The following is a 55,477-nucleotide window of genomic DNA, read 5'->3' as shown; positions in this document are numbered from 1 at the left end:
CCCCCACGGATTGACGGCCCGGATCGAGTTCCACGCCTACTCGAATGCCGCCCCGGATGCGATGCCCGGCGGTGGTACCCGTGCCTAGCGTTTCCATCCCGGCACCGCACCCGTCCCGCCGGTCCGTCCTGGCGTGGGCCACCGCCGTCGGACTTGCAACCACGCTGCCGCCCGCCCTCAGTGCCTGCACCGGCGGGGACCGGCCGGAGAGCCTCATTGTGGCGGGCGGCGAACCGGGCGGCTTCTACCTCGAGTTCTCGACGCTCCTGGCGGCGGCCCTGGAGCGTCACGGCGTGGCCAACCATGCGCGCGCCGTAGCCACCGGCGGGAGCCTGGACAACATTGCCGAACTCCGAGCCGGGCGCGCCGCGTTTGCCGTGGCCCTCGCGGACGCTGCCGGGGACAAATCCAGCGGGAATGCGCCAGAGATCGCAGCGATCGGGAAGGTCTACGAAAACTACGTCCACTGCGTGGTGCGCAAGGACAGTGGGATCCGGGATGTCTCCGGGCTTGCCGGGCGCCGGGTTGCCGTGGGACAGCCGGGGTCCGGTACTTCCCTCACCACCCCCAGGCTCCTTGAAGCGGCCGGCCTGGGTGCCTCGGCAACTGCCGCAGCGCCCACAGCCGGGACCGCTGCCGTCGAAAATCTTGGCCTGAACGACGGCATTGCCGCTCTGAAGGCGGGTGCCGTGGATGCGTTGTTCTGGTCCGGTGGCGTGCCGACGGCCGCCATCGCCGCAGCCCAGCAGGAGGTGGCGCTGGGGCTGCTGGACCTCTCCGGCCTGCTGCCCGAACTGCGACGGCGGTACGGCGGCATCTATGACCGCGTCCTCATCCCCGAAGGCAGCTACCCCGGCATCCCGGCCGTGTGGACGGTGGGCGCGCCCAACCTGCTGCTGTGCCGCCGGGACCTGGACAACGCCACGGTGGAGCGGACGGTGCAACTGCTGGTGCATAACGCCGGCGAACTCATTCCACAGTCCAGCCTGGGGGTGCAGTTCCTTAGCGCCGAAAGCCTCATCAATACCGCCGGCGTCCCCCTGCACCCCGCCGCGGCCGACGCCTACCGGACCCTGCACGGCTGACCCAACGCCCGCTCACCTCCGACCGGAAAAACCCAAACGCCCACTCACCTCCGACAGGAAAACCCCAAACGCCCGCTCACTTCCGACCGGAAAACCCCCAACGCCCGCTCACTTTCGACCGGAAAACCCCCGACGCCCGCTCACTTCTTTGGCAAGATGTGAGCGGGCGTGCGGGGGATAGCCGCAAGACGTGAGCGGGCGTGCGTCTCAACTCCCGGAGTGGGCCTGCAGGAAGCTGTACACCTCGGTTTCGTCCACGCCCGGGAAGGCGCCGGGCGGCATGGCGGCCAAGAGGTGTGAGTGGGCCCGCGCCGACGGCCAGGCATTGCCGGCCCACTGGTTAGTAAGTTCGGCAGGCGGACGCTTGCAGCAGGTCGGATCCGGGCAGTTGGAGGTGGCCCGGGCCGTGGTCTCGCGCCCGCGGAACCACTTCACGTGCTGGTAGGGCACCCCAATGCTCAGGGAGAACTCCCCGGCGGCGGAGCGCTCCGTGCGGGCCGTGCACCAATACGTGCCCGACGGCGTGTCGGTGTACTGGCTGTACGCGCTGAACTTGTCCGGCACGTCGAACACCGCCCGCGATGTCCACGCCTTGCACGACGGTTGCCCCTCGATGGCGCCGGTGTGGTCCTGGGGGAAGTTCACGCCGTCGTTCTCGTAGGCCTTGTAGATGATCCCGCTCTGGTGTGTCTTCTGGAAATGCGTGGTGATGCCCAGGTGCTTGGTGGCCAAGTTGGTGAACCGGTGCGCGGCGGTCTCGTAGGACACAGCGAACGCATCCCGAATGTCCTCCACCGCGATTTCCTTGGCAGCTTTGGCTTTTTGCAGAAATTCCACCGTGGCCTGTTCGGGCAGGAGCAGGGCGGCCGCGAAGTAGTTGGTGGCCACCCGCTGGGCCAGGAAGTCGCCGTAGTTCTTGGGCGTTTCATGGCCCAGGACGTAGTGGCCCAGCGCCTGCAGCAGCACCGAGCGGGGGTCGTGGTCCTGCCGCTGGCTCTGGGTCAGGTAAATTCTGCGGTTCTTCAAATCCGTCACGGACCGGGTGGAATGCGGCAGATCGCCTACATGGTGCAGGGTGAAACCGAGGTGCGCGGCGATGTCTGCGATGACGTGCTGGCTCAGCGGACCGGTGGTGTAGCCAACCTCCTTGAGGACCTTTTGGGCCTCGGCCTCATACTCCGGAAAGTAGTTCCCGCGTTCCCGCATCATGGCCCGCAGTTCCCCGTTGGCGCGGCGGGCTTCCTCGGGGGTGGCCACCTGCTCGTTCATCTTCCGTTCGAGCTCGTGCAGCAGCCCCACTTGGGCCTCCAGCACATCCAGCGGCAGCCGCGAACTGATGCGGATTTTGGGCAGATCCAGCGACTCGTACAGCGGTCCGCGCTGGTACCGTTCCAGCTCGATTTCCAGGGCGGCGCGGCGGCTGGGCGGCTCGGCCCCGAGCAGTTGGTCAATGCTGACATTGAGCGCCCCTGCGAGGTGTTGAAGCAGCGTCAGCTTGGGCTCACGCTTGCCGTTTTCGATCAGGCTCAACTGGCTGGGAGCGGTGCCGACGGCGGCGCTCAGGTCATCGAGCGTCAGGCCGGCTTGTTTGCGCAGGTGGCGGACGCGGCGTCCCAGGGCGATGACGTCCAGTTCCGGGGCGGCGGTGGAGGGCGTCTGGGAAACGTCCCTGTTCCAGCTTGAAGGCGACATTTCTGAAGAATACGGGAAGAAGCGCATTTCTTTCCATGGTTTTCATCTAGAAAGGGGGTTGAAAGTGCTGAAAAGTAGTTGTCACGGAAAGAAACACCGCACCGGATAAGCCGGTGGGAGCCTCAACGGCGAGGTTCCCACCTACTCCGTCCGGAGCTCAATCAAGGAGATCAACGATGACTGCAGCATTTGAGCCCACCCAGCAGCCGTCCGGCCAGGACGCAACTCAGCAGGCCGCCGCCCTGGAGCTCGAGTGGGCCGCCAACCCCCGCTGGGAAGGTGTGACCCGGGACTACTCAGCCTCCGACGTCGTCCGTCTCCGGGGACGTGTCTCCGAAGAGCACACCCTGGCCCGCCGCGGCTCCGAAAAGCTGTGGAAGCAGCTCACCGAGGAGCACAAGACCGGCGGCTACACGAACGCCTTGGGCGCCCTGACGGGCAACCAGGCCGTGCAGCAGGTCAAGGCAGGCCTGCGCGCCATCTACCTCTCCGGCTGGCAGGTGGCCGCGGACGCCAACAACTCCGGCCACACCTACCCGGACCAGTCCCTCTACCCGGCCAACTCCGTTCCCACGGTGGTCCGCCGCATCAATAACGCCCTGCTCCGCGCCGACCAGATCGAATTCTCCGAGGGCATCCAAACCGTCGAGGACTGGCTGGTCCCGATCGTCGCGGACGCCGAAGCCGGCTTCGGCGGCCCGCTGAACGCCTACGAACTCATGAAATCCATGATCCAGGCCGGCGCGGCCGGCGTTCACTGGGAGGACCAGCTCGCCTCGGAGAAGAAGTGCGGCCACCTCGGCGGCAAGGTGCTGATCCCCACCCAGCAGCACGTCCGCACCCTGAACGCGGCCCGCCTGGCAGCCGACGTCGCCGGCACCCCCACGGTCGTCATTGCCCGCACCGACGCCGAGGCAGCCACCCTGATCACCTCCGACGTGGACGAGCGGGACCAGGAGTTCATCACCGGCGAGCGCACCGCCGAGGGCTTCTACAAGGTCCGCAACGGCATCGAACCCTGCATCGCCCGCGCCAAGGCCTACGCCCCGTACTCCGACCTCATCTGGATGGAGACCGGCACCCCGGACCTGGAGCTGGCCCGCAAGTTCGCCGAATCCGTCAAGGCCGAGTTCCCGGACCAGATGCTCTCCTACAACTGCTCGCCGTCGTTCAACTGGCGCAAGCACCTGGATGACGCCACCATCGCCAAGTTCCAGCGCGAACTCGGCGCCATGGGCTTCACGTTCCAGTTCATCACCCTGGCCGGCTTCCACGCCCTGAACTACTCGATGTTCGACCTCGCCCACGGCTACGCCCGTGAAGGCATGAGCGCCTACGTCGAACTCCAGGAGAAGGAATTCGCCTCCGAATCCCGCGGCTACACCGCAACCAAGCACCAGCGCGAAGTCGGCACCGGCTACTTCGACACCATCTCCACGGCGCTCAACCCCAACGCCTCCACCCTCGCCCTGGTCGGATCGACCGAAGAGGGCCAGTTCCACTAACGCTTACGACGGCGGCGCTTCCGTCCGGCCTTCGGACCGGCATCGTCTCTGCCTGCTATTCCCCACGTCCGGCCTTGGGCTCGTAGAACTCGCCGAGGCCGGACGCAGGGCCCCTTTTACGCAGGCTGCCGCGACACCGGCTCCTCGGCCTCGTGCCTCAGTCGCCACCCTGCTGCTACCCGCCGTCGAACTTCCCTTTCGTCTTTAAGGAGACTGAAATGAACAGCTTCACTGACAGCTTCACGATCAATGGCATTACCTTGACCGCCCAGCCCATTTGCCGGCAGGACGAGGTGCTGACGCCGGATGCCCTCTCCTTCATTGCCAAGCTGCACCGGGCCACCGCTGAGCGGCGCCAGGAGCTGCTGCAGGCACGGCGCGCGCGGCGGGCCGACATTGCCGCCGGAACGGACCCGCGCTTCCTGAGGGAGACCGAGCACATCCGTAATGATCCGTCCTGGCGGGTGGCTCCCCCGGCACCCGGCCTGGAGGACCGCCGCGTCGAGATCACGGGCCCGGTGGACAAGAAGATGACCATCAACGCCCTGAACTCGGGAGCGAAGGTGTGGCTCGCCGACATGGAGGACTCTTCCACCCCCACCTGGCGGAACGTCATCAAGGGCCAGCTGAACCTCACCGACGCGCTGGAGCGCCGGATCGACTTCACCACCGAAGAAGGCAAGGACTACAAGCTGAAGGCGGACGGCGACCTGCCCACCATCGTGGTCCGTCCCCGCGGCTGGCACCTGCCGGAAAAGCACATGCTGATCGACGGCCAGCCCATCGCCGGCGGCATCGTGGACTTTGGCCTGTTCTTCTTCCACAACGCCCGCCGCCTGCTCGCCCAGGGCAAGGGCCCCTACTTCTACCTGCCCAAGATCGAGAACCACCTGGAAGCCCGGCTGTGGAACGACATCTTCATCCTGGCCCAGGACCTGCTCGGCATCCCGCAGGGCACCATCCGAGCCACCGTGCTGATCGAAACCATCACGGCAGCGTTCGAGATGGAGGAGATCCTCTACGAACTCCGCGACCACGCCTCGGGCCTGAACGCCGGCCGCTGGGACTACATCTTCTCCCTGATCAAGAACTTCCGTACCCGCGGCCCGCGCTTCGTCCTCCCGGACCGCGGCCAGGTGACCATGACCCAGCCGTTCATGCGTGCCTACACCGAACAGCTGGTCCGGGCCTGCCACAAGCGCGGTGCCATGGCCATCGGCGGCATGGCCGCAGCCGTTCCCAACCGCAAGGACCCGGAAGCCAACGCCAACGCCCTCGAGAAGGTGCGTGCGGACAAGACCCGCGAGGCCAACGACGGGTTCGACGGTTCCTGGGTGGCCCACCCCGACCTGGTGCCCGTCTGCCGCGAAGTGTTTGACGGCGTCCTCGGCAGCAAGCCCAACCAGCTGGACCGGCTCCGCGAGGACGTCACCCCCGATGACCGCGCCCTGATTAACGTCGCTGCCACCACCGGCACCATCACCGAGCAGGGCATCCGGAACAACATCGAGGTGGGCATCCGCTACATCGAGTCCTGGCTCCGCGGCAACGGCGCCGTAGCCATCCACAACCTGATGGAGGACGCCGCCACCGCGGAGATCTCACGGTCGCAGCTCTGGCAGTGGATCTACGCCCGCGCCATCACTGACCAGGGCGAGATCATCAGCCACGAGTGGGTGGAAGAACTCCTGGACGAGGAATTCGCCCGGCTGGAGCGCTTCGACGGCGACCGTTTTGAGGACGCCCGAGACATCTTCGAGGAAGTCACGCTCAGCCGTGAGTTCCCGTCCTTCCTGACGCTCCCCGCCTATGCCCGCTACCTCACGGAAGCCCGCGAGAAGGCCACGGTCGAGGAGCTGGCAGCGGCCTGATCCACCACAACTTCCGTTTGCCGGGCCGGCACGCCCTCCGCAACAGGCCCCCCGAAATCCGGGGCGCCGGCCCGGCGACGGAGCACCCCTCACACCCCCGCTCACTTGTTGCAGGAAAACCCGGAACGCCCGCTCACTTTCCCCAAGAAAGTGAGCGGGCGTTCCGCCGTTTGATGCAAGAGGTGAGCGGGCGTTCCGCCGTTTGATGCAAGAAGTGAGCGGGCGTTCCGCCGTCTGGTGCATCAAGTGAGCGGGCGTTGGGGTGGCGGAACGTCCGACGGCGGACGCGGCCTTAGCGCCCCTTCGGCACCTTCCGCACGGACAGGGTGGTGCTGGCGAAGAAGGTCAGTACGGAGGCCAGGATGACCAGCAGGGCCGGCGTCCACGAGCCGGACGTGTCGTGGACGAAGCCCACCAGCGGAGGGGCAACGGCAGCGAGGCAATAGCCAAGGCCCTGGACCGTTGCGGACATCCGGCCGGCGGAGGCCTGGTCGCGCGCCAGCTTGATCACGGCGATGAAGATCAGGGTGATGCCGCCGCCCTGGGCGATGCCGCCGGACGTGGACCACAGCCACCACAGCTGCGGCAGGACCAGGAGCCCTACGGGAACGGCAAGCCACAACGTCCCCAAGGTGACCGCCACCGCCGTCGTACTCATGTATTTGGCCGCAAAGGGAACGCCAAGGCCGCCCACGATCGCCAGGATCTGGAAGATCGAGGACGCGGCACCGGCCTGGGCGGCATTCATCCCCAGTTCGTCGTGCAGGTAGCTGGGCAGCCAGGCGGTGACGCCGTAGTAGGAGAACGCCTGGCCGCCGAAGCCCGCGGTCAGCCCGAACGTCGTCCAGCCGGAACTGCGCGCCGTCGCCCGCTGCCCGTCCCCACCCGAGGCCTCATCCGGATCCGACACCAGGAATGCCGTGCGCGGCCCCACCGCCAGGACCCACACCACAATGGCGGCGACCGCAAGGACAGCGACGGCGGCGAGCGCAAGCCGCCACCCGGTGACCGCTGCCAGCGGAGCCATGGCCACCGAGGTCAGGAAGGACCCGATGTTCAATGCCGCCGTGTAGATCCCCATGGCGGTCCCCTGCCGGCGCGGTGCGAAATCGCGGCGGATGATCAGGGGCACCGCAATATTTCCCACCGTGATGGCCACCCCGATGAGCACGGTACCGGCCACCACCAGCACCGGGCCGCCCGCGGAACGGACCACCACGCCGGCAAGGACACCCAGGATGGTCAGCGTGACGGCAAACTCTGCCCCGAACCTCCGCGCCGCCAGAGAGGCCAATGGAGCAGCGAGCGAAAAGCAGAGCACCGGGATACTCGTCAGCAGCCCCAGCATGACCGGCGAGAAGTGCAGTTCCGCCTGCATGTGGTCCACCAGGGGCGCGACCGCCACGAAGGGGCCCCGCAGGTTCAGGGCCAGCAGGCCGATGCAGGCCAGCAGGATCCAGCTCTTGGGCACGCGGGAAAGGACGCCGGCGCTCACAGGGACAACATGGGGAATGGGCTTTGATTCATCACCCTCATTGCTATCACGCCGCGCGAGCCCGGAACTCCAGGCGACCGCCCGCGCGGCCCTGCCATACGATGAACGTGACTGTGGACGACTGGACACCGCAAAGGACACCCATGACGCACCGGCTTGCCATCCTTGATGACTACCAGGACGTGGCCCACGGCTTCGCCGACTTCGCGGCCCTGGAGGCTGCGGGCGTCACCATCACCTCGTACCGGGAACCCTTCGCCTCCCGCGACGCCCTGGTCTCGGCGTTGGCAGGCACCACCATGGTGATCGCCATGCGCGAGCGGACCGCGTTCCCGCGTGAGGTGTTTGAGCAACTTCCCGCCCTGCAGCTGCTGGTGACCACCGGCATGGCCAACGCCTCGATCGACGTCGCGGCGGCGGCCGAGCACGGAGTTACCGTGTGCGGCACGCCCGGCTCACCCACTGCCGCCCCGGAGCTGACTTGGGCCTTGCTGCTGGCCATCGCACGGCACCTGCCGGCCGAGGACCACTCGCTGCGCGCCGGCGGCTGGCAGTCCACGGTGGGCTTCGAGCTGGCAGGGAAGACCCTTGGCATCGTGGGGCTGGGCAAGATCGGCCGCCGGGTAGCGGCGTACGGCCGGGCCTTCGGGATGGACGTGGTGGCGTGGAGCCCGAACCTGACGGCGGAGGCCGCGGCCGACGCCGGCGGGCGCCTGGTCTCGAAGGCGGAACTGTTCACCCTCGCCGATGTCGCAACCCTCCACCTGCGGCTCTCCCCGCGCTCCGAAAACATCGTGGGCGAGGAAGAACTGCGGCTGCTCGGCCCCGAAGGCATCCTCGTGAACACGGCGCGGGGGCCCTTGGTTGACCAGGACGCACTCCTCAGGGCCCTGGCCGAGGGCTGGATCCGCGGCGCGGCCCTGGACGTCTTCGACCAGGAACCGCTGCCGGCCGGGCACCCGCTCCTGGCCGCCCCCAACACGGTACTCTCGCCCCACCTGGGCTACGTCACGCAGGAAAGCTACCGGCAGTTCTACGGCGGAGCCGTGGAGGACATCACCGCCTGGCTGGCCGGCTCCCCCATCCGCACCATCACCGACTGAGCCGGAAGGCGCCCATGACCCACAGCATCCGCAGGGCAACGGCGGACGACGCCGGCCCGCTGGCCGAGCTGGCAGCCGTCACCTTTCCGCTTGCCTGCCCGCCGTCGTCGTCACCATCCGACATCGCCGCGCACCTGGCCAACACGCTCAGCGAAGCACACTTCACGGGCTACCTCGCTGACCCGGACATCACCATCCTGGTCATCGATGCCGACGGCCCGCTCACCGGCTACAGCCTGCTGGTGGACCGGCCCGCCACGGACCCGGACGTTTCCTCCGCGCTGACGCTGGTCCCGTCCGTGGAGATCAGCAAGTGCTACGTCCACCCTGACTACCACGGGTTGGGCGCCGCCGCCGAGCTCATGCACGCCAGCCTTGAGGCAGCCGCCGCAACCGGTGCGGCGGGCGCCTGGCTGGGCGTCAACAGCCAGAACGCCCGGGCCATCCGCTTCTATGGGAAGTCGGGTTTCCGCAAGGTGGGAACCAAGTCCTTCCGGCTGGGCAGCACGGTGGAACACGACTTCGTGCTGGAACGCCCCCTCCCTTAGGGGAGCCTGCGGGCGCCAAGGCCCGCCGCCGCCGCTTCCAACGGGTAGGCCAGCGGCGGCCGGGGCTCGGCCAGCAGCTTCAGTCCCGGCGGAAGGCCTTCAATGGTGCCGGTGGTTCCGGTGGCTTTGATGGTCACCCGGCTTCCGTCCAGCAGGACATTTTCGGCCCGGAAGGTGCCCACCGTCTCCGGCAGGATCGGTGCCAGGTGCACCACCCCGCGGGTGAAGACGGGGTCGAACCGCAACAGGATCCGTGCCAGTTGCACGGGCGCCGCCGCGGCCCAGGCCTGCGGCGAGCACGCGGTGGGATACGGAACCGGGCCAGGGTATTCGCCACGGTCGAACCCGCAGAACAGCTCCGGCAGCCGCCCGTCGAAATGCCGGGCGGCGTCGAGGATCCCGGAGGCCACCCGCTTGGCCTCGTCCACGAACCCGTAGCGCATCAGCCCGGTGGCCACCAGTGCCGTGTCGTGGGGCCACACCGAGCCGTTGTGGTAGCTGACCGGATTGTAGGCGCCCATGTCGGACGCCAGCGTGCGGATGCCCCAGCCGGTGAACATCTGCGGGGACATCAGGTTCTCCATGACGGACACGGCTTTGTCTTCGTCCACGACGCCCGTCCAGAGGCAGTGGCCGATGTTCGAGGTCAGCGCATCGACGGGCCGTTTGTCCTTGTCCAGCGCCACCGCGTAGTAGCCCTTGTCCCTCAGCCAGAACTTCTTGTTGAACTCCTCTTTGAAGGCGGCTGCCTTGTCTGCCCAGTGCTTTTCGAGGGCGGAATCGCCGCTCCAGTGGGCCAGCAGGGACCTGCCAAGGTACGCGGAGTAGACATACGCCTGGACTTCACAGAGGGCGATCGGGGCTTCGGCGATGGTTCCGTCGGCGAAATTGATCCCGTCCCAGGAGTCCTTCCAGCCTTGGTTCACCAGGCCGTGGTCGTTGGGCCGGAGGTATTCCACGAAACCGTCGCCGTCCCGGTCGCCGTATTTTTCGATCCATTCCAGCGCCCGGTCGGCGTGTGGCAGCAGGGGCTGGATCGCGTCCCGGGAAAGGCCCCACCGGCTTAGCTCCCCCAGGGTGGAGACGAAAAGGGGGGTGGCGTCGGCGGTGCCGTAGTACGCCGTCCCTCCCAGGGACAGGCCGGCAGTGACGCCGAGCCGGACCTCATGCGGGATGCGGCCAGGTTCCTCTTCGGAATCCACGTCCACTTTCTTACCCTGGATCCCGGCCAAGGTTTGGAGCGTGCCCAGGGCGAGGTTGGGGTTGACCATCAGGCTCATGTAGGAGGTCAGCAGCGAATCCCGGCCGAACAGGGCCATGAACCAGGGCGCCCCGGCCGCCACCGCAGCCCGGTTGGGATGGTGGGCATCAAAGATGCGCAGGGCACCAAGGTCGCTCTGGCTCCGGTTGAGCACGTTCTGGAAGCTGGAGTCCTCGATGCTGATCCGCGGGACGCCTTCCTCCCAGTCCAGGTGCCGGCGCACCCCTTCCCGGTGGCGCGGAAGCCGCCCCTCCTTGAAGGGTTCCTCCGGCGCCTCACCGTTGACCAAGGGCACCACTATGACGCTGGTGCTCCATTTGCCCCGTGCCGGAACAGTGACATGGAACCGCAGCCCGTCCGTGCTGACCTCTGCCCCCCGTGCGCCGACGGCGGTCCCTCGTTGCTGGCCGTGCCGTGATGCTTCGATGACCAGCCTCCCGTCCGTGGTGGCCCGGGTGGTATCGTCCAGGCCGCTGGTACGGCCGCCCTTTACTTCGAAGAGGTCTGCCTGGTCGGCGTCGACGAGCAGTTCGATCTCGCACTCCACCGGTTCGGCCGCATAGTTTTCAAGGGAAATGTCGTCCTGCAGCCCCGGGCCGATGTGGCGGACCTGGCGGACCACCAGGGGGCTGTCAAACCTGCCGCCGGGCCATTTGGCGCGGCCCACGAACGTGGCCTCGAACGGTTGCGGGCGTTGGGCTGACAATGGTTCGCGCAATGCGCCGTTGATCCTGAGCATCCAGCGCGAGATGATCCGCGTGTCCTGGAAGAAGACTCCGTTGGTTCCGGCGTCAGGACTGATGTCGCCCGTGCCGGAGGAGATGCAGAACGACGATCCCTCCAAGACCGTGACCGATCCCGAATCGGATACTGCTGCCTCGTTGTCTTCGTTCCAGGCGGTCATGGAAAGGCTCCCTTCTCCGGCAGATGCCCCCTGGATCGGGAAGCATTCAGGCCCCCAATAAATTCTGGTGCACCCGGGGAACCTGCGGAACCCCTGAGGGCATCCTCCCTTCTATGAGTTCGGCGTAAAGCTCCAGGTGGTCGGCAACCATACGGGCGGCGCTGAAGCGTTCTTCCACGGCTTGCCGGCACACAGCCCTGTCCAGCCCGGCCGCGGCCGCCACAAAGCCGGCCAGTTCCTCGGTTTTTCCCAGGAATCCCGTCCGGCCGTGCTCGACAATTTCCGGAGCCGCTCCGATGAGCGTCCCAATCACCGGGGTGCCGGTAGCGAGCGCCTCGATCATCACCAGGCCGAACGGTTCGGACCACTGGATAGGGTTCAGGAACGCCGTTGCACCGCCAACCAACCGGTATTTGGCGGCATCGTCCACCTCCCCGACGAAGTCCTCGTTGGGGCCCAGGATTGGTTCAATGACTTCCCGGAAAAAGCGGACCTCCTCCGGTTCGCGCATCTTGACCGCAATTTTGAGGTGCATTCCAACCTGCCTGGCGATGGTGATGGCCTCAAGGAGTCCCTTGTCCGGACACGAGCGGCCAACGAAACACAGGTAGCCGCCACTGCCGGTCCCCACGGGCACGGCGGAGAGGTCCATCCCGTGGTGGATGATCCGGGTGACGGGAACAGCGGGGGCGTGCGACGCCTGGTCCTTGGAGATGGCGATCACGGCACCACGCCGGGCAACGGCGCGGTAGATATCCGCCGCTTGGGCGTGGATGGGCCCGTGGATGGTGGTGGCCACGGGGACCCCGGCCGGCCGGTGCAGGTAGAGGGGCCCCGCCATGGTGTGGTCGTGGATGATGTCGACGTCCTGCAGTCCCTCGTAAGCCCTGACAACATGGCTGAGTTCGCTGATGCTGGTGCCGAGTCCTTCGTACTCGGCGGGCCGCATCCCCGGAACGAGCCTAACCGGGCACGTACTCTCGAGCGGTGCCGCCAGCAGGACCTCGTGCCCGGCGGCGGCGAAGCCCCGGGCAAGGGCGTCCACCACCCTTTCCGTGCCTCCGTAGGTTGCCGGCGGGACCGGGATCCACGGCCCTGAGACAAGTCCAATCCGCATTCCTGGCCTCCCAGGTTACAGGCCGGGCTCCCCAGCAGGCCGGGCAAAATTACACCGGATGCGCTCTTGCACCCGATGAGTCTTCGATTCCGAGGGCCGCTGCATGACCACCTGATCCGACTATTGCCCACGACGGCCGCTGCCACAAGACCCAATGTGGCGGATCTCATGGCAGGTGCCGGAATGGCGGCCCCTGCCGGCCGGTTATGCAGGCCATGAAGATTGAGATCTGGTCCGACGTCGCCTGCCCGTGGTGCTTCATCGGCAAACGCCGCTTTGAGGCCGCCCTGGCATCCTTCCCGCACCGTGATGCTGTTGATGTGGTGTGGCGGAGCTACCAGCTGGATCCCGGGCTGCCGGAGCACTTCGATGGCACCGAACTGGAATACCTGAGCAGCCGCAAGGGGATGCCGGCCCGGCAGGTCTCGCAGATGTTCGAGCACGTGGCACAGCAGGCCAAGGACGAGGGCCTCAACTACCGCTTCGACAAGGTGGTGGTGGCCAACAGTTTCACGGCCCACCGGCTGATCCACCTCGCTGCCGTCCACGGCAAGCAGGATGCCGCCAAGGAGCGCCTCCTCAGCGACCATTTCGAGCACGGCAAAGACATTGGCAGCCGGGAATACCTGGCAGGACTGGGCCGGGAGCTTGGCTTGCCGGAGGACGAGGTGGACGAACTGTTCACCACGGACAAGTACTCGGACGCGGTGCGGTCCGATTTCCAGGAAGGCCAGTCCCTGGGCATCAGTGGTGTCCCTTTCTTTGTCATTGACCGCAAGTTCGGCCTGTCCGGCGCCCAGCCGGCGGAAACGTTCACGCGCGCGCTTAACCAGGCGTGGCAGGAAGCCAACCCGTTGGTGTTGGTCGATTCCGCGGAGGCCGGGGCCTGCGGTCCGGATGGCTGCGCAATCTAGCGCCGTTTACTGACACATCGCGGTAAAGTGTCTGCATGCCCAGGATTTCAGCGGCCAGCAACGCCGAACAACGCGCTGATACGCAGCGCCGTATCCTCACAGCCTTCGGCGAACTCCTTTTCACCCACGGCCTTCCCGGGTTGACCATGACGGACGTGGCCCGGCACGCAGGCGTGGGCCGGACCGCCGTCTACAACTACTACGCGGACATCGAGGAACTGTTGATTTCCTACGCGCTGGAGGAGACGGAAAAGTTCCTCTCGGACCTGCGCGATTCACTGGGCCGCCTGGAGAACCCGGTGGAGCGGCTGGCCCTCTACGTCCGCGCCCAGGTGGTTGACCTCAGCCGCCGCCACCTCCCGCCCGGACCGGCCATGGGGGCTGTGCTGTCGCCGTCGTCCTTCGCGAAACTCTCCGACCACGTCAGCGAGCTCAGCACCCTGCTGCAGGGCATCCTGCGTGACGGCATGGAGCAGGGCTACCTGCCGGTGGCCGACGTGGGGCAGCAGTCCCAGCTGATCCTGGGCACGCTGTCCTCCAGTGCCGCCAGGGGCAGCGACGAGCCTGCCGAACTGGAAGCGCGCGTGGCCCGGACGGTGCGGTTCATCCAGCTGGGGGCGGGAGCAAGGTTCGACGACGAAGGGCGGCCCCTGCGCGTGGCCGGCCTTCCGGCGGCGGCCGGCTGAGCCGTGGTCAGCGCGCCGTCACGGCGGCCGGGGTTACCGGAAGCTTGTTGGCATCGGCAATGCGGCGGCTTTCCCTGGGGCAGCCCAGGGTCCCAGGGGTTTGGTCCACCACATCCGCCGGGACGAGCGCTGCGAAATCATGGGCCAGGATGACGTCCACGCTGGCGTCGGTCCTGCTGTCCTGGAAGTAGTCGGACCCCGGTACATTGCGCTGCACCGTGAAGGCGGCAGCCTGCCCGGCCGCGCCTGAGACCACTGCAGCAACGCCCCGGTAGCCGGCATTGACGTTCGACACATTGCCCACCGCGAACTTCCGCGCCAGGAATTCATCCGCCACGGAGCGGGCCAGGCCGGCCCGGGTGGTGGAGTTATAGACGTTCAGGCTGACCTTGTCGTTGGGCGTGTAGTCGAACACCGCAGTGGGGCATGAAGACACCGGCTTCTGGCTGGGCTCGGCCGTGGGAACCTTCAGCCGCCCGTTAATGATGGCGAGGGCAACGATGATGGCCGCGGCGATCATCCCAACCAGCAGGACCAGGACCACGCCGTGGAGCACGCGGCGGCGGACCCGGGCCGTTTCGTCGGCGTCCTTGGCCGCTTCCATCGCTGCCCGCAGCTCAGCGCCGGACACCACACGGTGGCCGTGCAGGACGCTGGGGTCCTTCGGCCGGCGGCTAGCCATCGAGCACCAGGACCCGGGCGTGGATCGCCGTGCGCTGGTGCAGTGCCGTACGGACCGCGCGGTGCAGGCCGTCCTCCAGGTAAAGGGTTCCCTGGTATTGCACCACGTGCGGGAACAAGTCACCGAAGAATGTGGAATCTTCGGCCAGCAAGGCCTCCAGGTCCAGCGTGCGCTTGGTGGTCACCAGTTCGTCCAGCCGGACCGGCCGCGGCGGCAGCGACGCCCACTGCTTCGGGGTGCTGTAACCATGGTCGGGGTAAGGGCGGCCCTCGCCCACAGCTTTGAATATCACCATGCAACAGTAGGCACCGCGCCGCCCCAGCGAAAGCATCAGGGCGGACCGGCGCCAGGTTGTAGCCAAACAGTGACCATCCGTCACATCGCCCCGTTCCACGGCAACGGGCCGGTTCCTGCTGACAGAATGGAGCCATGACCGCATCCGACTCCCCCGCCATGCCCGAGCCAGGAACCCGCCTGCCATCCACGCCCCCGCTGGCGCTGCTGCTGGATGTGGACGGACCCGTGGCAAGCCCAGTGACCCGCGACGTGAAGCCGGACATCATCCTTGACCTGGTGGCACTCGCGGCAGCCGGAATCCCCGTCATCTTCAACACCGGCCGCTCGGACGCGTTCATCCGCGAACAGGTCATGGAACCCATGATCGCCGCCGGGATCCCGGCGGGAACAGTCATCCACGCCGTGTGCGAGAAGGGCGCCGTCTGGTTCAGCTATACCTCCGCCGGGCCGGGCCCCATCCACGTGGACCGGGAACTGGCCGTGCCGGCAGCGTACGGCGACGACATCCGGCGCCTGGTGGCGGAGGATTACGCCGCCCACATGTTCTTTGACGAAACCAAACGCGCCATGGTCTCGGTGGAGCAGCACATCGACGTGCCCAGCGCCGAGTACCTGGCCGAGCAAAAGCTGTTCGACGCTGACGCCATGGAGCTCATGGGCAGGCACGGCCTGGGCGTTGTGCGGCTGGACCACCATGCCCCCAATTCCGACGACGCAGTGGATTACCGGGTGGATCCCACCATCATCTCCACCGATATCGAGTCCGTGCGGCTGGGCAAGGACCTCGGCGCCAGCCGCGCGGTGGAACTGCTGGCTGCCCAGGGCATCACGCCCCGGGCTTGGCGGACGGTGGGCGATTCCCGGACCGACTACGCGATGGCCGACTGGCTGCACCACAACGATCACCCGGTCAAGCACGTTGACGTCCGGCCCGCGGACGGCGTGCCCGGCAAACCGTATCCGGTCCTCACGGCAGCGGACCTGGGACTGGACAGCACGGTGATCCACGACGACGCCGGCGGCGCTTTCCTGCGCGCCTGGCGGGAGGCGCTGGGCGCCTGAGCCCCTGCCGCCGCGGCCCGAAACCTGCTGTTACCACGGCAGGACTATCATGCAGGTAAGAAAGCTTACTTCGACCACCACGGAGACAACCATTACAGAAGCACCGGTCCAGGACGAGGTCTACTACGGCGGCCAGGCGTCCGTGGAGGAACAATTTCACGCGGAGATCACGTCGGCGGCGGCGGAACAACGGCTCAGGCACCGCCCCGATGTCATCCGGCACAAGGGCCGCTACGCCCTGATCAACGACACCAGGACCCCCTACCAGGCCATGGTGGAAGATTTGCTGTTCCTGCGGAACGTCCTGGCAAACGCGGGCCTGGCCTACCTCCTGGTCCGCGGCAACAACGACCGCCCCGTGGTGGCGCTGGACTGGAAGAGCCGGAAGAAACTCCGCGCCGCCCTGGTGGAGGCGTGCAGGGACGAGCCCTTCTACTCCATGACCGTGGACGCCAAGAAGAAGACCTCCGTCCTGGTGGCGGACGGCGAACTGTCCTCCAACCGGCAGGCACGGATCTTCCGCCTGTACCGGCCGCGGGTGGAGCCGGTGGGCGGATTCGAGTTCGGCGCCTCCGCCGGCGTCCAGATCGAGCTGTGGTCCTTCGAAGGCGAAGAACTGATCCTCCCCATCGAGAACTCCCTGACCCGCAGGACCATGCTGCGGCAGGACGCCGTCCGCGGCACGGTGGAACGCTACGGCCACACCTGGCCCACCATCGAGAACATGTTCGCCGACCACGCCAGCGACATCAGCTTCGACATCGACCTGGTCTTTTCCTGGGTGGACGGAAGCTCTCCGGAATACATCGCGGCCCGCCGCGCGCAGCAGCAGGGCGTGGTCCTGGGCGAGGGGGACGACCATGAGGCCCGGTTCCGGCAGATCAACGAGCTCAAGTACGCGCTGCGCTCCGTGTACATGTTCGCCCCATGGATCCGCCGCATCTTCATCGCCACGGACTCCCCCGCTCCGGCCTGGCTGGCAGAGCACCCGTCCGTCACGATCGTCCGCAGCGAAGAGTTCTTTGCAGATCCCTCGGTGCTGCCCACGCACAATTCCCAGGCGGTCGAGTGCCAACTGCACCACATCGAAGGGTTGTCCGAACACTTCCTCTACTCCAATGACGACATGTTCTTTGGCCGGCCCGTAGGCCCGGACATGTTCTTCACACCCGGCGGCATCACCAAGTTCATTGAGGCAGAAACCAGGATCGGCCTGGGCGAGAACGCTGCCGAGCGCAGCGGGTTTGAGAACGCCGCCCGGGTCAACCGCAAGCTTCTCTGGAACCGGTTCGGGCGGATCACCACCCGGCACCTGGAACACACTGCAGCTCCGCTGCGGCGCAGCCTCGTGGCCCAGATGGAGGAAGAATTCCCGGAAGAATTCCGGAAGACGGCGGCCAGCAGGTTCCGGGCAGCGGACAACATCTCCGTCACGAACTCGTTCTACCACTACTACGCCCTGCTGACAGGCCGAGCGGTCACGCAGACGGCCGCGAAGGTGCGCTACGTGGACACCACCATGCGGGCCGGGATCAACTACCTGCCCAAGCTGCTCGCCAAGCGGAACATGGACTTCTTCTGCCTGAACGACGGCAGTTTCCCCGAAGTCAGTGCCGACGAACGCGCAGAAGCCGTGACCGACTTCCTGGAAAAGTACTTCCCCATCAAGGCTCCCTGGGAAAAGTGAAGTCCGGGCACGGGTGCCCGGACTTACCGGCGGCCGGCTCCGGAACCCGGCGCGCCTACTTGCTGCTGGCCACGCCCTGTTTGGTGCTGCGGCGCTGCTTGGCGGTTTCCGGAATCCGGACTCCGGCAGCTGCCAGGCGCCGGGCGGTTTCCTCGGGCGAGACGTATTCACCCACGGTGGCCGCGCGGCCCATCGGCACCACCGAGTGCACGATTGTGTGCTCGTATACGTGCACCAGGTTGAAGGCCTGTCCGCCGTCCTGCCCGCGGGTGCCTCCCACCGGAACGTTGAGGTCCTGCGTATAGCAGGATGCTGACGCGACCGAGACCGGAACACCGGCGAAGCTGGCCGTGGTGGAGTAGTGCAGGTGGCCGGCCAGGATGGTGCGGACGTCAGAGTTGCGGACCACCGCCGCCAGGGAGGCTTGGTCGCGCAGCTCCACCAGCACCGAAAGATCGAGTACCGACGGGACCGGCGGGTGGTGGAGTGCAAGGATGGTGCCGTCCGGGGCCGGCGTTTCGAGTTGCTGCGCCAGCCACTCCAGCTGTGCTGTGCTCAGCTCCCCGTGGTGGAATCCAGGGACGGTGGTGTCCAAGGTAATGACTCTCAACCCATTGATGAAGTAGCTGTGGTCCACCGGCTCATCGGTGCCTGGCTGGTCCAGCAGGCCCCGGCGGAAGTTCGCACGGTCGTCATGGTTACCCATGGCCCAGATCACCTTGGCGCCAAGTTCCTCGCATGCAGGGTCAACGATGGCCCGCAGTTTCACATAGGCTTCGGGATCACCCTTGTCTGCGAGGTCGCCCGTGAAAATCACAGCCTCCGGCCGTGCACCGGACGCCTTGACTTCCTCGAAAAGCTGGATGAGGCGTGCTTCGCTGTCGACGGTTCCGTAGAGGGGTTCTGGACCTCCCAACAGGTGGGGATCGCTCAAGTGGAGTAGGAAGTGGCGTGGCCGGGGATGTTCGGCCTCGATGTGCTCCATTGCTACCTCTATGGTCGGTGGGAAGCCGTTCTTCCCTTGTACCCTTCAGTAATATTTATCCAATCAGACATTTGGCAAACTTGGGGTGAATCGCCGTAGCTGATGTGGAAAAAATCAAAAGAACTGCGCTTCTGCAGACTTAATTCGGCCTGCCCGGCGGATCAGCCCAGCGCTTCCTCGATCGCTTCGATGACCTTAGGCGCGTCCGGCTCCACGGTGGGGCCGAACCTGGCCGCCGCTGTCCCGTCACGGCCCACCAGGAATTTTTCGAAATTCCACTTCACCGCTCCCGGCAGCAAACCGGTGCGGAACTTGGTCAGCTCGGAATACAGCAGGTGCTGGTTCCGGCCCCGGACGTCCGCCTTGGCTGTCAGCGGGAACGTCACGCCGAAGTTGCGCTCGCAGAATTCCGCGATTTCGCTGTCGGTGCCGGGCTCCTGGCCGGCGAACTGGTTGCACGGGACACCGAGGACCTCAAAGCCGCGGTCGCGGAATTTTCCGTAGAGTGCCTCGAGGCCGGCGTACTGGGGCGTGAAGCCGCAGTTGGAGGCGACATTGACCACCAGCACCACTTTTCCCTTGAACTGGCCGAAGTTCGTCCTGGTGCCATCGTTGAGGAGCAACGGGATCGGGTACAGGGGCGCCGGGCGCTGTGTTTGCGAAAGGAAGCTCATAAGGGCAATTCGTTGCCATCGGCTCCGTGTACGGGTCCGGCGTTGAAGAATTTTCCCGTCTAGGACGTCGTCGGGACCGGCGTGGGCTCCAGCGTTGTTGGACCGGGTGTGGGCTCGAGCGTTGTCGGGGCGTGTGCCGGCGCCACCGTCGTCTCAGGCGCCGTCGGGGCAGGAGCCGGCTCCACCGGTGCGGGTGCGGGTGCAGGCGTCGGCTCCGTGGCCGTCGGCGTCGGGGTCGGCTCACTCGGCATCGGCGTCGGCGTCGCGGCAGGTTCGGGCGTCGGCGTCGGTTCACTCGGCGTCGGGCTCGGGTCCGGAGGCGCGGGTGTCGGCGTCGGGCTCGGATCCGTGGGCGTGGGCGTCAGCGTCGGGCTCGGATCCGTGGGCGTGGGCGTCGGCGTCGGCGTTGGTGTCGGCTCACTGGGAGACGGGGGCGGCGAGGCCGTCGGGTTGCCGGCTGTCGGATCGGACGACGGCGGCGGGGCACTGGGCGAAGGCTGGGCAGACGCCGTTGGGGCCGGCGTCGTCAACTGCCCGTTGGACATTGGAAAGAAGGTACCGGACGGCGCCGGGCCAGGCAGCAGCGGCGCCGGACCAGGCGATGCCTCCAGCCCGGCGGACGGGGACGATCCCCGGTCCACGTGGAGCGGGATGGTCCAGCTGACCCTCCCGTCGGACAAGCCAGGTCCGGGGCCGTAGGACACCATGCCGGCCGGGAGTGATTGGCCCACGGCGCGCAGCTGGAGGAAGCTCCAATTCAAGGGATTGGTGTAGCGGCCGTTCTGGATGGTCTCAAAGTGCAGATGGCAGCCCGTTGACCAGCCCGTGGTTCCCACCCGGGCGATAACCTGGCCCACCTGGACCCGGTCGCCGGTATGGACGCCAATCGACTCAAGGTGGTTGTACGTGGTGATAAGGCCGTCACCGTGGTCGATCTCCACCCGGTTGCCTCCGCCCCAAGGATGCCATCCGGCCGCCCGGACCACCCCGGTGTCGGCCGCGTAGACGGGGGTGCCGCAAGCGGCCGCGTAGTCCTGGCCAAGGTGGAAGTCTCCTGATGTCCCGCTGAGGGGACTCACCCGGAAACCGAAGGGCGAGCTCGGGTCGAGCGACTGGAGCGGCGCCATGAGGAAGCCTGCCGGCGGCCGGCCCGCACCGGCCGGGCCGACCACCAGTCCCGCCGACGGGTCCTGGAAACCGCCCAGCGCTGCATGCGGGAAAGCCAAAGTGACATGGGGATCCGAGGCGACGGCCGGCGGAAGGGAACCGGCACCAACCTGGTCCGAGGCCGGCGGCCCGGTATTGCCGTCCACCCCCCGGGTGTCCGTACCCGCGACCGCCCCGGCCGACGCCACGTCACCGGCAGTCCGGGCCCGGTCGAGCGCCCCTGCCAACCGGACGGGTCCTGCGGGGCCGCCGGAAAGATTGACTGCACAAGCGGCAGCCGCGACCATACCGGCGGCGGCCACGGCACGGACCAGGTGGGGAAATGTCCGCTGGGCCGGTTTGCCGTTACCGGGCACCCAATAATTGCCCATTGATTGACTCCAGGACGGGGGTTGCCGCGCGTTGTCTCGACGGTACGTCCCATGGGACCACAGGTCCGCCCGCCGGGGAACCCTGGAGCAGCACAATGCGGGTTTTTTGTGGGCGTTGGGTGCAGGGACGCGCCAGCCGGCCAAGCCGCCGACTGACGCACAGGCCGAAATGGGCAAGAATGGCTCATGCGCAATTTCGTTCGTACCTGGCGGGACGAAATCAAGAAGACTTTCTCCGGGAACGCCGATGCACCACCGGAGTGGTCGCTGCGGCTCGCGGAGGGCGACGATGCAGGCTACCACCTGCCAGGGTCGGCGGTGTGGGCGGTCCACGGCTCCATGTCCCCGATCGTGGGCGGAATCCGGACACTGCTGATGCAGTCGCTGCATCCCGGTGCCCTGGCGGGCGTGCATGAACACTCCAACTTCCGCGAGGATCCCCTCCGACGGCTGGCCAATACCATCCGCTGGATTTTCACGGTGACCTACGGTTCCACTGCCGCCGCGGAGGAGGCCTCACGGCGCGTGCGCCGGCTCCATGAACCGGTGCAAGGCAGCTACCAGGACAATGCCGGCACCGAACGCGCCTACAGCGCCAACGATCCCGGGCTGGCGGCCTGGATCCACATCGCCTTCACGGACGGATTCCTGGCCGCCCACAGGATCTGGGGCGGACCGATCCCCGGCGGAGAAGATGCCTATGTCCGCGAGTGGGCCCAGGCCGGGCGGCTCATGGGCGTGGAGGACCCGCCAGTCACCCGGGCACAGATGCGGAGCCAGCTGGACACCTGGTATGAGCAGGGCGAACTGCGGGCTGACGGCAGGGTCAGGGAAACGGTGGAGTTCATCCGCAACGCACCCCTGCATCCACTGCTGAGGCCGGGTTACCGCGTATTGTTCGCGGCCGCCGTTTACAGCCTGGAACCCCGGTACCGCCGGATGCTGGGCCTCTCCGTCCCACGGCTGGGCCCCTTCCCGCTTCCGGTGCGGCTGGCCACAAAGCTGGTGCTCGGCGTCGTACATCTCGCCCTGGGCGGCATCCGCAGGCGCAAGGGTCCCAGCGAAGCAGCAGCCCGGGAACGGCTGCGGCGCCTGGGCGAACCCGCCGCTGACCTGGCCTGAGAAACTGCCCCGCTGTCCCGTTGGGAAGGCCTGGATGGTTAAACGAAAGAACCCGGCCCCGGCAGCTGCCGGGACCGGGTTCCAACCGGCGGAGAATGGGGGATTTGAACCCCCGAGGGCGTTAACCCAACACGCGTTCCAGGCGTGCGCCATAGGCCGCTAGGCGAATTCTCCAACTGCTTCTGAATCAAAAGCAGGTACCAGATTACCTGAACTTTTCCCCATCGCCCAATTGGCCCGTGCAGGGCCCGTTTTCGAACGCGCCCGGCAAGACCTTCAGGTCCCGCCAGGCTCCGTCCCTGACCCGGCAATGGACGCCCCCAATGCGCCCATTCCCTGTTGCTGCACCGTTGAGCTGCCGGGTCCGGTTCGTTCAACCAGGCCACGCAGCTCACAATCTTGAGATTGCCCCAATCGGTGTATATACAAATGATCGTGGCTGCCCCGGGGATAAGCAATGGAAATCCGCGACGTGACCGGCGTTTCCTGCCTCGCGCCCCCTCCGTCACCGCGGCAGCCGGCCGATTCGAGTCGCGCCCCATGTTCAGGTAAAGTGTTTGACGGCCCCTCATGTGGCGTCATCCTGTTGAACTCCCCCAGGACCGGAAGGTAGCAAGGGTAAATGGGCTCTGGCGGGTGCATGGGGGGTCTTTACTATTCCCCCACAGGGCGGCAGGATGTCAGCCCGGATTGGTAGGGTTTTCTCTGTGACAGTTACCACCGCCCTGTACCGCAGATACCGTCCCGACTCGTTCGCTGACGTTATCGGGCAGGAGCATGTCACCGAACCGTTGATGACGGCTTTGCGCAAGAACCGTGTCAACCACGCCTACCTTTTCTCCGGTCCCAGGGGCTGCGGCAAAACCACCTCCGCCCGCATCCTGGCGCGCTGCCTCAACTGTGCCCAAGGCCCCACTGACACCCCGTGCGGAACCTGCCCCAGCTGTGTGGAACTGGCCCGTGGCGGCTCGGGTTCCCTCGACGTCATCGAGATCGACGCCGCGAGCCATGGCGGCGTGGACGATGCCCGGGACCTCCGTGAGCGCGCCACCTACGCCCCGGTCCGGGACCGCTACAAGATCTTCATCATCGACGAAGCCCACATGGTCACCTCGGCCGGGTTCAACGCCCTCCTGAAGATCGTCGAAGAGCCGCCGGAACACATCAAGTTCATCTTTGCCACCACGGAGCCGGACAAGGTCATCGGCACCATCCGCTCCCGGACCCACCACTACCCGTTCCGGCTGGTACCGCCCGAGCCGCTGATGGCTTACCTTGAGCTGCTGTGCCGCCAGGAGAATGTTCCGGTGGCTCCCGGCGTGCTGTCCCTGGTCATCCGGGCCGGCGGCGGATCCGTCCGCGACTCCCTGTCCGTCCTGGACCAGCTCATGGCAGGCGCCGGACCCAACGGGCTGGACTACGAGCTCGCCGTCGCACTCCTCGGCTACACCCACGCCTCACTGCTGGACGACGTCGTGGAGGCCGTGGCCGCATCTGACGCTGCAACGGTCTTCCGGGCCGTAGACCGGGTCATCCAAACGGGCCATGATCCCCGGCGGTTCGTGGAAGACCTGCTGGAACGCTTCCGCGACCTCATCATCGTCCAGGCCATGCCGGAAAGCGCGCACGCCATCCTGCGGGGCATGCCGGCGGACCAGATCGCACGGCTTCAGAACCAGGCGCACAACCTTGGCGCCGCAGAGCTGTCGCGGGCTGCGGACGTTACCAACACGGCCCTGACCGAGATGACAGGAGCCACGTCGCCGCGGCTGCACCTTGAACTCCTGTGCGCCCGGATCCTCCTGCCCAGCTCCGAGCAGAACGAACGCGGCATGGCCGCACGGATCGACCGGGTGGAGCGGCGGCTCAACTACGCCGGGAACGACGTCGGCGCTGCCGCAACGGCCCCGCCAACAGCCGCGCCGGCGCCTTCAGCGCCCGCACCGGCTGCCTCCGTCCCGGCACCAGCGGCACCCGTTCCGGCACCAGCCACCCCAGCCCAGCCGCAGGTGGCCGCCGGCCCGGCGTCACCCAGCCAACACCCTGCCGAAGAAGCCGCCCGGCCCGTTCCCCACCCCGGCCGGGATGCGGCGGACCAGCCATCGAATGCTTCGCCGGCGCCCGCCGTCCGCCCACAGGAAACCGAACAGGCCGCTCCCGCCCAGGCCGCATCGGCCACCCCTGCGGCGCCTGCTCCTTCCGCGGGACCGGCATCCCCTGCAGGTCCCGCTTCCGGGACCAGCCATGGCGCGCCCGCTCAGGATGCCCGCAACCCCCTCACTCCCCCACGCGTAAGCACCAGCGACTGGCCTGTGGAGGAGCCGGCCCGCGGCCGCCAACCCCAGGCGCCCGCTGCGGCAGCAGCCCCCGAGGCAACGCCTCCGGCGCCACAGGAGCAACCTGCACGGTCCGCCCCGGCAGCTCCCCCGGCAATGGGTGACGTTGAAGTCCTCCGCAGGGCCTGGCCTGATGTCCTGCAGACCCTTTCGAAGATCAAGCGCAGCACCTGGGCCCTGGTGGAACCGAATGCACAGGTCAGCGCCTTCGACGGCAGCGTCCTGACCCTCTCCTTCACCACGCCCGGACTCGCCGGAGCCTTCGGCCGGGCGGACCACTCCGACAATTTGCGCCAGGCCATCCACAAGACGGTTGGCATGGACCTGCAGATCCACGCGGTTGCCGGCGGCGCCAGCCAGGCGAGCTCTGAGCCAAACCCAAAAGTTCCGGCCAGTCCGGTGGTTCCGGCCACGTCAGCTGACGTTGCCTGGGGACTTGCCCCGGCCCCCGCCACATCATCGGCTGCCACGGCGGACAATGCTGCCGCAGCCACGCCGGCTGCAGCACCAGTACCTGCACCTGCCGCATCGCCGGCACCGGCCGTAACCCCTGTGACTGCACCTGCCTCCATGCCAGCCCAGGCTGCGTCGTCGCCGGCATCCGCCGCAGCCGCTCCGTCCGCTGGGGACAACCAGCGCCGGGAGCCTGCCCAGCCGGCATCTGAAGGCACCGGAGGCCCGGGCAAGGCATCCGGCCCCGCAGTGTCGCAGTCCCCCTACCCCTCCGCCGCCGGAGACTACTCCTATTCGGACGACGACTGGGGCCCGCCCCGGGACGAGGACGCCCCGCCGCTGGATGAAGAGCCCCCCATGGACTGGGAACCTTCGGCCCCTGCTTCCGGCACCACCGCAACGCCTGCCTCCACCGCCGGCACGGACCGGCCCGCTGGCAGCAACCGCACAGAAGCCGCGCCTAAGGCGGGACCCGCTACCGCCCCTTCCGCCAATACCGGTAACGGAGAGGCCCCGCCTGCGGTAGCCGCCCACGACCCATGGGCCCGGGCCGTCGAACAGGCCCCCGGTGTCTGGGTGGTTGGGGACAAGAGCAACGTGGGTGTGCCGCCTGTCAGTGCTTCCATGGACGAACCGGCGCCCCCGGCCCCTGCCCCGACCCCGCATTACGAACCGGCCACCGCACAGGTGCCGCCCGCTATCCCGGCCTCCGCGACCAGGGCCACGGCCGAGGCCGACCGGGGTGTGGGAGCGGTGAACGACAACAGTCGTGCGGACTCCGTCCGGGAAACGTACAAGCCGGTCCAGGCCATGCCTGCTCCGGAACCTGAACTCGCCATGGCATCAGCCGGGCCCGCCACGTCTGCCCCGTCGCGGCCACAGGCTCCGGCGGCAACGCCCTCCGCGGGACGGCCTGAAACGCGGCAAAGCCTCTACCAGCGGCTGTCCAACAGCCCGGAAGCCGAGGCCGGCCGTGCCAAAGCGCCCACCAGGGCCGCAACGGCCCCCAGCGCGTACGTCCAGGACATCCCGAGCGCCGACGACGAAACCATCGAGGAGTCCGGTGTCTTCGGACGCGCGGCGGTGGAGCGTATTCTGGGCGGAAAGCTGATCGAGGAACGGTCCAACGACGGCAGTCCCCTAGCGCCCCGGTACTGACCGGCCACAACGCCACAAACCGTTGGTCCGCACCTGGTGACCTGCCCCCATCCACATCGAACTAAAGAGGGAATTGTGTACGAAGGTGCTGTCCAGGAGCTGATTGACGAGCTCGGACGCCTTCCAGGGGTGGGACCCAAGTCGGCGCAACGGCTGGCGTTCCACATCCTCGAAGCCGATCCCCAGGACATGAAACGGCTGGTCGAGGCCATCACCACGGTCAAGGACAAGGTCAAGTTCTGCACTGTCTGCGGCAACGTCACCGAACAGGAACTCTGCAATATTTGCAGGGATCCGCGCAGGGACCCGGCCGTGATCTGCGTGGTGGAGGAGTCCAAGGACGTCCTTGCCGTGGAACGTACCCGGTCCTTCCGTGGCAGGTACCACGTACTTGGCGGTGCGATCAATCCCATTGCCGGCGTCGGGCCGGAGCAACTTCGCATCCGCGAACTGCTCACGCGGCTGAACGACGGCGCCATCCAGGAAGTCATCATCGCCACAGACCCCAACCTGGAGGGCGAGGCGACGGCGACCTACCTTGCCCGCATGCTTAAGACGATCGGTATCACGGTCACCCGGCTGGCGTCCGGCCTGCCGGTGGGGGGCGATCTCGAATACGCGGACGAAGTCACTTTGGGCCGCGCCTTCGAAGGCCGTCGAAACGCCCTGGCCTGAGGTGCTGCCCGCCGGCCGCAATACCGGGCCCGGCCGGATTTTCCTGCAGTCGGACGACAGCCAGCCTGTCCAGGCGTTGTCCGGCCGGGCTGCCGCCTGCACGCCAATCCCGTCGTGGGCCGGTATGTGGTCATAATTCAACGTCCCTCCGGGCACGGCGATAAACTGTCGGAGGAAGTCGCGCCGCCAGGCTTCATGGCCTCCAAAACTCCAACTGATCCGATGAAGGTACGCGCATGAGTACGCCCACTACCGAACTGCACAACGCAACCCAGCCGCAGGTGGCGCCCGCCGCCGGCGCGGTGACCAAACAGCTCATCGTGCAGAAATTCGGCGGCTCCTCCGTGGCGGACGCCGAGGGTATCAAGCGCGTGGCCAAGCGCGTGGTCGATGCCCAGGATGCCGGCAACGAGGTGGTGGTTGTCGTCTCGGCAATGGGCGACACGACGGACGAACTCCTGGACCTCGCCGCGCAGGTGACAGATTCCGCTCCCGCCCGCGAAATGGACATGCTCCTGTCCGCCGGCGAGCGCATTTCCATGGCGCTGCTGGCCATGGCCATCAACAAGCTCGGCGCGTCCGCACAGTCCTTCACCGGGTCCCAGGCCGGCATGATTACCGATGGCATTCACGGCAAAGCCCGGATTATCGACGTCGACCCGCACCGCATCCGGACTGCGCTGGACAAGGGCAACATCGCCATCGTTGCCGGTTTCCAGGGCATGAGCCGGGCCACCAACGAAATCACCACCTTGGGCCGTGGCGGCTCGGACACAACGGCTGTGGCACTTGCCGCGGCGCTCGAAGCGGATGTGTGCGAAATCTACACCGACGTCGACGGCATCTACACGGCCGATCCGCGCGTTGTCCCCTCAGCCCAGAAGATCGACACCATATCCAGCGAGGAGATGCTGGAACTCGCCGCCTCGGGCGCGAAAATCCTGCACCTTCGCTGCGTGGAATATGCCCGCCGGTTCGGTGTGCCGCTGCACGTCCGTTCCTCATTCAGCCAGCATGAAGGCACCTGGGTCATTCCCGGCGCCGACGACAAGATCACCACTCAAGAGGGAGTTGCCTTGGAGCAGCCAATCATCTCCGGCGTTGCGCACGACCGTTCCGAAGCGAAGGTCACCGTGGTCGGCGTTCCCGACATTCCGGGCAAGGCCGCTGCGATCTTCCAGGTCATCGCCGACGCCCACTCGAACATCGACATGATCGTCCAGAACGTTTCCACCCACGGCACGGGCAAGACGGACATCTCCTTCACCCTGCCGATCGTCGAGGGCGCCGATGCCCTGGCCGCCCTCCACGCAGCGCAGGACCAGATCGGCTTCGAGGCCATTGAATACAACGAGCAGATCGGCAAGCTCTCCCTGATCGGCGCCGGCATGCGGTCACACCCCGGCGTTTCGGCCACGTTCTTTAAGGCCCTGTCCGATGCCGGCATCAACATCAACATGATCTCCACCTCTGAAATCCGCATCTCGGTGGTAACCCACGCTGACCTGCTGGACGAGGCCGTGCGCGTGATCCACCAGGCGTTCGGCCTGGACAGCGAAAGCGAAGCGACAGTTTACGGCGGCACCGGCCGCTGAGCAGGCACAGAAAGGCCGGGCTGCCGTTACTTTGGTAACGGCAGCCCGGCTTTTTCGTATCAGGACTCCCGGTCCAGGTCTTCCCGGCGCACTGCGTAGTGGTGGCCCGTTGAATCGGTTTCCACCACGAAATGTGAAAGATCCTCTTCGGAGGCCTGCTCAAATTCGTCGTGTCGGTGCACCACGGGCGTGTCGGCATCCAGCCGTGTGGCAGGGCCGAAGAAGAAGCGGAGCCTCTCGGTCAGGCCCATGAAACCGCTGAGGACATGTGCCACTGTTTCCCACCCCCTTCCCGAACCTCGGGCGAAAGTGCTGCTGCCTCCTAGCGGAAACAGTGCCCTTATTCTAGTCCCGGCGCCGGAAAAAGGCGCCGGTGACGGCGGCGCGAAAGGGCTACCGCAAGGAACGGTCCTCAGGGTTCCTGGGCACAACATAGGTGCTGCCATCCGGCCTGGTAATGGTCTCCCACTGCTGGGTTTCCGCCTGGCGCTGGACCAGCAGCCGGCGGTTTTCCTCGGTCATATCGTGGGCCAGCGCAGAGCGGTTGGCCGGGCCGAAGACAGCCCTGAGTTTTCCCGTGGCGCGCATAAAGCGCTGGGAGGCGTTGCCTTTGTCCCCGGACCTGTCCCTGGCCATGAACGCGTTCCTTCCACTCACTGCTTGCTTACCGTCAATGTACACTAATAATTAGTGCACTAACAATAGTAAGGAAGCCATGACCCCCACATCTCCCGTCGATGCCGCGGATGAAGACCTCTTGCTGGAACACCAGCTGTGCTTTGCGCTGACGGTGGCTGCCCGAAGCGTCGTGGGCGCCTACAAGCCGGTGTTGGAAAAACTCAACCTCACACACCCGCAGTACCTGGTGATGCTGTGCCTGTGGGAGACCAGCCCGCGTACTGTAAGGAACATCAGTGCGGCTTTGGCCCAGGAACCGGCAACCATCTCTCCACTCCTGCGCAGGCTCGAGGCGGCAGGGTTGATTACCCGGGCACGCGCTGAGGGCAACGAACGCGCCCTGGCGGTGGCCCTGACGCCCGAAGGAAGAGCGCTCCGGGAACAAGCACTTCAGGTTCCGGGAAGCATGATGGAACGGCTGGGCCTCACCCGGGAACAGGTGACCGAACTGCACGCCTCCATGATGGGACTCATCGCCGCCACGTCGGAGGGCACGCGCTGACCGGCCATCCATCAAGCGGCCCGGCCGCCCGCCCGGGGTTTTCCGGCAAAACCGACGACTAGAATGGCATGACGAAGGGGAGGTGGCCTGATGCGTAACCTACGATTGGCCGCAGCGGTCCTGGCCATGGGTGCCGGGCTGCTCTCCGGTTGCGGCGGTTCGTCCAACGGCGGGCCCTCCGCGTCCGGCAGTTCACCCGCAGGGCCCTCTCCCGATACTGAAACTTCGGCCGCGGCCCCCGCGCCCGCAACGTCACGTCCCGGCAACGGGCCGGGGCAGGGCAACGCCAAGCTTGCCATTACCGTGATGCCGTCCGAGGGCGCACCCGCGCTCGACTACATTTTGGTCTGCTCCTCCGGAACCCCCGCCGCGGAAAGCCGCCACCCGGATCCTGCTGCTGCCTGCGCGGCCCTCAAGGCGAACCCCGCCATCGTGGCCCAGGCCGAACCGGGAAGCGACCGGACCTGCACCCAGCAGTATGGCGGCCCGCAGAAAGCGACTGTGACCGGGGCCGTGGATGGCGTCGCCGTCGAATCCTCCTTCGCCCGGACCAACGGATGTGAAATCAGTGCGTGGGACGCTGCCAAGGATGTGCTCGGTGCCGCCGGTGGAGCCTCATAGCGTGCTGGCGGAGGACAGCGCCCAGGCACGGGAGGAAGCCCACCTGCAGCGCGTCAGCCGCTACGCCGATCCTTATCTTGCCCGCCGGTCGGCCGGGCAGAAGCATCCGGTGGAAGATTTCCTTTTCACCTATTACACCCAGAAGCCGGGCCAGCTGAAGCGCTGGCACCCGGGGTCCGGGACCGTCCTCACCGGCAGGCAGGCAGCCGCCCGGCAAGGCTGGAAGCACTACCGGGCGCTCGACGACGGCGAGCTTGCCTCGCTGGGGCTGGCTGCGGGGAGCATGGCAGTCACCTTTGACCGGGCCGCCTTCCTTGCCGACCGCAAGGAGGCAGTGGCGTTCGCGGGGGTGATCCTTCGCGGCACGGCGGCACGGCCTGCACAGTTCGGCTGCTTCGGCCTGCATGAATGGGCCATGGTCTACCGGCAGGACAAGTTCGATCTCCGCCACGAATACCTGCACCTGCGGCTGGGATCAGCAGGTACGGACAAGGTGGTGGAGGACAACAAGATCCGGTGCACCCACTTTGACGCGTTCCGGTTCTACACCCCGGATGCCATTCCGCTCAACGAGTTTTCACCCAGCCGTGAATCGCAGCGCCACCTGGAGCAGCCGGGCTGCCTGCACGCCAACATGGACCTCTACAAGTGGGCGTACAAGCTGCTGCCGGCCCTTTCGAGCGAACTGGTCATGGACTGCTTCGAACTCTCCTGGCGCATCCGGGCCATGGACATGCAGGCTTCCCCGTACGACCTCGCCGAGTGGGGCTATCCCGCCATTCCCATCGAAACTCCGCAGGGCAAGGCTTCCTACGTTGAGCACCAGCGCAATTTTGCCGCCGAGGCTGCCGCCCTGCGGGAGCGGCTTGCCCTGGACCTGGACGCCCTCGCAGCGGGAGCGCCGAGGTGATCGACCTGTCCATCAGCGTCCGCGATGCCCCGGATGCCCCCGAGTACGTTTTCCGGCTGGTGGCGGAGGACGGAACTTTGGCGGCCGAAACCACCCTGCCGGCACCCGAGGCCGCCCTGGCGGCCGTGGAGGAATTCGGGGAAGACATCTTCTTTCCCCGGCCCGGGCCACCGAGGCTGTGCACCCAACAGTACGGGGGACCCCAGGTTGCCGTCGTTTCCGGCACGTTCCATGGGCGCCCGGTCCATTCGGTCTTCACCCGCACGGACGGCTGCGAGATCGCCCGGTGGAAGGCCATGGCTCCCCTGCTGGGCGGTAACGCCACCTGACCGCCGGACGCCGGGCACGAAAAAGGGTCCCGGACGAAAATCGTCCGGGACCCTCCCCCATGCTCAGGTGATGGTCATGCTCCGGGTACTGCCTGCGCAATGCCCATCTGGGGCGCACCGGCCGGGGCCTGGGCAGAGCCGGAACCCACCTGCACGTTTACCCAGGTCTTGATGCCGTTGCTGCCCAGGCTCAGCCGCGAAAGGTATTGCCCATCACCCAGGCCGGCCCAGTTCAGGGTGGCCGAGGTGGCCGTCCCGTTGGGTGCCACGATCGGGTTGGGGTTGACGGTGAGGTTGCCGGCGTCGCCCGCAAAGCTCACCGCCTGGACCGAGGCAGTGGCAGGCCCATTGTCCGGGGTGGCGTACAGGTTGGCCACCACGTAATAGGTGCCCGGCCGGGGCGATTCCAGGTCAAGGAATTCGCTCGCCGAGGCCGTTGCCACCTGGGTTGCCGTCAAGCCGCCCGAACCGTTGGGTGCGTACACCACCATGTCCCAGTCGACGTCGTTCGACTGCGCCTGGATGCCCAGCCGCGCGAAGGTGGAGCCGGCGGGAACCTGCACCTGGACCAGGGCGTTGTGGGCATCATTCGTGGGTGCGTACGCGCCCGGGGTCTTGGTGATCGCGGTCTGGTTCAGTGGCGCCAGGCCTTCCACGCCGACGGCGATCGGGCTGTCCGAGCCCGACACCAGCTCCATGGAGCCGCTGCCCGTGCCCGTGGCCGAGCTGAACGAGAACGACGGAGCGATCTGGGCGTCGACCGGGCGGATGGCAATCGGCGATGTGACGGTCCGCGGGCCCTTCCACGTGAGGCTTCCGGTGCTGAATTTGCCGACCGGTGCGCTGACGTTCCGGATGGTCAGTGTTACTTCACGCGTTTGTCCGGCCTTGGCGAAGTTCAGCGCCTTGGGTTCGACATTGACGTTGAAGCCCGGCATGTTCACCTCGGGCCGGTACATGCCCGGCACCAGGGCCGTCAGCTTGCGCTTGACCTGGACCTCACCCACCAGGCTGCCCAAGGCGACCGACGGGAGGTTGAGGTCGCGGGCGGCGATGGAGCCCGCCTGCGGGGCCCCGGTATCAACGCCTTGTCCGTTCAGGAAACCAAGCCAGTCCCGGATGCCGGAGTCGTAAACGAGGCCGGGATCGAGCACCCGGGTGGAGTCGATGTGGCCGGCGCCGCCCTGGAACGGATCCGTGTTGGGCGACCCGTCCGCGTTGACCAGCGGGTAGGCGGTGGTCATCATGGCCGACTTCACCATGGCGGGTGACCACTTCGGTTGCTTGCCAAGCACGAGGGCGCCGAAGCCGGCAATGTGCGGTGCGGCCATGGACGTACCGGACATGAAGCCGAACTGGTCGCCATGGTTGCCGATCGTGGAGACGCCGGCAAGGACGTTCACGCCAGGGGCGGAAATATCAGGCTTGAGCAGGTCGCCGCCTGAAGCGAGGGTGGGCCCGCGGGACGAGAAGCCCGCGATCTGGGGCGCCGGCGCCGGGGGAAGTCCGGTCAGGTCACCCTTGACCAGGCTCACCGTCAGTGCCGTGTTTGCCTGCAGCTTGGACTTCAGTTCCAGGCTCTTGGGCGCGTTGACGTGGACGGTGGGAATGACGTGGTTGTCGGCGTCCTCGGAGCTGCTGGTGAGATTCACCAGGATCATGCCGACACCGCCCTTGTCCTGGACTTCCTGGCTCTTGGCAGTCCGGTCCACTACTCCACGGTCACAGACCACCACTTTGCCGGCCACCTTGGCGGGGTCCAGGGTTCCGGGCCCGCACAGGTTGGCGTTGGCCGCCCCGGGAGCAGCGGCAGCAGCGGCCACCACAACAGGCTTGTCCGCAACCTCTGATTTCATGATGGAAGCGCCGCGGTACAGCGAACCATCGGAAACCTTGACCGTTCCCACCAGGTCGCTGGGAAAGGTGGAGGCGGCCACGGTGGTCAGCCACGGTGAGGCATGGTTCACGGTGGAGGCCGTCGGGCCGGAGTTTCCGGCAGAGGCCGACACGAAGACGCCTGCGGCTGCTGCGTTCAGGAAGGCGAGCGCCACGGGATCGGTGGTGCTGTTGTTGTTGCCCGAAATTGAGTAGTTCAGGACGTCCACGCCGTCCTTGATGGCTGCGTCGACGGCCTCAACCGACGATGACGAGTAGCAACCGCCGGTGTCCGGGTTGGTGTCCTCCCAGCAGACCTTGTAGACCGAAACCTTGGCTGCCGGAGCCACGCCGGAGCTCTTTCCGAAGCTGGCCCCATCAATGACCTGCTCGACGTTGGCATTGCCCGCTGCCGTTGTTGCCGTATGGGTGCCGTGGCTGCCCACGTCCACCGGGGAAATCTGCTCCTCGGGGGCCCGGTTGCCCGGGGTCACGTACTGGAGGAAGGAGTCGGCGAAGTAGCGGGCGCCGATCACCTTGGAGTTGCAGAGCGAGCCGTCGAAGCCGGCACCGGTTCCCTGGCCTTTTTGGCATTCGCCTTCAAAGGTGGTTCCGTCCGCCTTGAGCATCGCAATCTTGCCGTCGCCGGTGCGGTAGGGGACGCCCACCTGCGGGGTACCCTGCAAGGGCTGCAGCGGTTCGCCCTGGAGGAAGGGGTTGTCCGGGGCGTAGCCGGAATCGATGACGCCCACCACCACGCCCTTGCCGGCGTTGGCTTCACCCCCGAACTGCTTGGCCCAGGTCCCGTCCGGACCGGTGAGTTTGAGGAAGTCGGTGGTGGTGTAGTCGGGCTTGTTCTCGACGTCCGGCGCCACCACGAGCACGCGCTTGTCCTTTGACAGTTCGGCCGCCTGGTGGGCGGTCAGCTCCGCGGTGAATCCGTTGAGGGCGGCGGTGTACTGCTTGGCCGGGGATACTCCCTGGGCTCCCGCAACGTCACGCTGCTGCTGGCGCAGGTGCGCGTCGTAGGCTTTGTAGTTTGGGCTGCCGGCATCCAGTTTGCGGCCTTGCTGCGGCTTGGTTGCGCCAAGCCCGGCGGCTCCGCCCTCGTAGGCTGCTGCAGCCGGGCCGGCCAAGACCACGATGTACCGGCCGTCCTTGAACTGGCTGTCTTTCGTGGTGGCGGCGGCATTCTCGAGGCTTTGGCTCCCCGGCGCCGCCGTGGCCGGCGTTACTGCCAGCGAGCTTATGAGGAGGGGCAACCCGACAGCCAGGGCGGCTGCCTTCCGAAGTCCCCCAGCCCGCAAGGGGCTCTTTCCAGTTGATTTCACGCGCAACCCTTTCACGATGTACCGCCCAGACTTGGTGGGCGCCCCAGACGACTGGAACTGCAGAAGTAATTACAGATCTTGTAATTAGCTGAGACCAGACTGTTCACAGGGTACAGACTGAGAGCGAGATATGACATAGAGCACATTTTGGCAATTTTCGCTTGTCATATCCGTCCCGCCGGAACATTCGGGCATACAAAAAGGGCGCCCCGAAGGGCGCCCCGGAGTTGCTGGGGAAAGAATTCCGCGCGGCTAGTGGCGTGGGGTCCGCACCACGTCGCTGATCCACTGCCGGGTCTTCTCGTCCAACGGGCCGGCGACCCGGGTTTCGCGGGCCATGCGGTCCGCCTTCACCTTCTGCAGCACCATCCTGCCCAGGCCGGCAAAAACGGCAGCGGCAACCATCGGCAACAGCACGGACTTGGAATTTTGCGCCATCAACCAATCCTAGTGAACGCCCTCCGGCAACTCCAGAAGCACATCCTTCGGGCCTCCACCCCGGTCCTCCCGGATCGGGGTCTACTCCATGAACATGCGGAATGCGGCGGCATGGGCCCGGGCCGGTAGAATGATAGGGCAAGCTCGCGGAGCGCCCGTCCACCATGTCCCCGACACCCCGGTACGGCGTGAGACGGCACCACTCCGCTGCGCCCTTAACCAAGCTCACGCACAGGAGTTGCCGGATGCCCCGGATCGTTGTTGACGTCATGCCCAAGCCCGAGATTCTGGACCCGCAGGGGAAGGCGATCGTTGGCGCTCTCCCCCGGCTGGGCTTCACCAGCTTCAGCTCTGTCCGCCAGGGCAAGCGCTTCGAACTGACGGTCGACGGCGAGGTGACGGAAGAAATCCTGGCCCAGGCCCGCGATGCCGCCGAGACCCTCCTGTCCAACCCCGTGATCGAGGACGTCGTCAACGTCGAGGTCGTCGAGGCCTGAAATGACTGAACTTCCCCTGATCGGCGAGGCCGTGGCCGTCGCCGCAGAGCCGCGCCTCGCCGGCGCCCGGATCGGCGTCGTGACTTTCCCCGGGACCCTTGACGACCGCGACGCCGCCCGCGCCGTCCGCCTGGCCGGTGCCACCGCCGTCGAACTCTGGCACGGCGACACGGAACTTGGCGACGTGGACGCCGTGGTCATCCCCGGCGGATTCTCCTACGGCGATTACCTGCGCGCCGGCGCGATCGCCCGTTTCGCCCCGCTGATGTCAAAGATCATCGACGCCGCGAACAGCGATGCCAAGCTCCCCGTGCTGGGCATCTGCAACGGCTTCCAAATTCTCACCGAGTCGCACCTGCTGCCCGGTTCCATGATCAAGAACGACCACCTGAAGTTCCTCTGCCGCGACCAGGTGCTGCGCGTCGAGAACGCCAACACCGCGTGGACGCTGGACTACCAGGCGGGCCAGGAGATCACCATCCCGCTGAAGAACCAGGACGGCCAGTACATCGCGGACGAGAAGACCCTGGACGCCCTTGAGGCCGAGGGCCGCGTGGTGTTCCGCTACGTCGGCTTCAACCCGAACGGCTCCCGCCGCGACATCGCCGGCATCTCCAACGCCGCAGGCAACGTGGTGGGCCTCATGCCGCACCCGGAGCACGCCGTTGAGCCGGGCTTCGGCCCCGAGGCTGCGTTCTCCCGTGAGACGGGCGCCGGCGGTTCCGACACCGACGGCCTCGGCTTCTTCACCTCCGTACTGAACAAGATTGTGGGAGGCGACAAGTGACCACCGAAACCACCAAGAAGTTCAACATCGACACCGTCGAGAACGCAGCCAAGACCCCGGATACCGAGCTGCCCTGGGCTGAACTTGGCCTGAAGCGGAACGAATTCGACGAGATCGTCAAGGTCCTGGGCCGCCGCCCCACCGGCGCCGAACTGGCCATGTACTCCGTCATGTGGAGCGAGCACTGCTCCTACAAGTCCTCCAAGAACCACCTGCGCCAGTTCGGCCAGAAGGTCACCGAGGAAATGAAGCAGGACATGCTGGTGGGCATCGGCGAAAACGCCGGCGTGACCAACCTGGGGGACGGCTGGGCCGTAACCTTCAAGATCGAATCGCACAACTCGCCGTCGTTCGTTGAGCCCTACCAAGGCGCCGCGACCGGCATCGGCGGCATTGTCCGCGACATCATTTCCATGGGCGCCCGCCCGGTTGCCGTTATGGACCCGCTGCGTTTCGGCGCCATCGACCACCCGGACACCGCCCGCGTCATGCACGGCGCAGTTGCGGGCATCGGCGGGTACGGCAACTCCCTGGGCCTGCCGAACATCGGCGGCGAGATGGTGTTCGACTCCGTCTACCAGGGCAACCCGCTGGTCAACGCCCTGGCAGTGGGCGTCATGCGGCACGAGGACATCCGGCTGGCCAACGCCTCCGGCAAAGGCAACAAGGTGGTCCTTTTCGGTGCCCGCACCGGCGGCGACGGCATCGGCGGCGCCTCCGTGCTGGCCTCCGAGTCCTTTGATGACACCAAGCCCTCCAAGCGCCCCGCCGTGCAGGTGGGCGACCCCTTCGCGGAGAAGGTGCTCATCGAGTGCTGCCTGGAGCTCTTCAAGGGTTCCCTGGTGGAAGGCATCCAGGACCTCGGCGCCGCAGGCATCTCCTGCGCCACGTCGGAGCTCGCCTCCAACGGTGACGGCGGCATGCAGGTTGAGCTGACCTCCGTCCTGCTCCGCGACCCCACGCTGACCCCTGGCGAGATCCTGATGTCCGAATCGCAGGAACGCATGATGGCCGTGGTCACCCCCGAAAACGTGGAAGCGTTCGAGGCCGTGATGGACAAGTGGGCTGTTGAGTATTCCTGGCTGGGCGAGGTGACCGATACCGGCCGCCTGATCATCACCTGGGAAGGCGAGGTGATTGTCGACGTCGATCCCCGCACCGTGGCGCATGACGGCCCGGTCTACGACCGCCCGTTCGCCCGTCCCGAGTGGCAGGACGCCGTCCAGGCGGACACCTTCACCGGTTCCGTGCAGGACGCCGGCCGGCCCGCTGCCCCCGCTGAGCTGGCCGCGGCCGTCACCGAACTGGTGGCGTCCCCGAACATGTGCTCCAAGTCCTGGATCACCAACCAGTACGACCGCTACGTAGGCGGCAACACCTCCATGGCGTTCCCCGACGACGCCGGCGTGGTCCGCGTGGATGAGGAAACCGGACTGGGCGTTGCCCTGGCCACCGACGCCAACGGCCGCTACACCTACCTCGATCCGTACCACGGCGCGCAGCTGGCCCTGGCGGAGGCCTACCGCAACGTGGCCACTGCCGGCGCCATCCCCATGGCCGTCAGCGACTGCCTGAACTTCGGCTCCCCCGAGGACCCGGACGTCATGTGGCAGCTCGCCGAGGCCATCCGCGGCCTGTCCGACGCCTGCATGGTGCTGGGAATCCCGGTCACCGGCGGCAACGTCTCGCTCTACAACCAGACGGGCACCACGCCCATCCACCCCTCCCCCGTGGTGGCGGTCCTGGGCAAGCTCGACGACGTCGCCCGCCGCACGCCGTCGGGCTGGCGCGAGGACGGCCAGGCCATCTACCTGCTGGGCACCACGGGCGCCGAGCTGGATGGTTCCGAGTGGGCGAACATGCGCGGCCACCTGGGCGGCCAGCCGCCGAAGGTGGACCTCGAGGCCGAACGCGCATTGGGTGAAATCCTGATCAACGCGTCCCGCGACGGCATGATCGACTCCGCGCACGACCTCTCCGAAGGAGGCCTCGCGGCTGCCCTGGTGGAGTCCTCGCTGCGTTACGGCGTTGGCGCCCGGATCGCGCTGCAGGACGTCATGGACCGCGACGGCGTGGACCTGTTCACGGCGCTCTTCTCCGAGTCGCAGGGCCGTGCCGTGGTAGGCGTTCCCCGTTCCGAGGAGGTCCGCTTCACGGACATGTGCACCGCCCGCGGCTTTGCCCACACCCGCATCGGCGTGGTGGATGCGGCCAGCGGCAAGTTGGAGATCAACGGCGTAGAGGGGCTGTCCCTCGACGCCCTCCGCGAAGCCCACGAAGGGACACTGCCGAAGTACTTCGGCTAGGCCCCACAGAACGCGGACGGACACTCAAGCCCATAGAGAGGGCTTTGGGTGTCCGTCCGCATTTAAGGACCGGTTCAGTCCTCGCTGTGGAGCTCCCGCTGGCGGGCGCTGAGCAGCTCAATCTCCGGCAGGGCTGCCACGAAGCGCTCGACGGCGGCAAGCACCTCCACGAGGTGCGCCCGGTCAGCAGAAACCAAGCCGACGCCCAGCTGTGTGCGCCGGTACTGGCTGTGGTCCCCCACCTCAGCCACCGAGACATCGAACCGGCGTCTCAGTTCCGCCAGCAGCGGCCTGACAACCGAGCGCTTCTCCTTGAGGCTGTGGACCGGCCCCAGCAGTATGTCGAACTCGATCCAACCGATCCACATGGGTTCATGCTATCGAGGGTCAGATGGTGAGTTCACCCATCAGGTCCCAGCCTTCGCCGTCGAACTGGCGGCTGACGATTTTCGGTGTTTCCACAAGGGCTTGCGGCATGTCCGCCATGGCCTTCTTGAAGTGGTCACTGTTGACGTGGTCGCCGGCAGCGTCGTCCTTGAAGGCTTCCACCAGGACGTATTCGTTGGGGTCCTCCAAGCTGCGGGACCAGTCGAACCACAGGTTGCCCGGTTCCTGCCGGGTGGCCTGGGTGAAGTCCGCAACGAGGTCCGGCCAGCGTTCAGACCATTCGGGCTTGACCTTGAACTTGACGACGATAAAGATCACTGGGATGTTCCTTCCGCGGCGAGAGAGCGTGCCCCTTCAATGTACCGGGAAGTAACGTGCCGCTGTGCGGCGCGGGTGACTGGTCCGCCGGCGGCGTAGAACCAGTTGGCGGGCTTGCTGAAGGCGCGGATCCGAAGCCACACCTTACCCTCCCCATCAAGCTCCACTTCGAAGGACTCTTCGCCACGGGCGGGATGGCCGGGAAGGGTACCGTAGCCAAAGCCGGCCGATTGCGGCCCGTCCAGGTCCGAAGGTTCGTGGACCCACACCACCTGGCACGGCGCATTCAGGCGGAAGGGTCCGACGCCGAATCCGCTCACCACGCGAACGCCGGGCGCCGCCCTCGGTGACCCCGCACGGACCCGCAGCCCGGCCCGCCGCTGCAGCTCCCAGCCCAGGATGCCGTCCGCGACGTGCCGGTACACTGTGGTCCCGGAGCCAAGGTAAGCCTCCTTGAGGACGCGGCCATACCCGGCCGGAGCCGTGCCGGCTTCAGTGCTTCCTGCGCCGGGGTAGTTCAGGCCACCCCCGGGGTGCCCCTCTTCAATCATCGCTTCCGGCCCTTTCGAGGCGCGCCCACCCCAGTTGCTCCTGCTGCTTCCGGCTCAGGCCGGCCACCACCAGGTCATAGGAATCCTCCACCATGTCCCGGATCATCGCTGCCGGCAGGTTGCCATCAAGGCGCACCCCGTTCCAATGGGTCTTGTTCATATGCCACGCACCGGTAATCTCCGGGTGCACTGCGCGCAACTGTACCGCCAGCGCCGGTTCACACTTCAGGCTCACCGAAAAGTCGCGCTCGTCCATGGTGGACACGGCGAACAACTTGGCCTCGTGCCGGGCGCCCCCGGCGATATGGGCACGGACCTTGAAGACTGAGGTGTCCGGTCCGAACGGAAAATCCTCATATGCTCCCGGGAACGAAAGGCAGATCATCCTCAGCTCAGTTGGGTCCATGAAGGAAGCCTATAAAGCCGGACTGCGCGGTGCTAGTCTGCGAGCATGTCACTCGACCAGGGCCCCATACCTGTTCTGGACCTGCATTCCGCACGGCAGGCGGACGGCTCTTTCAGCCCGGAATTCATCGAACAACTGCGGCACGCCACCCACAATGTCGGGTTCTTCCAAATCACGGGATACGGGGGCAGGCCAGGGCAGGCCGAACAGCTTCTGGACATCATCCGGCGTTTCTTCAACCTGCCGCTGGACGAACGGATGAAGCTGGACAACCGTTTGTCACCGCACTTCCGCGGCTACACGCGGATGGGTACCGAAGTCACCCAGGGGCGCGCGGACGCCCGGGAACAGATCGATTATTCGCCGGACCGCGAGCCGGTTCCGGAGGTTCCGGCAGACCAACCGTACTGGCTTTTACAGGGCCCCAATCTCTGGCCCGGAGAGGGGTTCCCCGAACTCCGGCCGGCCGCCATGGAGTGGGCCGCGCTGATGTCCGGTGTGGGCATGGAACTGCTCAGGGCCATTGCCGTTTCGCTGCAACTTCCCGAAGGCTACTTCGACGAACCATTCCGCGATGCCCCCGCCTGGATGGGCAAGCTGGTGCACTACGTGGGCGGTGTGGTGGAAGCCGCCGGCGACCAGGGCGTGGGCTCGCATGCCGACTACGGCTTCGTAACCCTGTTACTGCAGGACAATGTGGGCGGCCTTGAAGTGCTGCCCCCTGGTACCAGCCGCTGGCTGCCGGTGGAACCGCTGCCGGGGGCCCTGGTGGTGAACCTGGGCGAGATGCTGGAGGTAGCCACCGAGGGGTACCTTGCGGCCACCATCCACCGGGTCCAGGCGCCGCCTCCTGGCGTCGACCGCTACTCGGTACCGTTCTTCTGGTCGCCCCGGCTGGACGCGGTGATCCAGCCGGTCCCCCTGGCTCCGGAGCTGAAGGCCGCGGCACGGGGCATCACTGATGATCCCGCCAACCCCCTGTTGGCGTCCTTTGGCATGAACATGCTCAAAGGACGCATGCGCGCCCATCCGGACGTCACCGAGCGGCACTATCCGGAGCTGATGAAGCGCTAGAGGTTGTACTTCCAGGCCAATTGGGCCGGGCAGGCGTTCATCACCACGTCCAGGCCCGCCGCCTTGGCGCGTTCCGCGGCGGCTTCGTCGATCACCCCCAGCTGCAGCCATACGGCTTTGGCGCCGGTGGCGATGGCCTGGTCCACCACGTCACCCACCCGCTGCGAGTTCACGAAGCAGTCCACGACGTCGATAGGCCGCTTTTCCGCCGGAATGTCAGCGAGGGTGCGGTACCCGGTCTCGCCATGGACAGGTTCGCCGGGCAGGTTGACGGGGATGATTTCCATGCCGAGCTTGTCCCGGATGAACAGCGACGTATCGTAGGCGGCGCGCCACTCATTGGTGGTCAGGCCCACGATGGCCCACCGCCCTTTGGTGCGCATGAGGCGTTCAATGACTGCGGGATCGTTGGTGTGGCCCATGCGATCAGCCTACGCCGCACTCTCCGGAGCCGTTGATGCCAGGCACCGGCTGCGCCCGCTGACTACTTCGCCGGGGATTCAGCCTTCCTGCCGCCGCCCTGGCCTGGCGACTGGCCCACAGGTCCCGGCGCGTCAGCCGACTTGGGCGTGGCTGCACCGGGGCCGTCCTGGCCCACTGCCGTTGCCTTCGCCGTGGGCGCGTCCGGCTTGCCTGCTGCCGGCGTCCCCGGAGGCGTGGCGCCTGCCGCCGGTGGTGCGCCGCCGTCGTCCCTGCCGCGGCCGTTCCCGTCCGTCCCGCCTCCCGGCGCGGCGGGAAAAGCAGCCCCCAGCCGGGCCGGCACGCAGGCTACCGGCCTGCCGCCGTCGTCGTGCGTGGAAGCTCCGCCGCAGCTTCGCACGGCCCCACGGCCCGTCGCTCCGGCAGCGTCCTCCAAAAGGCGGGTCGCGTGGCTTCTGCCGGGTGCGGCCGCGGCGGGTGAAGGTGACGAAACCGTGCCCGGGACTTCCCCATCGGCGGCGGGGACCGGGGACCGGTAGCCGCCTCCTGCGGCCGAAGCATTGGTGGTGGACGGCGCGCCCCACGGTGGAGTCCAGTCAGCCAGCACGTGCTGCACTGTTTCACTTCCGGGTGCGGAGGAGCTGGCGGCAACCCCGCCAACCCCCAATCCCATTCCGGCCACCAGGACCAGGCCCAGGGCGGTCGGGCGGTGGCGCCGCCGACGGCGCGCGAGGTCATCGGCGGGCTGCTCCCCGGCAGGAGGGTCTTCCAAGGCGCCTCCCGCCACCGGCGTGCCGGCGGCTGGTGCCAGCAAGGCGGCAAGCTCCGCACTGGGTGCCGGAGCGGGCAGCGAAGCCAGCGAACCGAGCGAAAGCAGGACGTCGCGAAGTTCCGGGTCATCGCCGCAGCCGGCGTCCCGGAGCATGTCGTCGACAAGGGACACGAGGTTGCCTGATGGTTGTGTCATGGCGCGAGGTACTCCTTCACTGACGCCAGCTCCCGGAGTTTCAGCAGCGCACGACGCTGGAGCTGCTTCACGGACCCGGGGCTCTTGTCCATGGCCTCCGCCGCCTGTTCCACGGTCAGGCCGGCCACGAGGCGAAGTGAGAGCGCTTCGCGCTGGTCTTGGGGCAGCCCGGACAAGAGTTCCAGGACTTCGCCGGGCGAGATGTTGCGCAGGGCTTCCTTTTCGGCGGAGGTGTCTTCGCGCTGGTCGAGCTCGGGCTCGAACGGCAGCTTTACCGGGTGACGGCTTTGGCGCCGGAGATCGTCCACCATCCGGGCATGGGCAACGCTGAAGATGAAGGTCCGCAGCCCCGCTTCGCCTCCCCGCACGGTGTCGAGGCGGGGCAGGACGGAAAGGAACACTTCCTGCATGGCCGCCTCCGGATCGTCGACTCCCCGGGCGGCAAGATAGCCCAGGACTTGTGATGCGTACGTTTTGTAGACGAGGCTGAAGGCAGCAGGCCCGGGGACGGCGTGGTCCGGGGCCGCATCTGTCTGTGCATCGGTCACTGACGTGGTGCTTTCAATCAAAAGGGCGTCGGCAAGGGAAGCGTCTCACGGGAATCCGGAACGCTGGTCCTACTTTACCCTTCAGTAACCTTCCCGACCGGTGAGCGCCACGGGACTCCGCCCGCGTGCGGCCTTGCCAAGAGATCAAAAGAGCCGGCCTGGAACGTGATGGGGGACAGGTTCCAGACCGGCACTTCACAGGGGTAATCGCTGCGGACCCCCGACGGGTTACGCCCTTGTGAAAGTTTTTTTGACTTTATTCATCCCGCCCTCAACGGGTAGCTGCGCTGGCCCAACGCGGCGCGGCCTGCCTGCGCGTTGTTTTCGCCAATGCATAGGCGTGCAGCCTCACCGGCAGCCGCCGGTCATCACACGCCGGTACGACGACGGGCAGATCGCCAGGAGCGGCGACGCCGGCGGCAGCGGGTACAGCGGCGGGACGGGAGACTGCCCCGGCGGGGCTGAGATCGGTGACCAGGCCCGTCCCCGCACATTCACGAACGGCCGCGATACCGGCAGCTACCGCCGCCTTGTCCTCGAAACCTTGCGAGACGGCCATGACCGACCCATCGGGCCCCAGCAGCCGGAACCTGTAGAGCAGCTCCGGATCAAGAAAGACTTCAATGTTTCCTGCCACGGCATGTCCTTCCGGTCTGGTGTTTTCGACCGGCGACGGCTCTTCGCTGGGTGCATCCCTGCACCGCCAAACGCATAGTGGGACCGTCCGCTGATCAGTTCAAATGGTGTTAACGAGTCTGGCCGCGGCGGCTGCAGGGGTACAAGACCAACTGCGTTAAGCCTGTGTAAATTACTGCCCACGCCCCCAAACGCCGGCGGCGGCCCACCCGCAATGGGTGGCCCGCCGCCGTCGTCTACCGTGTTCCGGAGGGACGTGTCAGTCGTTGATGAGGTCGTTCACCACGATGGTCTGGTCCCGGTCCGGGCCAACGCCAATTGCGGAGAACCGCGTGCCGGACAGCTTCTCCAGCGCCAGCACGTAGTTCCTGGCGTTTTCCGGGAGGTCCGCGAGGGTGCGGGCGCCGGTGATGTCCTCGGTCCAGCCGTCGAAGTATTCGAAGATGGGCTTGGCGTGGTGGAACTCGGTCTGCGTCATGGGCATCTCATCGTGGCGGACGCCGTCCACGTCGTAGGCCACGCACACAGGGATCTGCTCGATGCCGGTGAGCACGTCAAGTTTGGTGACGAAGTAGTCCGTGAAGCCGTTCACGCGGGAGGCGTGGCGGGCCAGGACGGCGTCGTACCAGCCGCAGCGGCGCGGGCGGCCGGTATTGACGCCGAACTCACCGCCGGTCTTCTGCAGGTACATCCCCATCTCGTCGAAGAGCTCGGTGGGGAACGGTCCGGCCCCAACGCGGGTGGTGTAAGCCTTGATGATGCCGATCGAGCGGGAGATCCGGGTAGGGCCGATGCCCGAGCCCACGGACGCGCCGCCGGCGGTGGGGTTTGAGGAGGTCACGAATGGGTAGGTGCCGTGGTCGACGTCGAGGAACGTGGCCTGGCCGCCCTCCATCAGGACCACCTTGCCCTCGTCCAGGGCGGTGTTAAGGACCAGGGTGCTGTCGATGACCAGCGGGCGGAGGCGGTCGGCAAAGGACAGGAAGTAATCAACGATCTCGTCCACCACAACGCTGCGGCGGTTGTAGACCTTGACCAGGAGCTCGTTCTTCTGGCGCAGCGAGCCTTCCACCTTCTGGCGGAGGATGGATTCGTCGAAGACGTCCTGGACACGGATGCCCAGCCTGGCCACCTTGTCCATGTAGGCGGGGCCAATGCCGCGGCCGGTGGTTCCGATGGCGCGGCTGCCGAGGAAACGTTCGGTCACCTTGTCCAGCACCTGGTGGTAGGGGGCCACCAGGTGGGCGTTGGCGGACACGCGGAGCCGCGAGGTATCGGCGCCGCGGGCCTGGAGTCCGTCGATCTCCTGGAAAAGGGCTTCGAGGTTCACCACGCAGCCATTGCCGATGATGGGCACCGCGTTGGGGCTGAGAATGCCTGCGGGCAGCAGTTTGAGTTCGTACTTTTCACCGCCTACGACGACGGTGTGCCCGGCGTTGTTCCCGCCGTTGGGCTTGACGACGTAGTCAACACGGCCGCCCAGAAGGTCGGTGGCCTTGCCTTTTCCTTCGTCGCCCCACTGGGCTCCTACGATCACAATTGCTGGCATGGGATCCTCCCCCATTCGTTCGGGCTGCCCGGGTCCGGCCGCGGGGAGCGGACCTGCGCAGCGCCGTTCATGAGAATGCCCCGAACAGACCGGCCGTCGCCGGACCGCGGGGCGGCTCAGCGATGCAAGAGTTCCGGGGCTCTTACCACCCAAGTTTAGCGGATCAGGCACTTTGTCCACTCGATGGGCCCGCCGCGGCCCCGCAAGGGACTGCGGCGGGCCTGGTCCCTTACTCGTCCTCGGCTTCCCCGGCCGGCCGGGACGTCTGTACGGCGAGAGTGTCCCAGAAGGAGGTGTCGGCGTCGGCAATGGAACCGTCCGCGATCGCCGCGGCGGTGGAGGTCAGGGTGGTGACCGTCTGCTTGATCAGGTAGCCGTTGCTCCGCTGCCCCAGCGCGTAGCCGTCCAAGTAGTGGTCCGACATGCCGCGCATCTCGAAAAGCAGGGTGGCAATGCCGTATTCCACGGATATGCCGTTGCGGCTGATGGTCTCCGCACTGCCGCCCTGGTATTTGCCCAGGTGGCCCCAGCCGGTGGAGTCCACGTTGTTGAAAACCACGGCACCAAGCCGCTTGGATTTCTCGACGACGGCGGGATCGGCGTTCGGGGTGGTGGGGTACAGGATTGACCCGGACACCAGCTTGCCGTCGCGTTCAGCGCGGGTGCCCTGGTGGTGCAGGTCGATCATGTAATCGACGCGGTACTTGCGCATCACGTTGCTGTGCAGGGCCTGGGTCTCCGGCTGGACCTTGGCCACGTGGTCCCGGTTCAGGTCCACGCCCTCCGCGTTGTAACGCGTCAGGTGGCGGTCGCCTTTGGCGAGGTAGTCGTCCAAGGAAAAATTCACGTCCCCCATGGCGCCATCGGCATTGAGCATGGGCACGATCAGGATATTGACGCCGTCCAGGATGCCGGACGACTTGCCCGTGCCCAGGTGCTTGATGAACTCCATGGCGCCCTCGGTGGTGAGCTGTTCGTTGCCATGCTGCTGGGTCAGGTAGAGGATGGTGGGCTTGGCCGGGTCAGAGATGTATTTGACCAGGTGGATATCGCGGCCCTTGACCGTCTGGCCGATCACTTCCAGCTCCATGGCCGGTTGCTTGGCGTCCTGGTCCTTCAGGAAGGAGACCATCTGACTGTACGTAGCCAGCTTGCTGGTGGTGATCTGGCCGTTGCCGCCGTAGTTGGGGCCTTCGCCAACTGCGTGGGCCATCGGGGCGGACCCGGCGAAGATGGCCAGCGCCAGCGCGCCGGATACGGCAAGGGTCCTCAAAGATTTCGTCACAGTGCGTTACCTCTTTCGAGTGCATCGGGTGCGTTCAGCCGCCATGTTCCCCATTACGGCCCGTGACAGACAGCCAACCAAGCTTGACGAAAGCTGTCAATAGACTGGACAAAACCTGGGAACGGGTTGGGCTATTGCCGGGGAGCGCCACCGCCCAACACCGATCCGCCGTATTCTGAACCGCATTTGCCCACAGGCGGTTCATGGATTTAGGTAAGAGTGGACCATCCGGAGCGGCTGAGAGACCTGGCTCAATGACGCCGCAGCAACCACGGTCCGGCAGGAAAGCTGCCGGCCGAGGTGCTACTGCCAGGACCGATGGAAGGAAGATTCCAGCTTGCCCCTCAACACCGACCATATTCGCGCCACCCACGCCGGGTCCCTGCCTCGCACCGATGAACTCATCGCAGCCAACACCGCAAAGGAATCCGACGGGATCACCCCGGCGTTCCTGGAGCTCCTGGAAGACTCCGTTGTGGGCGTGGTCCAGCGCCAGAAGGACCTGGGCATCGATATCCCCAACGACGGCGAGTACGGGCATACGATGTCCAACTCCGTGGACTACGGGGCCTGGTGGAACTACTCCTTCGCCCGGCTCGGCGGCCTGGAGCCGACCACCGTGGACCGGTGGGCTGAAGCCGAAGTCCGGCGGTCGTCCCCCGGAAACGTTGTCCTGACGTCCTTCCCCGACCGGCGGGACCGGCAGGCGTTCAATGAGGCGTACAGCGATCCCTCCTCCGGGATCTTGGCGCACCGGAAGAGCGTGTCCCAACCCAAGATCGCCGGGCCCCTGACATATACCGGCCATGACCTGGTGGCCTCGGACATCAAGAACCTGAAGACCGGGCTCGCCGCGGCAGGCCTCAGCGAAGGATTCGTGGCGTCCCTCTCCCCCGGTTCCTGCGCCCGCGTCGCCAATGAGTACTACAAGAACGATGAGGAGCTCGTCTACGCCTGCGCCGATGCGATGCGCGAGGAATACAAAGCCATCATCGACGCCGGCCTGACGGTCCAGCTCGACGATCCGTCCCTGGCCGAGAGCTGGGACCAGATCAACCCGGAGCCGTCCCTGGAGGACTACCTGAAGTTCATTCAGCTGCGCGTCGAGGCCACCAACTGGGCCTTGCGGGACCTTCCGCAGGAACAGGTCCGGCTGCACGTTTGCTGGGGCTCCTGGCATGGTCCGCACACTACGGACATCCCATTCGCCGACATCATCGGCTCAGTGCTGCAGGTCAACGCCGGCGCGTACTCCTTCGAGGCGGCCAATGTCCGCCACGAGCACGAATGGCGTGTCTGGGAGGACACCACCCTTCCTGAGGGCAAAGTCATCATCCCCGGCGTCGTCTCCCACGCCACCAATGTGGTGGAGCACCCGGACCTGGTGGCGGACCGGATTGTCCGCTTCGCCAAGCTGGTGGGACGCGAGAACGTCATCGCGTCCACCGACTGCGGCCTGGGCGGCCGGGTGCATCCGCAGATCGCCTTCGCCAAGCTGGAGGCTCTTGGCGAGGGCGCCCGCCGCGCCACCAAGCGCCTCTGGTAGTCATCCGCCCCTTCCGGGAATGACCGCCGGTCCACTGCGCCATGAATCAGGTGCGCTGGACCGGCGTTTCGTTTCCCCGGGCTTGGTAAACTGGCAAAGGCCGACCCGGAATCGGCCCACCCCAACTAACCACCGTTGATGAGCTGCGCCACCGTGCGCCCATTTTCGGCGGTGGACGCAACATCAATCCCCGCAGGAGAACCAGCCCTTCATGACCGCACTGGCCCCCGAAACATTCCACGAACAGCTCATGAGCCGCCGTTACGAGCCCAGCGTTGCCGCTGTCAACGAGCTGTGCGATTCCCTGCAGGAAGCGAAGCCCGGAACCGTGGTGCCCTACGTGGACCCCATGCACGATGTTGAGGAATGCCGCATCATCAGCCTGTACTCCAATATTGGCGAGATGGACCAGTCCGGTTTCATCACTGCCGGTGACCAGGACGCCGCGACCCGCATGCTGGGCATCCAGTGGAAGCTGGGCCTGCGCCCGGAATTCGTGATGCCCTGGAACGTCCACCCGTGGCACGTCCCGGGGGAGGCCAACGGAAAATTCACCCCGGACCAGGTGCAGGCAGGTTTGAAGCCGCTGCTGAAGTTCCTCGCCCTGGTCCCCCGCGCCTCCGTGATCGTGGCGCACGGCACGGAGGCAAACCGCCTGGCCAACCTGCTGCTGAAGACCGAAGTCCCGCTGCTGTGGCGCCGCGGCCTCAAGACCTACAAGGTCCGCTCCCTGAGTGGCCGCGCCTTCGCAGGTTCTCCGGCCCGCCAGGAGGAGTTCCTCGCGGACATGCACACGGCGTACGCCGATGCCATGGCACGCACCGGCATCGCCCACCACGCCTAGGGTTTCGACGCGGCTCAACCACCGACGACGGCAGGTCACCTTCGCTGGGAAGGTGACCTGCCGTCGTCGTAATTATTCGTATCTAGCCCTCGATGGCTGCCTTCGCCGCGGGATCGGAGTCGTTCAGGAACTTCTCGATCCGCTCCGGCTCGTCCGCTTCCCCAATCGCCGACGAAGCCCTGCCCAGCGAGTAGAGCGCACGGAGGAACCCGCGGTTTGGCTCGTGCTCCCACGGGATGGGCCCGACGCCGCGCCAGCCGTTGCGGCGCAGCGCGTCCAGTCCGCGGTGGTAGCCCACCCGGGCGTACGCGTAGGAGTCGATGGTCCGGCCCTCGGTCCACGCTTCCTCAGCCAGGATCGCCCACAACAGTGAAGACGTGGGGTGCTTTTCCACCAGGTCCAGGGCCTCGTGCCCGGCTTCCAGCTGCGCATTGACCTCGGTCTCGGCAGGCAGGAGCGTGGGCTCAGGTCCCATCAGGTTCTTGCGGAACTCATCCGACATCTAGAACGTCTTTCCGGCCGAACCGAGCTGCTTGGTGGCTTCCACCACGCGGGCCGCCAGGCCGGCTTCGGCGGAAGCGCCCCAGACGCGGGGGTCGTAGGTCTTCTTGTTGCCTACTTCGCCATCGACCTTCAGGACGCCGTCGTAGTTCTTGAACATGTGGTCGGCCACCGGGCGGGTGTAGGCGTACTGGGTGTCGGTGTCGATGTTCATCTTGATCACGCCGTAGGAGACGGCGTCGGCGATTTCCTGGTCCGAGGATCCGGAGCCGCCGTGGAACACGAGGTCGAACGGGTTGTCCTTGCCGATCTTCGCGCCCACCTGGGCCTGGATGTCCTTGAGGATCTCCGGGCGCAGCTTGACGCCGCCGGGCTTGTACACGCCGTGGACGTTGCCGAAGGTCAGTGCGGTGATGTAGCGGCCGTTTTCGCCGGCGCCCAGGGCGTCGATGGTGGCCAGGGCGTCCTCGACCGTGGTGTAAAGCTTGTCATTGATGGCGTTTTCGACGCCGTCTTCCTCGCCGCCGACCGTGCCGATCTCCACCTCGAGGATCATCTTGGCGGCAGCCGTGCGCTGGAGCAGGTCGCGGGCAATGCGCAGGTTTTCCTGCAGGGTTTCGGCGGAGCCGTCCCACATGTGGGAGTTGAAGAGCGGGTTGCGGCCGGCCTTGACCTCGGCCTCGGAAGCCTCAAGCAGCGGCAGGACAAAGCCGTCCAGCTTGTCCTTGGGGCAGTGGTCCGTGTGCAGGGCGATGTTGACGTTGTAGTTCTTGGCAACTTCGCGGGCGAAGGCTGCGAAACCCAGGGAGCCGGCAACCATGTCCTTGGTGGACGCGCCGGACCAGTAGGCGGCGCCGCCGGTGGAGACCTGCACGATGCCGTCGGACTCCGCCTCCGCGAAGCCTCGCAGTGCCGCGTTCAGCGTCTGCGAGGACGTGACGTTGACGGCGGGGAAGGCGAATCCGCCCGCCTTCGCGCGGTCGATCATCTCGGCGTAGATCTCTGGGGTTGCAATGGGCATGCTGACTCCTCTGCTGAGTTTCGTCTGTGGGTGGATGACCCTCAAGTAGACCGCTTACGGCTAGGCACCATCCTAGCCATTCCCGGGCAGGCCGGGTGTTTCGGGTCATGGGTTGGTAATACTCAGACCTGCTGGCCGAAGACGTGCCTGCGGACCCAGGCGTGCATGGCGATGGCGGCTGCGGAGGCGGCGTTAATGGACCGGGTGGAGCCAAACTGCTCGATGGACAGGGTGGCGACGGCTGCCTCGTGGACCTCCGGCGTCAGGCCCGGGCCTTCCTGTCCGAACACCAGCACGCAGTCCCGGGGCAGCTCGTAGGTCTCCAGCGGGACGGAGTCCGGGAAGATGTCGATCCCGATGATGGCGAGCCCCTCCCCGTTCGCCCACTGGACGAACTCCGCCACGGTGGGGTGGTGGCGTACGTGCTGGTAGCGGTCGGTGACCATGGCACCGCGCCGGTTCCACCGCCGTCGGCCGATGATGTGGACCTCTTTGGCGAGGAAGGCGTTGGCGGTGCGCACCACCGTGCCGATGTTGAGGTCGTGCTGCCAGTTTTCGATGGCCACGTGGAAGTTGTGCCGCCGCGAGTCCAGCTCCGCAACAATCGCCTCGTGTTTCCAGTAGCGGTACTTGTCCAGCACGTTGCGCCGGTCCCCGTCCGCCAGGAGGTCAGGGTCCCAGTGGTCGCCTTCCGGCCATTCGCCTTCCCAGGGCCCGACGCCGACCTCGGCCTTGGCGGGTTCGGCGTCCCCGGGCTCGTGGTTGGGTTCGTCGGTCATCCCGGGCGTTTGATTCACCCTTCAACACTAGACTGGACCACTGGAGCATTCATCACCGGTGGAGGTAGACGTGGCAGAAGAAGTCCAGGCAGCAGGAAACCCCGCGGTTTACCGCAGCGGCCAGGAAATTGAATGCTGGCTGACGGACATGGACGGCGTCCTGGTCCACGAGAACCAGCCGATTCCGGGCGCTGCCGAGCTGATCCAGCGCTGGGTGGATACGTCCAAGCGGTTCCTGGTGCTGACCAACAATTCGATCTTCACCCCGCGCGACCTCGCTGCCCGCCTGCGCTCCTCCGGTTTGGAGATCCCGGAGGAAAACATCTGGACCTCGGCGCTGGCCACGGCCCAGTTCCTGAAGGACCAGGTGCGCGGCTCGGAATCCGGAAACCGCGCCTACACCATCGGCGAGGCGGGTCTGACGACGGCGCTGCACGAGGCGGGCTTCATCCTCACCGACCAGGATCCGGACTTCGTAGTGCTCGGCGAGACGCGGACGTACTCCTTCGAGGCCATCACCATGGCCATCCGGCTGATCCTGGGCGGGGCGCGGTTCATCGCCACCAACCCGGATGCCACCGGCCCGTCCAAGGACGGCCCCATGCCCGCTACCGGCGCCATTGCCGCCCTGATCACCAAGGCCACCGGCCGCGAGCCGTACATTGTGGGCAAGCCGAACCCCATGATGTTCCGTTCTGCCATGAACCAGATCGACGCGCACTCCGAAACCACCGCCATGATCGGTGACCGGATGGACACGGACATCATCGCCGGCATGGAGGCGGGCCTGCACACGGTGCTGGTGCTCAGCGGCATCACGCACAAGGACGATATTGCGGCCTACCCGTTCCGGCCCAACCAGGTGCTGAACTCCGTGGCGGACCTGAAGAACCAGATCTAGAAGATACTCACCCGGGAGCCGCCCCGGGGCAAGGGGAAGTATTCATCCAGCAGCTCCGTCAGGAGGGGCCGGTAGATTTGCGGGTTCCAGCCGGGGCTGGCGTGGGCCGGCGCGGCCCCGATGGTTTGCAGGCCGCTGGAGACCATGTTGTCCTTGAACGCCACGGCCCAGGTCTCCGAGGCCGTTTCGTAGTCGACGGTCTGGTCCTTCGGGTTGCCGACATAGGCCATCTTGGCCGTTCCAAGCTGGCCCGCGAACTGGCTGCCCTCGAAGTGGTAGATGTACGCCGACTCGGTCTGGATGAGCACACTGGAGGGGGCGATCGGCGAAAGTTGTTCGAGCGTCTGGTCCAGGATCTGGCGCCAGCTCCGTTCGTCCTTGTGGATGATCCGCTCTCCAAGTTCGTAGCCGCCGCGGAGGGTGGACGGGAACCTGAAGCCGCGCTCGTACAGGAACACCACGCCGTCGAACCAGCTCTGGTCCAGGACGTCATGCGCACTGTAGGGGCTTGAGTCCAGCAGGATGAACTGCACCTGGATGCCTGCCACGGCAAGGAGCCGGGCGGCCACCTGGGTGGCCAGCATGCCGCCGAAGCTGTGCCCGTAGAAGAACAGTTTGGTGATTTTCTCCACCGCGACGTACTCGGAGATCGCGCGGACCACGTCAGTGACATCCAGGCCCAGGTTGGAATACCCGACGGCGGCGAGCCGGGCGCGCTTGTTCAGCGAGCCGCGGAGGGTGTTGAGGATCCACTGGGCCTCTTCCCAGCTGGTTTTGTACCCGGGGAAGAGGAACCAGCAGGCGTCCGGGTAGTAGGCATCGGCGAAATCATCCGCAACAGGCAGGATCTTTGTGGTTTGGCGCTGCGATTGCACTTCACGGGTCAGCAGCATGTCCGCAGCGAGCAACCCGGAGGCCCCGGCACCGGCGAGGAACGTCCGGCGGGAAAAGCGCTTAAGGGCAGCCGCCTCCGCCAGCAGCCGGGCCTGGGGGACCCCGCGCCGGTGTTGCGGACCTGTCTCCCCCTCATACGGCACACCCCTACCGTAAGCACACCTGAAGTAAACGCCGCAAGGACCGGTATGTAACCATTCCGCGACGCGGCGGTCAGCTGGCCGCCTGGCCCTCCGTGGCGGGGAACGGAGCCTGGGGTTTTTGCTGCCGGCGGGCGATTTCCAGGCCGATGTCGTTGTAGCGGCCCAGCAGGTCCGCGCCGTCGAACGCCTGCGGGTTATCCAGCAGGGCGAAGACGGAATCGCTGGCGTGGAGCAGTTCTTCGTCCGAGTACTCCGTCAGCGGGCGGCCGTAGAGTACTTCGAAGAAAATCACCGGCAACTGAGGGAGTCCCTCGGCAAAATCACCGCCGCCGGTGAACAACTCCGTGACATCGTCGTCCATGAGGAGCGGTTGGGTGGTCGACGGGCCGTCGGCATTGCGGTCGTAACTGGCGGTGACAAGCTGGAGGGTCACCCCGGCGGAGGGAAGGCCCGGCAGGGAGTTGGTGTCCATGGCGTTCAGGTCGGCGCGCAACCCGGCGAGCGCCGATGATTCGATGAGGGCAGCCTGCGAAAGATCAACACAAATGCGGCAACGCAGGCCCATCCGCCGGACGCGTCGAATGATGTGGACGAGTTCCGCACGGGTGTCGTGGCGAAGGGTTCCCCGGACTTCAATCCGGACGATGTCAGCTGAGACATCGAGGTCAACTAGTGCGTCAAGCGCGCGGTCCATAGGTACTCCAAAAGAGGTTCTATGGCCGACGGCTCAACCTCCGCAAGCGTAACCTCCAGCGGGAGCCCCGCACAAGCCGTCCCTCAGGCGCTCTGGCCCGGCCTGACGCTTCCCGGCTCCTGGTAGTGGGTGTGCGCGCCTGCCCCGCCGACGGAATCCACCAGCGACCTGGCGATGTCGCGCAACTTGGTGTTGCTGTTGCTGGACGCCTCCGTGAGGATTTCGACGGCGGCCGCCTGGCTGCAGCGGTTTTGCGCCATGACAATGCCAATGGCGATGTCGATGATGGTCCGCGATTCCAGGGTGGCGCGGAGATTTGAGGCGCTGTCCGCATGCAGTGAGAACCTGACCGCGAGGCGCAGTGCCTGCGAAATCTCCCTGGTGAAGTCCCGCGCACGGGCAGCCGCCCCGCCATCGAACTTGTGCGGGACGTCGGAATAGAGGTTCAAGGCAGCCTTGGCCTCGCCCTGCAGGTTGAAGGGCAGGGAAAGCACCGAACGCAGCCCGTGGGACGCAACAGCGTTGGCGTAGTCCGGCCCCCACCGGTCCTCCTCGAAAAGGTCCGGAACATAGACCTCACGTTCGTCCTTTGCCGCGGTAAGGCACGGCCCTTGGGACAGGGAGTACTGGATTTCATCCACTTCCCGGGCCGAGTCACTGCTCCAGCCGATCGTGGCTGCCTTCCGGTCACGGAGCAGTGTGATTCCGCACAGGGCGTCGTCGCCGTCGCCTGCCATCTGGTGCGCGGAAAACCGCGCAAGCTCGTTGAGGAAGTCCTCAAAGTCAGCGCTGTCCAGAATCAGGTTCTGGACCTTGTCGGTAGCGCTCAAAGGTTGTTCTTGGGTGGGCAAGTGTAGGGTCTCCAAGCAACTGAAGGGTGATAAGGCAAATATTAGGTCACCCGCTGGCCCTGACCAAGTGCGGACCCCAGTCCGAACCGACGCAATTCTTCGGAGCCGAAGGCGGTCAGTCGGACGGAGCGCGGGTGTGAGCCACGGATCAACCAGCCCCGGTCCAGCGCGCCTGCTGCGAACAGTTCGGCAAAAAGTCCGGCCGCGTGGTCTACCCGTTCGGTCCAGTCCAGGCATGGCCGTGCCAGCGCACGGGTGGGGTTCTCCGGTAACGGCATCCCAACGTCGCGGGCCCAGGTCCGGCCGTTGCCAGTAACCGTCCAGTCGGATGAGAGGAGCCCTTTGTCCAGCCAGGTCCGGGTCACTGCAACTCCGAGGGCCCCGGCCAGGTGGCGGTAACAGGTCCGGCCCTGTTGCAGTTCATGGTTATGTTTCTGAGCCCG

55 protein-coding genes, 1 tRNA gene, 1 other RNA gene, 1 pseudogene and 1 riboswitch (2 of these 59 cut by a window edge) are annotated in these 55,477 nt (G+C 66.3%); of the genes and pseudogenes, 27 read left to right on the top strand and 31 right to left on the bottom strand.

Features of this window, described 5'->3' with window-relative positions; genetic code table 11:
- Positions 1-88 carry the final stretch of a sensor histidine kinase gene (locus AC4EEV_RS14345; RefSeq protein WP_491329256.1) on the top strand. 1,361 nt of this gene lie to the left of the window's left edge, so only the last 88 of its 1,449 coding nucleotides appear in the window; its start codon lies beyond the left edge, outside the window; it ends in the stop codon at positions 86-88.
- Positions 81-1,085 carry a TAXI family TRAP transporter solute-binding subunit gene (locus tag AC4EEV_RS14340; RefSeq protein WP_491329255.1) on the top strand — a complete coding sequence of 335 codons (1,005 nt, stop codon included), beginning with the start codon at positions 81-83 and terminating at the stop codon, positions 1,083-1,085. Before AC4EEV_RS14345 ends, AC4EEV_RS14340 begins: the two co-directional genes overlap by 8 nt.
- A 207-nt stretch (positions 1,086-1,292) precedes the next feature.
- Here AC4EEV_RS14340 and AC4EEV_RS14335 read toward each other — a convergent pair whose 3' ends face one another.
- Positions 1,293-2,804, bottom strand: a complete 1,512-nt coding sequence (locus tag AC4EEV_RS14335; RefSeq protein WP_491329254.1) for a helix-turn-helix domain-containing protein — start codon at positions 2,802-2,804, stop codon at positions 1,293-1,295.
- 149 nt (positions 2,805-2,953) lie between these two features.
- Between AC4EEV_RS14335 and aceA the strand changes: the two genes are divergently transcribed.
- Together aceA and aceB are read left to right on the top strand one after the other, a co-directional pair.
- Positions 2,954-4,282: an isocitrate lyase gene (gene aceA, locus AC4EEV_RS14330; protein ID WP_491329253.1), complete on the top strand. Its 1,329-nt coding sequence runs from the start codon at positions 2,954-2,956 to the stop codon at positions 4,280-4,282.
- A 218-nt stretch (positions 4,283-4,500) separates the two neighbouring features.
- Positions 4,501-6,153, top strand: coding sequence for a malate synthase A (gene aceB, locus AC4EEV_RS14325; protein WP_285320424.1), 1,653 nt, complete (start codon positions 4,501-4,503; stop codon positions 6,151-6,153).
- Between the two features lie 292 nt (positions 6,154-6,445).
- Here aceB and AC4EEV_RS14320 read toward each other — a convergent pair whose 3' ends face one another.
- Positions 6,446-7,648, bottom strand: a complete 1,203-nt coding sequence (locus AC4EEV_RS14320; RefSeq protein WP_018763174.1) for an MFS transporter — start codon at positions 7,646-7,648, stop codon at positions 6,446-6,448.
- A gap of 143 nt (positions 7,649-7,791) precedes the next feature.
- On the opposite strand from AC4EEV_RS14320, the gene AC4EEV_RS14315 reads away from it, so the two are divergent.
- Together AC4EEV_RS14315 and AC4EEV_RS14310 are read left to right on the top strand one after the other, a co-directional pair.
- Complete coding sequence (locus AC4EEV_RS14315) at positions 7,792-8,751, top strand: D-2-hydroxyacid dehydrogenase family protein (protein WP_285320425.1); 960 nt, start codon at positions 7,792-7,794, stop codon at positions 8,749-8,751.
- A 14-nt stretch (positions 8,752-8,765) separates the two neighbouring features.
- Complete coding sequence (locus AC4EEV_RS14310; protein WP_109045884.1) at positions 8,766-9,299, top strand: GNAT family N-acetyltransferase; 534 nt, start codon at positions 8,766-8,768, stop codon at positions 9,297-9,299.
- Here AC4EEV_RS14310 and AC4EEV_RS14305 read toward each other — a convergent pair.
- Both AC4EEV_RS14305 and AC4EEV_RS14300 read right to left on the bottom strand, forming a co-directional pair.
- Positions 9,296-11,464: an amylo-alpha-1,6-glucosidase gene (locus AC4EEV_RS14305; protein ID WP_491329252.1), complete on the bottom strand. Its 2,169-nt coding sequence runs from the start codon at positions 11,462-11,464 to the stop codon at positions 9,296-9,298. The two genes, AC4EEV_RS14310 and AC4EEV_RS14305, sit on opposite strands and share 4 nt — an antisense overlap.
- A 46-nt stretch (positions 11,465-11,510) precedes the next feature.
- Positions 11,511-12,581: a glycosyltransferase family 4 protein gene (locus AC4EEV_RS14300; protein ID WP_133831110.1), complete on the bottom strand. Its 1,071-nt coding sequence runs from the start codon at positions 12,579-12,581 to the stop codon at positions 11,511-11,513.
- A gap of 215 nt (positions 12,582-12,796) precedes the next feature.
- On the opposite strand from AC4EEV_RS14300, the gene AC4EEV_RS14295 reads away from it, so the two are divergent.
- The gene (locus tag AC4EEV_RS14295; protein ID WP_491329251.1) at positions 12,797-13,495 is read left to right on the top strand and encodes a DsbA family oxidoreductase; all 699 of its coding nucleotides are present in this window, start codon (positions 12,797-12,799) and stop codon (positions 13,493-13,495) included.
- A 35-nt stretch (positions 13,496-13,530) separates the two neighbouring features.
- Positions 13,531-14,181: a TetR/AcrR family transcriptional regulator gene (locus tag AC4EEV_RS14290; RefSeq protein WP_133831112.1), complete on the top strand. Its 651-nt coding sequence runs from the start codon at positions 13,531-13,533 to the stop codon at positions 14,179-14,181.
- Between the two features lie 7 nt (positions 14,182-14,188).
- Here AC4EEV_RS14290 and AC4EEV_RS14285 read toward each other — a convergent pair whose 3' ends face one another.
- A complete protein-coding gene (locus tag AC4EEV_RS14285) occupies positions 14,189-14,863 on the bottom strand; it encodes a LytR C-terminal domain-containing protein (protein ID WP_491329250.1) in 675 nt (224 codons plus the stop codon).
- A complete protein-coding gene (locus AC4EEV_RS14280; protein ID WP_026264985.1) occupies positions 14,856-15,155 on the bottom strand; it encodes a type II toxin-antitoxin system VapB family antitoxin in 300 nt (99 codons plus the stop codon). The genes AC4EEV_RS14285 and AC4EEV_RS14280 overlap by 8 nt, the downstream gene beginning before the upstream one ends.
- 137 nt (positions 15,156-15,292) lie before the next feature.
- Here AC4EEV_RS14280 and AC4EEV_RS14275 point away from each other — a divergent pair, with 137 nt between their 5' ends.
- Positions 15,293-16,222, top strand: coding sequence for a Cof-type HAD-IIB family hydrolase (locus AC4EEV_RS14275; RefSeq protein ID WP_491329249.1), 930 nt, complete (start codon positions 15,293-15,295; stop codon positions 16,220-16,222).
- Between the two features lie 49 nt (positions 16,223-16,271).
- On the top strand, positions 16,272-17,909 hold the full coding sequence (locus AC4EEV_RS14270; protein ID WP_018763164.1) for a stealth family protein: 1,638 nt from the start codon (positions 16,272-16,274) through the stop codon (positions 17,907-17,909).
- Positions 17,910-17,964: 55 nt separating this feature from the next.
- Here AC4EEV_RS14270 and AC4EEV_RS14265 read toward each other — a convergent pair whose 3' ends face one another.
- Both AC4EEV_RS14265 and AC4EEV_RS14260 read right to left on the bottom strand, forming a co-directional pair.
- On the bottom strand, positions 17,965-18,894 hold the full coding sequence (locus AC4EEV_RS14265; RefSeq protein WP_109045878.1) for a phosphodiesterase: 930 nt from the start codon (positions 18,892-18,894) through the stop codon (positions 17,965-17,967).
- A gap of 161 nt (positions 18,895-19,055) precedes the next feature.
- Entirely contained in the window at positions 19,056-19,568 is a 513-nt protein-coding gene (locus tag AC4EEV_RS14260; protein ID WP_491329248.1) for a glutathione peroxidase, read from the bottom strand.
- A gap of 108 nt (positions 19,569-19,676) precedes the next feature.
- Here AC4EEV_RS14260 and AC4EEV_RS14255 point away from each other — a divergent pair, with 108 nt between their 5' ends.
- Entirely contained in the window at positions 19,677-20,267 is a 591-nt protein-coding gene (locus AC4EEV_RS14255; RefSeq protein WP_491330931.1) for a hypothetical protein, read from the top strand.
- A 122-nt stretch (positions 20,268-20,389) separates the two neighbouring features.
- Here AC4EEV_RS14255 and AC4EEV_RS14250 read toward each other — a convergent pair.
- Positions 20,390-20,695 (bottom strand): annotated as a pseudogene (locus tag AC4EEV_RS14250) (M23 family metallopeptidase); the annotation flags it as partial.
- A 597-nt stretch (positions 20,696-21,292) separates the two neighbouring features.
- Between AC4EEV_RS14250 and AC4EEV_RS14245 the strand changes: the two are divergent.
- Positions 21,293-22,228, top strand: coding sequence for an oxygenase MpaB family protein (locus AC4EEV_RS14245; protein ID WP_491329247.1), 936 nt, complete (start codon positions 21,293-21,295; stop codon positions 22,226-22,228).
- An 89-nt stretch (positions 22,229-22,317) separates the two neighbouring features.
- Here AC4EEV_RS14245 and AC4EEV_RS14240 read toward each other — a convergent pair.
- Positions 22,318-22,402, bottom strand: a tRNA-Ser gene (locus AC4EEV_RS14240).
- Between the two features lie 385 nt (positions 22,403-22,787).
- On the opposite strand from AC4EEV_RS14240, the gene ffs reads away from it, so the two are divergent.
- The 4 genes from ffs (at position 22,788) to AC4EEV_RS14220 (ending at position 28,445) form a co-directional block, all read left to right on the top strand.
- Positions 22,788-22,884: signal recognition particle sRNA small type (ffs, locus tag AC4EEV_RS14235), an RNA gene on the top strand.
- Positions 22,885-22,905: 21 nt separating this feature from the next.
- Positions 22,906-26,175, top strand: coding sequence for a DNA polymerase III subunit gamma and tau (locus tag AC4EEV_RS14230; RefSeq protein WP_491329246.1), 3,270 nt, complete (start codon positions 22,906-22,908; stop codon positions 26,173-26,175).
- A 75-nt stretch (positions 26,176-26,250) separates the two neighbouring features.
- Positions 26,251-26,850 carry a recombination mediator RecR gene (gene recR / locus AC4EEV_RS14225; RefSeq protein ID WP_018763158.1) on the top strand — a complete coding sequence of 200 codons (600 nt, stop codon included), beginning with the start codon at positions 26,251-26,253 and terminating at the stop codon, positions 26,848-26,850.
- A gap of 236 nt (positions 26,851-27,086) precedes the next feature.
- Positions 27,087-28,445: an aspartate kinase gene (locus tag AC4EEV_RS14220; protein ID WP_018763157.1), complete on the top strand. Its 1,359-nt coding sequence runs from the start codon at positions 27,087-27,089 to the stop codon at positions 28,443-28,445.
- Positions 28,446-28,504: 59 nt separating this feature from the next.
- On the opposite strand, the gene AC4EEV_RS14215 is transcribed toward AC4EEV_RS14220, so the two are convergent.
- A complete protein-coding gene (locus tag AC4EEV_RS14215) occupies positions 28,505-28,720 on the bottom strand; it encodes a hypothetical protein (RefSeq protein WP_018763156.1) in 216 nt (71 codons plus the stop codon).
- 118 nt (positions 28,721-28,838) lie between these two features.
- Complete coding sequence (locus AC4EEV_RS14210; RefSeq protein WP_018763155.1) at positions 28,839-29,081, bottom strand: hypothetical protein; 243 nt, start codon at positions 29,079-29,081, stop codon at positions 28,839-28,841.
- A 79-nt stretch (positions 29,082-29,160) separates the two neighbouring features.
- Here AC4EEV_RS14210 and AC4EEV_RS14205 point away from each other — a divergent pair, with 79 nt between their 5' ends.
- From AC4EEV_RS14205 to AC4EEV_RS14190, 4 genes are all read left to right on the top strand, one after another.
- Positions 29,161-29,625, top strand: coding sequence for a MarR family winged helix-turn-helix transcriptional regulator (locus AC4EEV_RS14205; RefSeq protein ID WP_491329245.1), 465 nt, complete (start codon positions 29,161-29,163; stop codon positions 29,623-29,625).
- Between the two features lie 90 nt (positions 29,626-29,715).
- Positions 29,716-30,246 carry an SSI family serine proteinase inhibitor gene (locus tag AC4EEV_RS14200; protein WP_491329244.1) on the top strand — a complete coding sequence of 177 codons (531 nt, stop codon included), beginning with the start codon at positions 29,716-29,718 and terminating at the stop codon, positions 30,244-30,246.
- The gene (locus AC4EEV_RS14195) at positions 30,215-31,156 is read left to right on the top strand and encodes a 3-methyladenine DNA glycosylase (protein WP_491329243.1); all 942 of its coding nucleotides are present in this window, start codon (positions 30,215-30,217) and stop codon (positions 31,154-31,156) included. The genes AC4EEV_RS14200 and AC4EEV_RS14195 overlap by 32 nt, the downstream gene beginning before the upstream one ends.
- Complete coding sequence (locus tag AC4EEV_RS14190; RefSeq protein WP_018763151.1) at positions 31,153-31,485, top strand: hypothetical protein; 333 nt, start codon at positions 31,153-31,155, stop codon at positions 31,483-31,485. The genes AC4EEV_RS14195 and AC4EEV_RS14190 overlap by 4 nt, the downstream gene beginning before the upstream one ends.
- 74 nt (positions 31,486-31,559) lie before the next feature.
- Here the strand turns inward: AC4EEV_RS14190 and AC4EEV_RS14185 are convergent, their stop codons facing one another.
- Both AC4EEV_RS14185 and AC4EEV_RS14180 read right to left on the bottom strand, forming a co-directional pair.
- A complete protein-coding gene (locus AC4EEV_RS14185; protein WP_491330892.1) occupies positions 31,560-34,667 on the bottom strand; it encodes a S8 family serine peptidase in 3,108 nt (1,035 codons plus the stop codon).
- 276 nt (positions 34,668-34,943) lie between these two features.
- A complete protein-coding gene (locus AC4EEV_RS14180; RefSeq protein WP_018763149.1) occupies positions 34,944-35,129 on the bottom strand; it encodes a hypothetical protein in 186 nt (61 codons plus the stop codon).
- Positions 35,130-35,374: 245 nt separating this feature from the next.
- On the opposite strand from AC4EEV_RS14180, the gene purS reads away from it, so the two are divergent.
- The 3 genes from purS to purL are packed head-to-tail and all read left to right on the top strand — an operon-like array spanning position 35,375 to position 38,719.
- The gene (purS, locus tag AC4EEV_RS14175) at positions 35,375-35,626 is read left to right on the top strand and encodes a phosphoribosylformylglycinamidine synthase subunit PurS (protein WP_015935902.1); all 252 of its coding nucleotides are present in this window, start codon (positions 35,375-35,377) and stop codon (positions 35,624-35,626) included.
- Position 35,627: 1 nt separating this feature from the next.
- The gene (gene purQ / locus AC4EEV_RS14170) at positions 35,628-36,413 is read left to right on the top strand and encodes a phosphoribosylformylglycinamidine synthase subunit PurQ (protein ID WP_018763148.1); all 786 of its coding nucleotides are present in this window, start codon (positions 35,628-35,630) and stop codon (positions 36,411-36,413) included.
- Complete coding sequence (gene purL, locus AC4EEV_RS14165) at positions 36,410-38,719, top strand: phosphoribosylformylglycinamidine synthase subunit PurL (RefSeq protein WP_491329242.1); 2,310 nt, start codon at positions 36,410-36,412, stop codon at positions 38,717-38,719. The genes purQ and purL overlap by 4 nt, the downstream gene beginning before the upstream one ends.
- Positions 38,720-38,793: 74 nt before the next feature.
- On the opposite strand, the gene AC4EEV_RS14160 is transcribed toward purL, so the two are convergent.
- Genes AC4EEV_RS14160 through AC4EEV_RS14145 form a run of 4 tightly spaced genes read right to left on the bottom strand, consistent with a single transcriptional unit; the run spans position 38,794 to position 40,381 of the window.
- Entirely contained in the window at positions 38,794-39,087 is a 294-nt protein-coding gene (locus tag AC4EEV_RS14160; protein ID WP_018763146.1) for a DUF503 domain-containing protein, read from the bottom strand.
- Between the two features lie 19 nt (positions 39,088-39,106).
- Positions 39,107-39,424 (bottom strand): putative quinol monooxygenase, encoded by a 318-nt coding sequence (locus tag AC4EEV_RS14155; RefSeq protein ID WP_018763145.1) that lies wholly within the window; start codon positions 39,422-39,424, stop codon positions 39,107-39,109.
- Positions 39,421-39,975, bottom strand: coding sequence for a DUF1990 domain-containing protein (locus AC4EEV_RS14150; protein WP_285320438.1), 555 nt, complete (start codon positions 39,973-39,975; stop codon positions 39,421-39,423). The genes AC4EEV_RS14155 and AC4EEV_RS14150 overlap by 4 nt, the downstream gene beginning before the upstream one ends.
- A complete protein-coding gene (locus AC4EEV_RS14145; protein WP_491329241.1) occupies positions 39,968-40,381 on the bottom strand; it encodes an MmcQ/YjbR family DNA-binding protein in 414 nt (137 codons plus the stop codon). The genes AC4EEV_RS14150 and AC4EEV_RS14145 overlap by 8 nt, the downstream gene beginning before the upstream one ends.
- 45 nt (positions 40,382-40,426) lie before the next feature.
- Here AC4EEV_RS14145 and AC4EEV_RS14140 point away from each other — a divergent pair, with 45 nt between their 5' ends.
- On the top strand, positions 40,427-41,455 hold the full coding sequence (locus AC4EEV_RS14140) for an isopenicillin N synthase family dioxygenase (protein ID WP_491329240.1): 1,029 nt from the start codon (positions 40,427-40,429) through the stop codon (positions 41,453-41,455).
- Here the strand turns inward: AC4EEV_RS14140 and AC4EEV_RS14135 are convergent.
- The 6 genes from AC4EEV_RS14135 to AC4EEV_RS14110 form a co-directional block, all read right to left on the bottom strand.
- Positions 41,452-41,877 (bottom strand): CoA-binding protein, encoded by a 426-nt coding sequence (locus AC4EEV_RS14135; protein ID WP_285247308.1) that lies wholly within the window; start codon positions 41,875-41,877, stop codon positions 41,452-41,454. The two genes, AC4EEV_RS14140 and AC4EEV_RS14135, sit on opposite strands and share 4 nt — an antisense overlap.
- Positions 41,878-41,939: 62 nt before the next feature.
- Complete coding sequence (locus tag AC4EEV_RS14130; RefSeq protein ID WP_491329239.1) at positions 41,940-42,842, bottom strand: hypothetical protein; 903 nt, start codon at positions 42,840-42,842, stop codon at positions 41,940-41,942.
- The gene (locus AC4EEV_RS14125) at positions 42,839-43,390 is read right to left on the bottom strand and encodes an RNA polymerase sigma factor (RefSeq protein ID WP_491329238.1); all 552 of its coding nucleotides are present in this window, start codon (positions 43,388-43,390) and stop codon (positions 42,839-42,841) included. Before AC4EEV_RS14125 ends, AC4EEV_RS14130 begins: the two co-directional genes overlap by 4 nt.
- Positions 43,391-43,661: 271 nt before the next feature.
- Positions 43,662-44,027 carry a DUF1508 domain-containing protein gene (locus AC4EEV_RS14120; RefSeq protein WP_018763138.1) on the bottom strand — a complete coding sequence of 122 codons (366 nt, stop codon included), beginning with the start codon at positions 44,025-44,027 and terminating at the stop codon, positions 43,662-43,664.
- Between the two features lie 258 nt (positions 44,028-44,285).
- Positions 44,286-45,575, bottom strand: coding sequence for an adenylosuccinate synthase (locus AC4EEV_RS14115; RefSeq protein ID WP_109045861.1), 1,290 nt, complete (start codon positions 45,573-45,575; stop codon positions 44,286-44,288).
- A gap of 229 nt (positions 45,576-45,804) precedes the next feature.
- Entirely contained in the window at positions 45,805-46,860 is a 1,056-nt protein-coding gene (locus AC4EEV_RS14110) for a M14 family zinc carboxypeptidase (RefSeq protein ID WP_491329237.1), read from the bottom strand.
- 221 nt (positions 46,861-47,081) lie between these two features.
- A riboswitch (SAM riboswitch) is annotated at positions 47,082-47,185 on the top strand.
- A gap of 12 nt (positions 47,186-47,197) precedes the next feature.
- Between AC4EEV_RS14110 and AC4EEV_RS14105 the strand changes: the two genes are divergently transcribed.
- Both AC4EEV_RS14105 and AC4EEV_RS14100 read left to right on the top strand, forming a co-directional pair.
- The gene (locus tag AC4EEV_RS14105; protein WP_491329236.1) at positions 47,198-48,406 is read left to right on the top strand and encodes a cobalamin-independent methionine synthase II family protein; all 1,209 of its coding nucleotides are present in this window, start codon (positions 47,198-47,200) and stop codon (positions 48,404-48,406) included.
- A 211-nt stretch (positions 48,407-48,617) separates the two neighbouring features.
- Positions 48,618-49,250: a uracil-DNA glycosylase family protein gene (locus AC4EEV_RS14100; RefSeq protein WP_133831134.1), complete on the top strand. Its 633-nt coding sequence runs from the start codon at positions 48,618-48,620 to the stop codon at positions 49,248-49,250.
- A gap of 82 nt (positions 49,251-49,332) precedes the next feature.
- Here the strand turns inward: AC4EEV_RS14100 and AC4EEV_RS14095 are convergent, their stop codons facing one another.
- From AC4EEV_RS14095 to AC4EEV_RS14085, 3 genes are all read right to left on the bottom strand, one after another.
- On the bottom strand, positions 49,333-49,752 hold the full coding sequence (locus AC4EEV_RS14095; RefSeq protein ID WP_018763129.1) for a DUF3151 domain-containing protein: 420 nt from the start codon (positions 49,750-49,752) through the stop codon (positions 49,333-49,335).
- Complete coding sequence (gene fbaA / locus AC4EEV_RS14090) at positions 49,753-50,772, bottom strand: class II fructose-bisphosphate aldolase (protein WP_109045859.1); 1,020 nt, start codon at positions 50,770-50,772, stop codon at positions 49,753-49,755. It lies immediately after the preceding gene.
- A 122-nt stretch (positions 50,773-50,894) separates the two neighbouring features.
- Positions 50,895-51,551, bottom strand: coding sequence for a TrmH family RNA methyltransferase (locus AC4EEV_RS14085; protein WP_491330891.1), 657 nt, complete (start codon positions 51,549-51,551; stop codon positions 50,895-50,897).
- Positions 51,552-51,609: 58 nt separating this feature from the next.
- On the opposite strand from AC4EEV_RS14085, the gene AC4EEV_RS14080 reads away from it, so the two are divergent.
- A complete protein-coding gene (locus AC4EEV_RS14080) occupies positions 51,610-52,452 on the top strand; it encodes an HAD-IIA family hydrolase (RefSeq protein ID WP_018763126.1) in 843 nt (280 codons plus the stop codon).
- Here AC4EEV_RS14080 and AC4EEV_RS14075 read toward each other — a convergent pair.
- The 4 genes from AC4EEV_RS14075 to AC4EEV_RS14060 all read right to left on the bottom strand — a co-directional run.
- Positions 52,449-53,489 (bottom strand): alpha/beta fold hydrolase, encoded by a 1,041-nt coding sequence (locus AC4EEV_RS14075; protein ID WP_109045856.1) that lies wholly within the window; start codon positions 53,487-53,489, stop codon positions 52,449-52,451. The two genes, AC4EEV_RS14080 and AC4EEV_RS14075, sit on opposite strands and share 4 nt — an antisense overlap.
- 70 nt (positions 53,490-53,559) lie before the next feature.
- Positions 53,560-54,183, bottom strand: a complete 624-nt coding sequence (locus AC4EEV_RS14070; protein ID WP_018763124.1) for a hypothetical protein — start codon at positions 54,181-54,183, stop codon at positions 53,560-53,562.
- Positions 54,184-54,266: 83 nt separating this feature from the next.
- Complete coding sequence (locus AC4EEV_RS14065; protein WP_018763123.1) at positions 54,267-55,013, bottom strand: GAF and ANTAR domain-containing protein; 747 nt, start codon at positions 55,011-55,013, stop codon at positions 54,267-54,269.
- A gap of 62 nt (positions 55,014-55,075) precedes the next feature.
- Positions 55,076-55,477 carry the 3' portion of an ArsR/SmtB family transcription factor gene (locus AC4EEV_RS14060; protein ID WP_109045855.1) on the bottom strand. Its footprint extends 309 nt past the window's final position, so the window shows 402 of its 711 coding nt (coding positions 310-711); the start codon falls outside the window, past its right edge; the stop codon is at positions 55,076-55,078.

It is taken from the genome of Pseudarthrobacter sp. MOO14 (assembly GCF_058267675.1).
Note: the sequence above shows the minus strand (reverse complement) of the source record. Positions and strands in the feature narration are given on the sequence as shown.

Coding starts and splice junctions, on each gene's coding strand:
- AC4EEV_RS14335 (WP_491329254.1), bottom strand. CDS start 2,804: ATGCGCTTCTTCCCGTATTCTTCAGAAATGTCGCCTTCAAGCTGGAAC.
- aceA (WP_491329253.1), top strand. CDS start 2,954: ATGACTGCAGCATTTGAGCCCACCCAGCAGCCGTCCGGCCAGGACGCA.
- aceB (WP_285320424.1), top strand. CDS start 4,501: ATGAACAGCTTCACTGACAGCTTCACGATCAATGGCATTACCTTGACC.
- AC4EEV_RS14315 (WP_285320425.1), top strand. CDS start 7,792: ATGACGCACCGGCTTGCCATCCTTGATGACTACCAGGACGTGGCCCAC.
- AC4EEV_RS14310 (WP_109045884.1), top strand. CDS start 8,766: ATGACCCACAGCATCCGCAGGGCAACGGCGGACGACGCCGGCCCGCTG.
- AC4EEV_RS14305 (WP_491329252.1), bottom strand. CDS start 11,464: ATGACCGCCTGGAACGAAGACAACGAGGCAGCAGTATCCGATTCGGGA.
- AC4EEV_RS14300 (WP_133831110.1), bottom strand. CDS start 12,581: ATGCGGATTGGACTTGTCTCAGGGCCGTGGATCCCGGTCCCGCCGGCA.
- AC4EEV_RS14295 (WP_491329251.1), top strand. CDS start 12,797: ATGAAGATTGAGATCTGGTCCGACGTCGCCTGCCCGTGGTGCTTCATC.
- AC4EEV_RS14290 (WP_133831112.1), top strand. CDS start 13,531: ATGCCCAGGATTTCAGCGGCCAGCAACGCCGAACAACGCGCTGATACG.
- AC4EEV_RS14285 (WP_491329250.1), bottom strand. CDS start 14,863: ATGGCTAGCCGCCGGCCGAAGGACCCCAGCGTCCTGCACGGCCACCGT.
- AC4EEV_RS14275 (WP_491329249.1), top strand. CDS start 15,293: ATGACCGCATCCGACTCCCCCGCCATGCCCGAGCCAGGAACCCGCCTG.
- AC4EEV_RS14270 (WP_018763164.1), top strand. CDS start 16,272: ATGCAGGTAAGAAAGCTTACTTCGACCACCACGGAGACAACCATTACA.
- AC4EEV_RS14265 (WP_109045878.1), bottom strand. CDS start 18,894: ATGGAGCACATCGAGGCCGAACATCCCCGGCCACGCCACTTCCTACTC.
- AC4EEV_RS14260 (WP_491329248.1), bottom strand. CDS start 19,568: ATGAGCTTCCTTTCGCAAACACAGCGCCCGGCGCCCCTGTACCCGATC.
- AC4EEV_RS14245 (WP_491329247.1), top strand. CDS start 21,293: ATGCGCAATTTCGTTCGTACCTGGCGGGACGAAATCAAGAAGACTTTC.
- AC4EEV_RS14230 (WP_491329246.1), top strand. CDS start 22,906: ATGTCAGCCCGGATTGGTAGGGTTTTCTCTGTGACAGTTACCACCGCC.
- AC4EEV_RS14220 (WP_018763157.1), top strand. CDS start 27,087: ATGAGTACGCCCACTACCGAACTGCACAACGCAACCCAGCCGCAGGTG.
- AC4EEV_RS14210 (WP_018763155.1), bottom strand. CDS start 29,081: ATGGCCAGGGACAGGTCCGGGGACAAAGGCAACGCCTCCCAGCGCTTT.
- AC4EEV_RS14205 (WP_491329245.1), top strand. CDS start 29,161: ATGACCCCCACATCTCCCGTCGATGCCGCGGATGAAGACCTCTTGCTG.
- AC4EEV_RS14200 (WP_491329244.1), top strand. CDS start 29,716: ATGCGTAACCTACGATTGGCCGCAGCGGTCCTGGCCATGGGTGCCGGG.
- AC4EEV_RS14195 (WP_491329243.1), top strand. CDS start 30,215: ATGTGCTCGGTGCCGCCGGTGGAGCCTCATAGCGTGCTGGCGGAGGAC.
- AC4EEV_RS14180 (WP_018763149.1), bottom strand. CDS start 35,129: ATGGCGCAAAATTCCAAGTCCGTGCTGTTGCCGATGGTTGCCGCTGCC.
- purS (WP_015935902.1), top strand. CDS start 35,375: ATGCCCCGGATCGTTGTTGACGTCATGCCCAAGCCCGAGATTCTGGAC.
- purQ (WP_018763148.1), top strand. CDS start 35,628: ATGACTGAACTTCCCCTGATCGGCGAGGCCGTGGCCGTCGCCGCAGAG.
- AC4EEV_RS14160 (WP_018763146.1), bottom strand. CDS start 39,087: ATGTGGATCGGTTGGATCGAGTTCGACATACTGCTGGGGCCGGTCCAC.
- AC4EEV_RS14150 (WP_285320438.1), bottom strand. CDS start 39,975: ATGATTGAAGAGGGGCACCCCGGGGGTGGCCTGAACTACCCCGGCGCA.
- AC4EEV_RS14145 (WP_491329241.1), bottom strand. CDS start 40,381: ATGGACCCAACTGAGCTGAGGATGATCTGCCTTTCGTTCCCGGGAGCA.
- AC4EEV_RS14140 (WP_491329240.1), top strand. CDS start 40,427: ATGTCACTCGACCAGGGCCCCATACCTGTTCTGGACCTGCATTCCGCA.
- AC4EEV_RS14135 (WP_285247308.1), bottom strand. CDS start 41,877: ATGGGCCACACCAACGATCCCGCAGTCATTGAACGCCTCATGCGCACC.
- AC4EEV_RS14130 (WP_491329239.1), bottom strand. CDS start 42,842: ATGACACAACCATCAGGCAACCTCGTGTCCCTTGTCGACGACATGCTC.
- AC4EEV_RS14115 (WP_109045861.1), bottom strand. CDS start 45,575: ATGCCAGCAATTGTGATCGTAGGAGCCCAGTGGGGCGACGAAGGAAAA.
- AC4EEV_RS14100 (WP_133831134.1), top strand. CDS start 48,618: ATGACCGCACTGGCCCCCGAAACATTCCACGAACAGCTCATGAGCCGC.
- AC4EEV_RS14095 (WP_018763129.1), bottom strand. CDS start 49,752: ATGTCGGATGAGTTCCGCAAGAACCTGATGGGACCTGAGCCCACGCTC.
- fbaA (WP_109045859.1), bottom strand. CDS start 50,772: ATGCCCATTGCAACCCCAGAGATCTACGCCGAGATGATCGACCGCGCG.
- AC4EEV_RS14085 (WP_491330891.1), bottom strand. CDS start 51,551: ATGACCGACGAACCCAACCACGAGCCCGGGGACGCCGAACCCGCCAAG.
- AC4EEV_RS14070 (WP_018763124.1), bottom strand. CDS start 54,183: ATGGACCGCGCGCTTGACGCACTAGTTGACCTCGATGTCTCAGCTGAC.